The 49983-nt window shown below is 45.0% G+C and carries 36 protein-coding genes (1 of these 36 cut by a window edge); 21 read left to right on the top strand and 15 right to left on the bottom strand.

What is annotated here, in order from left to right; all coding sequences use genetic code 11:
• Window positions 1-241 precede the first annotated feature (241 nt).
• Window positions 242-1972 carry a protoglobin domain-containing protein gene (locus V1L65_RS13835; protein ID WP_331699757.1) on the top strand — a complete coding sequence of 577 codons (1731 nt, stop codon included), beginning with the start codon at window positions 242-244 and terminating at the stop codon, window positions 1970-1972.
• Window positions 1973-2062: 90 nt separating this feature from the next.
• Here the strand turns inward: V1L65_RS13835 and V1L65_RS13830 are convergent, their stop codons facing one another.
• Window positions 2063-2512: an Rrf2 family transcriptional regulator gene (locus tag V1L65_RS13830; RefSeq protein ID WP_331699756.1), complete on the bottom strand. Its 450-nt coding sequence runs from the start codon at window positions 2510-2512 to the stop codon at window positions 2063-2065.
• A 289-nt stretch (window positions 2513-2801) separates the two neighbouring features.
• On the opposite strand from V1L65_RS13830, the gene hmpA reads away from it, so the two are divergent.
• Window positions 2802-4013 carry an NO-inducible flavohemoprotein gene (gene hmpA / locus V1L65_RS13825; protein ID WP_331699755.1) on the top strand — a complete coding sequence of 404 codons (1212 nt, stop codon included), beginning with the start codon at window positions 2802-2804 and terminating at the stop codon, window positions 4011-4013.
• Between the two features lie 81 nt (window positions 4014-4094).
• On the opposite strand, the gene V1L65_RS13820 is transcribed toward hmpA, so the two are convergent.
• Both V1L65_RS13820 and V1L65_RS13815 read right to left on the bottom strand, forming a co-directional pair.
• The gene (locus V1L65_RS13820; protein ID WP_331699767.1) at window positions 4095-4856 is read right to left on the bottom strand and encodes an exodeoxyribonuclease III; all 762 of its coding nucleotides are present in this window, start codon (window positions 4854-4856) and stop codon (window positions 4095-4097) included.
• Window positions 4857-4896: 40 nt separating this feature from the next.
• Window positions 4897-5805 (bottom strand): AraC family transcriptional regulator, encoded by a 909-nt coding sequence (locus V1L65_RS13815; protein ID WP_331699753.1) that lies wholly within the window; start codon window positions 5803-5805, stop codon window positions 4897-4899.
• Between the two features lie 128 nt (window positions 5806-5933).
• On the opposite strand from V1L65_RS13815, the gene V1L65_RS13810 reads away from it, so the two are divergent.
• The 5 genes from V1L65_RS13810 (at window position 5934) to V1L65_RS13790 (ending at window position 10217) form a co-directional block, all read left to right on the top strand.
• Window positions 5934-6236, top strand: coding sequence for a DUF3243 domain-containing protein (locus V1L65_RS13810; protein WP_331699752.1), 303 nt, complete (start codon window positions 5934-5936; stop codon window positions 6234-6236).
• A gap of 106 nt (window positions 6237-6342) precedes the next feature.
• Window positions 6343-6552, top strand: a complete 210-nt coding sequence (locus tag V1L65_RS13805; RefSeq protein WP_331699751.1) for a hypothetical protein — start codon at window positions 6343-6345, stop codon at window positions 6550-6552.
• Window positions 6553-6571: 19 nt separating this feature from the next.
• Entirely contained in the window at window positions 6572-7282 is a 711-nt protein-coding gene (locus V1L65_RS13800) for a PIG-L deacetylase family protein (protein ID WP_331699750.1), read from the top strand.
• Between the two features lie 286 nt (window positions 7283-7568).
• Window positions 7569-8519 (top strand): glucosamine-6-phosphate isomerase, encoded by a 951-nt coding sequence (locus tag V1L65_RS13795; RefSeq protein WP_331699749.1) that lies wholly within the window; start codon window positions 7569-7571, stop codon window positions 8517-8519.
• Window positions 8520-9071: 552 nt separating this feature from the next.
• The gene (locus tag V1L65_RS13790) at window positions 9072-10217 is read left to right on the top strand and encodes a 5-methyltetrahydropteroyltriglutamate--homocysteine S-methyltransferase (RefSeq protein WP_442955698.1); all 1146 of its coding nucleotides are present in this window, start codon (window positions 9072-9074) and stop codon (window positions 10215-10217) included.
• Between the two features lie 319 nt (window positions 10218-10536).
• Here V1L65_RS13790 and V1L65_RS13785 read toward each other — a convergent pair whose 3' ends face one another.
• The 5 genes from V1L65_RS13785 to V1L65_RS13765 form a co-directional block, all read right to left on the bottom strand.
• Window positions 10537-11685, bottom strand: coding sequence for a VanZ family protein (locus V1L65_RS13785; RefSeq protein ID WP_331699747.1), 1149 nt, complete (start codon window positions 11683-11685; stop codon window positions 10537-10539).
• Between the two features lie 89 nt (window positions 11686-11774).
• Window positions 11775-12704 carry a ferrochelatase gene (locus tag V1L65_RS13780; RefSeq protein WP_331699746.1) on the bottom strand — a complete coding sequence of 310 codons (930 nt, stop codon included), beginning with the start codon at window positions 12702-12704 and terminating at the stop codon, window positions 11775-11777.
• Window positions 12705-12728: 24 nt separating this feature from the next.
• On the bottom strand, window positions 12729-13712 hold the full coding sequence (locus tag V1L65_RS13775; protein ID WP_331699744.1) for an ABC transporter substrate-binding protein: 984 nt from the start codon (window positions 13710-13712) through the stop codon (window positions 12729-12731).
• A gap of 31 nt (window positions 13713-13743) precedes the next feature.
• Window positions 13744-14535 carry a heme ABC transporter ATP-binding protein gene (locus V1L65_RS13770; RefSeq protein WP_331699743.1) on the bottom strand — a complete coding sequence of 264 codons (792 nt, stop codon included), beginning with the start codon at window positions 14533-14535 and terminating at the stop codon, window positions 13744-13746.
• Complete coding sequence (locus V1L65_RS13765) at window positions 14532-15635, bottom strand: FecCD family ABC transporter permease (RefSeq protein WP_331699742.1); 1104 nt, start codon at window positions 15633-15635, stop codon at window positions 14532-14534. Before V1L65_RS13765 ends, V1L65_RS13770 begins: the two co-directional genes overlap by 4 nt.
• Before the next feature lie 203 nt (window positions 15636-15838).
• Between V1L65_RS13765 and V1L65_RS13760 the strand changes: the two genes are divergently transcribed.
• Window positions 15839-17485 carry a hypothetical protein gene (locus V1L65_RS13760; RefSeq protein ID WP_331699741.1) on the top strand — a complete coding sequence of 549 codons (1647 nt, stop codon included), beginning with the start codon at window positions 15839-15841 and terminating at the stop codon, window positions 17483-17485.
• Window positions 17486-17567: 82 nt separating this feature from the next.
• Here the strand turns inward: V1L65_RS13760 and V1L65_RS13755 are convergent, their stop codons facing one another.
• Window positions 17568-18740, bottom strand: coding sequence for an MFS transporter (locus V1L65_RS13755; protein ID WP_331699740.1), 1173 nt, complete (start codon window positions 18738-18740; stop codon window positions 17568-17570).
• A 212-nt stretch (window positions 18741-18952) separates the two neighbouring features.
• On the opposite strand from V1L65_RS13755, the gene V1L65_RS13750 reads away from it, so the two are divergent.
• Window positions 18953-19597: a DedA family protein gene (locus V1L65_RS13750; RefSeq protein ID WP_331699739.1), complete on the top strand. Its 645-nt coding sequence runs from the start codon at window positions 18953-18955 to the stop codon at window positions 19595-19597.
• Window positions 19598-19652: 55 nt separating this feature from the next.
• Here V1L65_RS13750 and V1L65_RS13745 read toward each other — a convergent pair whose 3' ends face one another.
• The 3 genes from V1L65_RS13745 to V1L65_RS13735 all read right to left on the bottom strand — a co-directional run bounded on the left by V1L65_RS13745 (window position 19653) and on the right by V1L65_RS13735 (window position 21901).
• Window positions 19653-20069, bottom strand: a complete 417-nt coding sequence (locus V1L65_RS13745) for a hypothetical protein (protein ID WP_331699738.1) — start codon at window positions 20067-20069, stop codon at window positions 19653-19655.
• Window positions 20070-20366: 297 nt separating this feature from the next.
• On the bottom strand, window positions 20367-21293 hold the full coding sequence (locus tag V1L65_RS13740) for a DsbA family oxidoreductase (RefSeq protein WP_331699737.1): 927 nt from the start codon (window positions 21291-21293) through the stop codon (window positions 20367-20369).
• Window positions 21294-21583: 290 nt separating this feature from the next.
• On the bottom strand, window positions 21584-21901 hold the full coding sequence (locus V1L65_RS13735; RefSeq protein ID WP_331699736.1) for a winged helix-turn-helix transcriptional regulator: 318 nt from the start codon (window positions 21899-21901) through the stop codon (window positions 21584-21586).
• Between the two features lie 179 nt (window positions 21902-22080).
• Between V1L65_RS13735 and V1L65_RS13730 the strand changes: the two genes are divergently transcribed.
• Window positions 22081-30258, top strand: coding sequence for a GH36-type glycosyl hydrolase domain-containing protein (locus tag V1L65_RS13730; protein ID WP_331699735.1), 8178 nt, complete (start codon window positions 22081-22083; stop codon window positions 30256-30258).
• Window positions 30259-30511: 253 nt separating this feature from the next.
• Complete coding sequence (locus V1L65_RS13725) at window positions 30512-31096, top strand: 50S ribosomal protein L25 (protein ID WP_331699734.1); 585 nt, start codon at window positions 30512-30514, stop codon at window positions 31094-31096.
• Window positions 31097-31264: 168 nt separating this feature from the next.
• Here the strand turns inward: V1L65_RS13725 and V1L65_RS13720 are convergent, their stop codons facing one another.
• Complete coding sequence (locus V1L65_RS13720; protein WP_331699733.1) at window positions 31265-33565, bottom strand: helix-turn-helix domain-containing protein; 2301 nt, start codon at window positions 33563-33565, stop codon at window positions 31265-31267.
• A gap of 346 nt (window positions 33566-33911) precedes the next feature.
• On the opposite strand from V1L65_RS13720, the gene V1L65_RS13715 reads away from it, so the two are divergent.
• The 3 genes from V1L65_RS13715 to V1L65_RS13705 all read left to right on the top strand — a co-directional run bounded on the left by V1L65_RS13715 (window position 33912) and on the right by V1L65_RS13705 (window position 37515).
• Window positions 33912-35561, top strand: a complete 1650-nt coding sequence (locus V1L65_RS13715) for an extracellular solute-binding protein (protein ID WP_331699732.1) — start codon at window positions 33912-33914, stop codon at window positions 35559-35561.
• A 94-nt stretch (window positions 35562-35655) separates the two neighbouring features.
• Window positions 35656-36621, top strand: coding sequence for an ABC transporter permease (locus V1L65_RS13710; RefSeq protein WP_331699731.1), 966 nt, complete (start codon window positions 35656-35658; stop codon window positions 36619-36621).
• A gap of 15 nt (window positions 36622-36636) precedes the next feature.
• Complete coding sequence (locus tag V1L65_RS13705; RefSeq protein WP_331699730.1) at window positions 36637-37515, top strand: carbohydrate ABC transporter permease; 879 nt, start codon at window positions 36637-36639, stop codon at window positions 37513-37515.
• 110 nt (window positions 37516-37625) lie between these two features.
• Here V1L65_RS13705 and V1L65_RS13700 read toward each other — a convergent pair whose 3' ends face one another.
• Window positions 37626-39332: a methyl-accepting chemotaxis protein gene (locus V1L65_RS13700; RefSeq protein ID WP_331699729.1), complete on the bottom strand. Its 1707-nt coding sequence runs from the start codon at window positions 39330-39332 to the stop codon at window positions 37626-37628.
• Window positions 39333-39713: 381 nt separating this feature from the next.
• Here V1L65_RS13700 and htpG point away from each other — a divergent pair, with 381 nt between their 5' ends.
• From htpG to V1L65_RS13665, 7 genes are all read left to right on the top strand, one after another.
• Window positions 39714-41594: a molecular chaperone HtpG gene (gene htpG, locus V1L65_RS13695; RefSeq protein WP_331699728.1), complete on the top strand. Its 1881-nt coding sequence runs from the start codon at window positions 39714-39716 to the stop codon at window positions 41592-41594.
• A gap of 286 nt (window positions 41595-41880) precedes the next feature.
• The gene (locus V1L65_RS13690) at window positions 41881-42849 is read left to right on the top strand and encodes a stalk domain-containing protein (RefSeq protein ID WP_331699727.1); all 969 of its coding nucleotides are present in this window, start codon (window positions 41881-41883) and stop codon (window positions 42847-42849) included.
• Between the two features lie 20 nt (window positions 42850-42869).
• Window positions 42870-43514, top strand: coding sequence for a hypothetical protein (locus V1L65_RS13685; protein WP_331699725.1), 645 nt, complete (start codon window positions 42870-42872; stop codon window positions 43512-43514).
• Window positions 43515-43842: 328 nt separating this feature from the next.
• A complete protein-coding gene (locus tag V1L65_RS13680) occupies window positions 43843-45084 on the top strand; it encodes a DegT/DnrJ/EryC1/StrS family aminotransferase (RefSeq protein ID WP_331699766.1) in 1242 nt (413 codons plus the stop codon).
• Window positions 45085-45098: 14 nt separating this feature from the next.
• Complete coding sequence (locus V1L65_RS13675) at window positions 45099-46787, top strand: hypothetical protein (RefSeq protein WP_331699724.1); 1689 nt, start codon at window positions 45099-45101, stop codon at window positions 46785-46787.
• 47 nt (window positions 46788-46834) lie between these two features.
• Window positions 46835-48019, top strand: a complete 1185-nt coding sequence (locus V1L65_RS13670; protein WP_331699723.1) for a DegT/DnrJ/EryC1/StrS family aminotransferase — start codon at window positions 46835-46837, stop codon at window positions 48017-48019.
• A gap of 52 nt (window positions 48020-48071) precedes the next feature.
• A complete protein-coding gene (locus tag V1L65_RS13665) occupies window positions 48072-48989 on the top strand; it encodes a Glu/Leu/Phe/Val family dehydrogenase (RefSeq protein WP_331699722.1) in 918 nt (305 codons plus the stop codon).
• Between the two features lie 83 nt (window positions 48990-49072).
• Here V1L65_RS13665 and V1L65_RS13660 read toward each other — a convergent pair whose 3' ends face one another.
• Window positions 49073-49983, bottom strand: partial view of a helix-turn-helix domain-containing protein gene (locus tag V1L65_RS13660; protein WP_331699721.1) — the 3' end only. The gene runs 1441 nt beyond the window's last position; only the last 911 of its 2352 coding nucleotides appear in the window; its start codon lies off the right edge, out of view; its stop codon occupies window positions 49073-49075.

The raw sequence follows: 49983 nt of genomic DNA, 5'->3' as shown, positions 1-49983 counted from the left end.
TCCATATAAGCAGGAATAGGTTTTCTCCTTAACGAGGGCCGATGGAGCTATTTATTTTTATGTAAGAAGCATTTTATGAAAAATGACAAGATGTGACAGGAAATGCTTGTGAATCAATTCGTACAATGTTACTATCGAGTAAATTCATATTAAATTCATATATTGAAAAATGATAGATACCAGAAGCCTTTGTTGTTAACTTTATCTGCAGCATTGACTGGACATAAGGGAGCGGAAAAGCATGAGCCTATTTGGAAAAAAGCCACAGTCATGGAATTCTTACATAAGCCATTCCAAATCAACAGACATTTCGGGGATTGACGAACGCATTAAAGCGAGTCTCAATTTTATGGGGATAGATAAAAATGTATTGCAGCAAGTGAAAAAAGCAGCAGAAATTTTAGCTCCGCATCGTTCTGAGCTCGTGAATCATTTTTATGGGGCGGTTACTAACGTCGACCATTTGAAATCTATCATTAATAATCATTCCACGGTCGAACGCCTTAGAAAAACGATGGAAAAATATTTGGACCAATTTCTGCAAGCAGAAGTAAACGAGGATTATGTTAAAACAAGAGTCATCGTAGGTCATGTACATAGCCGCATTCACTTAACGGCAGATCATTTTATATCCGCGCATCACTTTTTGCTGCAATTAATGACAACTTTGATCATGCAGAATATGCATGGCAATCCGCATCAGATGATTCAATCCGTTATGGCTGTACAGAAGCTTGCTGCATTTGATCAGCAGCTAATCGTTGAGGTTTATATGGAAGAGACGTTAAAAACATTTTTGTTCAGCGTCTCCGATACGGTTAACAATATGACACAGCTGGATACGACAAAGCAGCTGATTCTTGCTATGGAACAGCAGCTTGATGAGAGCCTTAGCGTGACTAGCGCGACGGAGCAAATGAGCGCATCGATTCAAGAGGTTGCTGAGCATTCCTCCAGAGTAGCTGACGGTACAGGGGAAGCTGTTGAATCTGCTGAGCTGAGCCAGCGTGTTATCGGACAGGCATTGGGCAATATTGAGCAGGTAGGGCAAGTATACGGAGAAGTGCTTGAGCAGGTCAGCCAGCTTAATAAGGAGATTGAACAAACACAGGATGTCGTCAATATTATTAGAGAAATTTCCGATCAGACGAATTTATTGGCTTTGAATGCGAGCATTGAAGCTGCCAGAGCAGGAGAAGAGGGCAGGGGCTTTGCAATCGTCGCTGCTGAAGTACGTAAGCTTTCCGAGCATACAAGAGAGCAGATTACTCAGATTACAGCGAATATGGAATCTTTGAAAGCTGCCTCCGATCAAGTGAACAGCAAGATGATTCGTACGAGAGCGATAATGGAAAGCGGTGTCAATGATGCCAAGTCTGCTGGACAAGAGCTGCAAATGATTGTCGCGACGATGAAGGAAATTAATCAGTCCACGACTCAAATCGCGGCTATGACAGAGGAACAGGCATCTTCGGTCGCTGATATTGCGCATCGCAATTCGATTATTCATGATCTGAGCTCACACTCTCAGGAAATTGCATTGGAAACTGCAAAGATGATCTACGATTTAAGTGAGCAGATTGATAAGTACCGACTAACCTTCCTTAACATTAATATAAAAATGAATGCGAAGGATATTGTTAAAATCGCTAAAACCGACCATCTGCTATGGAAGTGGAGAGTATACAATATGCTGCTCGGCTTAACGAAGCTTGATGTCACGAGGGCATCCTCCCATACAGCCTGCAGACTGGGCAAGTGGTATTATAGCGAGCTGCCAGAAACGATTAAAAGCCAGCCTGTTTATAAGCAATTGGAGAATCCGCATCAAATGGTGCATCAATATGCTCTAAAAGCTGTCGAGCAGTATGAGCAGGGGCAGCATAATGAAGCTCAAAACACGTTAGTAAAGCTTCAACAGCAATCAAATGAAGTTATTGAGCTGCTGAACAAGCTGGAATTGGAGCTCTAGCAACAGCGATTATACAAAAAGGACGCAAGCAAAAGCGGATCAGCTTTTGCTTGCGTCTTTTTGTTTGTTTGTTTGTTGGGAAACATATTTTTATAGTTTAGAAGAGCGCAAGCCCATCAGCTCAAGCAGCTGATCCTGATTGAGCACGAGATCAGCAAGCGAATATTGATCAAGCACATTCAAATAGGCGCGCAAAGCTTCGTTCAGTACAGACTTAAGCCGGCAGGCAGGGCTGAGGATGCAGCTGTTTTTCGTTCGATCAAAGCATTCGACCATAACGAATCCCTCTTCGGTTTGCCTTACAACACTTCCGATATTGATATCCTTTGGGGAGCGAGCCAGCCGGATGCCGCCGCCGCGTCCTCGTATCGTTTCAACTAATTCTAACTTACCTAGCTGATAGATGACCTTCATCAAGTGATTTTTTGAGATGTCATAGGCATCCGCAATTTCTTTGATATTAGATAATTGATCCTGAGGCTTGATCGCTAAGTAAATTAATACACGCAAAGAATAGTCTGTGTAATTAGTTAAATGCATGCAGCAATTCACCCACTTTCGAAGCGGAAATTTTGATAATCCTTATAATTAATAAATTTTTGTGCAGAATATGGTCAGCGTTCAAGATACCGTACTTGCTTAATAATATCACATTCTGTGGAAACGGATTGAATGGTTGTGCATCCATTAAATATTACAATATTGTGGAGATTTAAGCGAGTAAATGTGTCCATTTTTCAAAAGAAGTATTTTAAATATTGCTTTATGACACGCCAAATGATAAAAAGATGTATATATAATACTTCTTTAACCGAAAGGATGATCAAGCATGCTTAATTCTGAAACAATTGCAATCATTAAATCTACAGTGCCTGTACTGGAGGTTCATGGCAATGCTATAACGACTCGCTTTTATCAGCTATTGTTCGAAAATCATCCTGAGCTGCTGAATATATTTAATCATGCCAATCAGAAGCAAGGCAGACAACAAACTGCGCTTGCGAATGCTGTATATGCCGCTGCTAAAAATATCGATCAACTGGAAACTATTATCCCTGTTGTCAAACAGATCGGCCATAAGCACCGCAGCCTTGGCATTAAGGCAGAACATTACCCGATCGTAGGCAAGCATTTGCTTATGGCAATTAAAGATGTGCTTGGTGATGCTGCTACTGATGAGATTATTAATGCGTGGGCTGAAGCATATGGCGTTATTGCAGATGCGTTTATATCGGTAGAGCATGAAATGTATGTAGCCGCAGAGCAGCAAAAAGGCGGTTGGGCTGATTTTAGAACATTTGTTGTTTATAAAAAAGTAGAGGAAAGCAACGTCATCACTTCCTTTTATTTGAAGCCGGTGGATGGTCAAAGCATTGCAAGCTTTATTCCGGGACAGTATATCAGCGTCAAGGTGAACATTCCGGGAGATGATTATACGCATATTCGACAATACAGCTTGTCAGATGCACCCGGACAGGATTATTATCGGATCAGCGTTAAACGTGAGGATAGCTTAAACGATAAGCCAAATGGCAAGGTATCTACCTATTTGCATCAAAATATAAAAGTAGGAGATACATTGGAAGTGAGCGCTCCAGCTGGCGATTTTGTACTGGATACTGAATCGAGCGAGCCGCTCGTCCTGCTTAGCGGAGGAGTTGGCTTAACGCCAATGATGAGTATGCTTAACACTACTCTTGCAAATCAGCCTGAGCGTAGCGTTTCCTTTGTTCACGCGGCAATTAGCGGAGAATACCAAGCATTTGGTGAATATGTGAAAGAGCTCGATAAACGCCATGATTCCTTGTCCGCCTATGTATGCTATGAAAAGCCGACAGCTGATGACATCGCGAAGCAGCAATATAATAAAGCAGGCTATATCGATTTGGAGTTTTTACAAGCAAATGTTGATAAGCAGTCTGTATTTTATGTTTGCGGCCCTGTACCATTCATGAAAGCTATGTATCAAGCCTTAAAGCAGTGGGGCGTGCAGGATAACAAAATTCATTATGAGTTTTTCGGTCCGGCAATGAGCATGTAACTTAAAATAATGAACTAGCATGATTTACGATAAAATTGACATTCAAACTGCTCAAGTTTGAATGTCAATTTTTATTTTGGATTAAGGGAGACGGTTCATTTCTAGAATAATCGGGCAATGATCGCTGCCCATTATCGCAGCGTCGATGCTGCTGTCAATAAGCTTGTCCTTAAGTCTGTCTGACGCTAGAAAATAGTCGATGCGCCAGCCGATATTTCGCTCTCGCACCTTTGCCATATAGGACCACCAAGTGTATGCGTCGGCAGTATCCGGATAGAAATAACGAAAAGTATCAATAAAGCCATGCTGCTGCAAGCGTGTCATTTTTTCACGTTCTTCATAAGTAAAGCCAGAGTTGCCAACGTTTGATTTAGCATTTTTCAGATCGATTTCCTGGTGGGCAACATTAAGGTCCCCGCATACGAGGACTGGCTTTTTTTGATCAAGCTGTATCAGATATTGTAAAAAACGGTCCTCCCATTCAAGTCGCACATCCAGTCTGGATAAGTCGCGTCTCGCATTAGGTGTATAAACATTTACCAAATAAAAGCCTTCAAATTCTAATGTAATAACTCTGCCCTCGGGTTCATTATCTTCCTCAAGACCGTACCAGACGGATAAAGGTTTTATTTTTGAAAAAATGGCCGTACCTGAATAGCCTTTCTTCTCGGCATAATTCCAATACTGGTAATATTCCTCACTTAGCTGCAAATCAATCTGTCCTTTTTGAAGCTTCGTTTCTTGAAGACAGAATAAATCTGCCTGCATTTTGTTGAAATAATCGATAAAGCCTTTGTTGACACATGCTCTTAGTCCATTGACGTTCCAGGACACTAATTTGATGGTTGCATTCATTATAATAGCTCACTCTTTTTCATATCAATTATTGGATTGCTTTGCTTTTTGCAAAGACGGTACGTAAATATTCAGTGGGCGACATATGGATAATCGCTTTAAAATCTCTAGAAAAGCTGTGCACACTGCTGTACTTCAGCTTATTTGCAATTTCGGTTATCGTGTATTGCTCAGATCGAAGCAGCTGCTTGGCCTGTTCGATTTTGAGCTCGCGATAATAGCGCATAATGCTAATTCCTTGCTGCTCCTTGAATAAATTGAGCGCATGGCTTCTGCTGAGATGAAATGTTTTATAAATTTGCTCAAGCGTCAGATCGTCGCATATATGCTTTTTCATAAAGCTGCACATTTGCATGGCGAGATTCGCTTCACTTTTGGATTTAATGGCGCTGGATTGCCGTTTGACCGTTTTGGTGGGCTCATCGCCTTGGCTCAGCAGGTCAATCAGCAGCAGCTCAAGATGCAGTTTTATTAGCTGCTCAGCTCCAATGGGAGCATCATCTCGCCGATGCAGGGTATGATATAAATGATCGTCAAATGGAGGCTTGAAAGCGGCGAAGCCATTTTTAATAATTTGCGCAAGCAGCTCCTGCTGATAGGCAGTTAAGCTGACAATTTTATTTTCAAAAAACGCCATTTCCTTTGCTGTGCATACGAACGAAATAATAATGACATTAGGTGCAATTTTGTGGTTTGCCCAAACACCGTGAAATTCATTCGGCTTATGAAAAATCATATCGCCTTGCTTCAGCAAATAGCCTTCCGTATCGGCGAATACAGCAAGCTCGCCTCGATCCACGTAAACAAATTCCCAAAAATCATGCTTTTCGCCTTCAAAAGAAAAATCTTTGGAAAATTCAAAGTAATGCAAGGAAACGATATGTTTAACTGGCAGAGGTTCGTAAAGCTTAGTGCGAATAAAAGCTGTATCCGACATATTAGGGAAACCTCCATGACATAGAATCAACCTCCATTATATCATACTGCCTTAGAAACAATTCCCACGGTTTTAATAATAAAACGAGTCAATACTATGTCCATAAATCATTAAGGAGTGATAAAAAAATGGATTTGCACAATAGTGTTCAGCAAGAACTTTCAAGCTTAGATGCAGAGGAAAAGGATCAAATTTTACAAAACTTTGATCACTTCAAGCAGTTTCTATCTTCTAAAGTAGAAATTGGCGAAAATATGGGTCTAAGTGATGAACACTTGGCTAAAGCAACAGAGTTTGTTGCCAGCTATTTGGCGAAGCATGAAGAGCCTCGCAACAGAGAAGAACAGCTGCTTATGGAGCTTTGGAAATCAGGCAGCAAGGAAGAGCAGCATTCTCTTGCCCACATGCTTTTGAACATGGTACAAAAGTAATTAATGTCAAGCAATAAGTATATTATATATGAGTATTACGCGGACAAGCAGCTAAATTTAGCTGCTTGTTTTTTTGGTTGCTTGGTTTCTGGTCTAGCTATCCGCTATGAATCATCTGCTTTCCAGCTGGTCAGTCGTTCCGTTTAGGCAAATAACGGAACGTGTGACCATGTTCGATTCAATTGGGCGACCGGCGGAATTGACTAACTTAACGATTAGGCAAGTCGCCAAAATTTTCGGACTAATTGCTATTTTTTATGTACTTTTTGCTAAATCAATTGCCAGAGGCAGCGCTTACAATGAAGGGAAACAGTAACATGACAGGAGGAGATTCGATGAATGTACTGGCAGTGGGCTGTCATCCGGATGATTTGGAAATCGGCTGCGGCGGGACACTCGCAAAGCTGTCTGCAGAAGGTCATAAGGTAACGATGGTACATGTGGCAAATGGCAATAAAGGACATAAAGTTATCCCGACAGAAGAGCTTCGGTTGATGAGAAAACAAGAGGCTATTGCTGCGGGGAAGCTCATCGGCGCTGAAGTGATCAGCTTGGATGTTCCTGATTTATCGGTAAAATCCGATTCCGATGAATTGGTGCAAAAGCTTGTTCAAGTTATTAGACGAGTGAAGCCGGACTATATGATTACGCATCCGCCGGAAGACTATATGAAGGATCATATGGAAGTATCGAGGGCGGTGTTCGATGCTAGCTTTGCCGCAACGGTACCTTATTATGATGAAGCCTCAGGAATAGCAGAACATCATAAAGTAGCACCTATCTATTATATGGACACATTGGCGGGAGTCGGCTTTCTGCCGACGGAATATGTGGATATTTCCGATTATATTGAATTGAAAATACAAATGAATGATAGTCATCAAAGCCAAATAAAATGGCTGTACGAGCATGACGGCATTGATTTTTTGGATTTTGTGCGAACCGTATCCAAGTTTAGAGGCTTGCAATGCGGCAAGCCGTATGCGGAGGGCTTTACACAGTGCCAGGCATGGCCGAGATTAACGACAGTGCGTTTATTGCCATAAGAGCAAGCAATCGATATAAAAAATCAAATGAGGGTGTCGATTAGTTGCGGGCAACGATTGATAAGCAATAAGAAAGGGGAACGAAGAGCAAGATTGGGAAATGGAGAAGCGGCAGCGTCCGCCTTTGTAGGCCAATTTTATCTTTTAAAGGGTTTAATTAAATCAATTGGACTACAACAGAGGTCGGAATCCCAAACTTGATCGTAGTAGCATTCTTTCGATTGCTTGTTGCCGTATCCACAATTAATCGTCACCCTCCAAATTCTAGTTAAAGGAGCGATTGAGAATGAATTTTGTTAATACAGTACAGGGCTCATTGCTTGAGGGCTTTTATCCGGCAGGCTGGGATATGGAAGCGATTGACCGCTGCTGCTCGCATCCTCCGGAAGCAATTACGGAGCGGCAATCGTTTTGGCATGCGGATTTTAACCCCATCTCCTGCAATAATGTGCAGGAGCTGAATGTACGGATGGGGCATGAAATTGCGATGCAAATTAAGAAAAATCGCGAGGAAGGCCGCAAAACAGCGCTTATTTTACCGGCCGGGCCAATGGGCATGTATGAATGGGCTGTATTTTTCCTGAAAGAATGGCAAATCAGCTGCTCGCATGTATATGGCTTCAACATGGATGAATGGAGCGACGGAGAGGGGAACACATTGCCGCCTGAGCATACAGGCTCCTTCCAATATGCGATGGAGCAGGCATTTTATGGTCCGCTTGGCGACCTTACTGTTCCAGTCGAGCAAAGACATTTCGCAACCTTGGAGCAGCTGCCGACTTATGCCGAGAAAATTGCTGCACTGAAGGCAGAAGGTGCTGAGCTCGTTACGATATTCGGCATTGGCCGCGTTATGCATATTGCATTTTGGGAGCCGCAGTATGGCGGCGAATTCAGCAGCGATGAGGAATGGAAGCAGGCGACTCATCGCATCGGCGCTCAGCTGCATCCGCTTACCATCGAGCAAAATGCAATAACGAGCTTCAAGAGCCGCACTACATTAGTACCTTGCCGCGCCAATACGATTGGTCCGGGGCTGTTCCTTCAGTCGGATCGCATCATCGGCGGCTGCGATGGGGCGTTAAGCAGAGGCATGCAGTGGCAAGGACTGTCCTTGTGGACGACGCTCCGTCATGGGCCTAGCCGCTGGATCCCATCGAGCTTTATGCCTACATTGCCAGGCAAGTTGTTTTTCCTTGAAGAATTGGCAGGGCCATTACAGCCTGGCATTAACTAAATAGGATGAACCGCCTTTCAAAAAGAAGGCGGTTTTTTGTTGTTATAAAAAATGGCTAACACTTTACAAAAACCGAGCAATGATGCTTCTAAGGGTTGCCACAAACGCTATTCGGGCAAAAATGACAGCTTGAATTTTCTAACGGTTGTTATTGCGCATAATTTCCCAAAAAGCACTGATTTTGCTCGAAAAAAGGGACAATAGCGCTCGTGGCAACCGTTAAATACTTAAATGAGCTAAAATAATCGAAATAGCATCGATGGCAACCGTTAGGCGATTTGAGCATCCGCGAAAGTCGAGTTACTAATTCAAAAAAATAGTATTATTGTTTGCGCAAGTATAGCAAAAAGCTATAACTGGATATAACATTTCGGACATACGCTATAGCAGCATAACCATGATATGTTTGTGTTAACATTTATAAAAATAAAGGCTGTTGAAAAAAACGTTTGGATATTGTAACGAATGTCGGGAGGCTGCCGATTCATTTTGGGCAAAAATTTCTTTTTCAACAGTCGGAGATAAAAGGGATAGTGTAAAAAGGAGAGAACAATTATGTCCGGTGCATCAACGATAAGTAAACGAACAGATACTCCGTTTCGGTATGATATTGTAGGCAGTTTTTTACGGCCAGAGCCGTTAAAGATAGCTAGAGACAAATATTTGAACAATGAAATAACAGAAGAGCAGCTTCGCGCGGTTGAAGATGTAGAAATTATTAAGCTGATTGCAAAGCAAAAGCAAGCAGGACTAAAAGCAGTGACCGATGGCGAGTTTAGACGGTCCTGGTGGCATCTTGATTTCATGTGGGGTTTTGCTGGCGTGGATAAGGTGCAGCTGGAAAGCGGCTATGTATTCAAAGGGGTGGTGACTCGAGCAGAAACAGCTAGATTATCATCCAAAATTAAGTTTTCAAACGAGCATCCATTTTTGGAGCATTTTGCGTTTCTTAAGGCGGCTGCAGGTGAAGAAGTAGTGGCGCGCCAAGCGATTCCAGCTCCTGCGCAGCTTTTATTTGAATTGCTGCGAGTAGGCGACAATTTGCAAAGCACTCTAGCTGTGTATGACTCCATTGATGAGCTGGTTGCCGATATAGGCGAAGCTTATCATCAAGCTATTTTAGCTTTTTATAACGCAGGCTGCCGCAGTTTGCAATTGGATGATACGACATGGGGTATTTTATGTGATCCGAAAAATCGTGCCCGCATTGAAGAAAGCGGCGGCAATCTGGCCGAGACGCTTGCTCGTTCCGTCAAAGTAAATGAGCTGGCAACGAAAGATCTGCCAGAGGATCTTGTAATAACAACACATGTTTGCAGAGGCAACTTTAAGTCTACCTATTTGGCAACAGGCAGCTATGATGCGATTGCAGAAGCTTACTTTAGTCAAGCTAACTATGATGCTTTTTACTTGGAATTTGATACAGAGCGGGCTGGCAGCTTCGAAGTGCTGCAGAATTTGAAGGACCGTCATGTTGTACTAGGCTTGATTTCTTCGAAAACGGGCGAGCTTGAGAATAAAGCAGCGATCATTGCCCGTATTCATGAGGCTGCGCAGTATGTGGATATGGATCGTTTGTGCCTAAGCCCGCAATGCGGCTTTGCTTCGACCGAGGAAGGCAATATTATTACAGAGGAAGAGCAGTGGAAAAAGATTGCGCTAGTGCGTGAAATTGCTGAAGCGGTGTGGCAACAATAAACAGGTCAACTGAATACAAATTAGATTGGGGAATAAAAAAATGGGAGCTTGTCATGTCTGAAGGGGACATAGGCAGGCTTCTTTTTTTGCAATCCAAATTTGCATACATCAGAAGCTGGAAATCCTTGCATCAATAGCGATCGAGTAGGTTAATAGATTCTGTGACGCTATTTAGGGAAGCAACTTTAATCGTTGAACTGGCAGGTCAGAGGATTTGTAATTGTATCAGGCCGAAATGGAGAAGAGCCAGTCTGCTTCATAGCGTGGACCGGCTCTTTTTTAAGTTAATCGTCATCAGGACGGAAATTGTGGCACGGGGTCATCCTTTTCTCGTTGGATTAATATCAGCGGCTTCGTCAAAGTAAAAGCGGCGCTTGCCTTTGCTTACCAGCACAATAATGCAATGAATGAGAAGAGTAAGACTTCCCAAAAAATAGATCGCAGCAACTCCCACCTGCATCCATACGGTCAGCACGTAATAATGCGAGCCTATCGGAAATTCGATTTGATTCAGCAATCCAAGCATTAGCGGTACTAGGTACACTGCATAAATAGCCAATGTTCGTTTAGCTAATTTTTTAGCTGTTGCAGCTTTGCTGTTATAACTGTCATATCTGAATTTCATAATGAAGCTCCCCAAGGTGTTGCCTTTCCATAGAACAGGAAGCACAAAAAACATAGCAATAAGTATGATCGAGTGAATAATGAAGCTCGAAAAGCCTGTATTTGGCGTAAATAGCTGAAGCAAAGTTGCAGCGAGCTGTATGACAATAAAGTCTATAAGCAAGGACAATAGAATGGCCATTGGCTTCACTTCATCCTGCTCAAGCAGCTCATTGGCTTTGGCTGCCACCTTTGCTCTAGAAGGAAAAAGTGCCAGGAAAATTGGAGCAGTGAAAAATCCAAAAATGCCCCCAGCCGTGTTCAGCATAAGATCGTCTACGTCAAAAATGCGGTATGCGCAGTTGTAAATGCCATAGATGCCAGTAGCTTGTGTAATTTCATAAAATAGCGTTAATCCAAAAGTAAGAAGCAGCGCTCTGGCCCAATACTTTTTTTCTTGAAAAAAGTAACGCAAGTAAATACCGAAAGGCATTAGCAGCAAAAAGTTAAAAAAGGCTTGCTGAAAAGCTGATTGCTTCAGTGCCCAAATATAAGTGGACGGCTGAGATAATATAATGCCGCTATCCTTCAGTGTATCTTTTACAAATTGAAAGGGCATTAGCGAGTAGGATTTGGCTCCAGGGGAAAGCAGAGCGCAAGTGTCCCGCGATTCCGGCAAAGGCAGCAATACCAGAAATAAAGCAGATAGAAAATAAAAGATAAAGGAAAAAGCAATAAGCGTTGTTGAAACCGACAAAAAGCCGAATTTGCGGTATGTATATATAAGCCAGGGAACAAACATCATAAATGCAATAATGATAAATACTAAAGCTGCCGTATAAATAGGCTGTGAATAAGCGCTCAACGTTCATCCTCATTTCATAATTGATACGCAGTTTAGCATAATGAAAATACGAGCCGCTGTCAATTAATGGCTCGTATTAATTGTTTATGTTATGGTTTCAGATGCTGCGCAACTATATCCTCAAGAACATCCATATAATCATCGGAATCATTTAGAAACTCAGCTGCTGCAAATTCAAGACCAAGCTCGGCCGCGTATTTCCCGCTTTCTACACGGCAATCGAAAAGCGCTTCAATGTTTTCCGTCATGGAAAGCAGGTCGCATATGACGACAGCAGTGCTGCCTTCAAGCATAGCGCTATTAATTACATGCTTTACATCAGGCTCCAGCCATTTTTGTCCTGGCGTTGCACTGCGATAAGCGGTTTTCCAATTAGTTAGTCCAAGCTTTGCGGCAATGGCCGCTGCCAGCTCATGAAATGCTGTTACATATTCTTGATTGGCATGCGGCAAGCCTGGCTGGCTATGGGCAGTAAAAATAACAGCAGCTGCAGCGCGATTAGCATGTGACAGCCAATTCAGCGCGGTTTGCAGGCGCCACGCCAATGCCTGAATAAGCCCTGCATGCAAATGCCAGCGTGAAATGAGCGTCAAAGGTATCTCCTGGCAGCTTGTTTGAATGGATTTTTTTATTTGCTGCTCATAAAACAAAGTACCTGTTCTGGAGAAGAGAGGGGATCCGGGCAAAGCTATAATTTTAGTCACCCCATCGCTGATCATTTGACTGATCGTTTCGGAAATAAACGGCGGTGTATGCTTCATCGCTGTGTATACCTTTATAGGCTGATGTGCTATAGGCTGATGTACCGCTTTGCGCTGCAATCTTTTTTCTAATGAATAAGCTTGCCTCGCTGTTACCGCTGCAAGCGGATCGGCAACCTGATAGTGGCGAAATTTACGCTCAGCCTCCTGCAGAATCACATCAGACGGCAGCCTTCCATGAAAAATATGGGTGTAAAAGGGCTGTAAATCATCAATAGATTGAAGCGCGCCATACGATAAAAGTACAATGCCTATCATTGCTTATTTTTCCCCCTTTCCGGGCTAGAAGCGATCAGGATGAAGCCATCTCGCCAGCTCCTGTAAGCTGTCCGTATTATAGCGGTTAGGATAAAACAACTGCTTGACCGTCATTATTTTAACGTTATTGCCCTTCACGGCTTTAAGCGTTTCCCAGCCAGGAGTATTGGTGATTTCGTCCAAATCCGCTGCATCGCCTTCCTTCCATTGAATAAGCAAAATATAATCGGGATCCGTTTTTATGATTTGCTCAATAGATGCTTTGGTAACCCGTGTAATGCCAAGCTCATCGGCACTGTGATTGGCCCCTGCCAGCTTTACGATTTCATAGGATATATTAGACGAGCCGATAAAATAAGGTCCAGTGCCCGGTCCAAGCGGAGAGATGACGAGTACCGAAGGCTTTGCAACTCCTTCCAGCTTTTGCTGAACTTCATCCACTTTTGCTTTCATTTCATCAATGATCTGCTTGGCGGAATCCTCCTCGCCTATCGCTTCTCCAATCCATGCATAGTTCGTCCATATATGTTCAAAGGTGTTCCACGCTGATAGTGACAGAATCGGAATGCCTGCTTTTTTTAAAAGCTGGTCTGCGTCCTGTTCGGCATTGTGGACCTTCGTCATAATAATCAAATCTGATTGGAAGGCTAGTACCTGTTCCGGATCGAGAGAGGCAGCGCTTGCTATTTTATGCTCGACCTTGCTCGCTTCTTCTGCCTGAAAAGCAAGAGCGGGATCAGTTGAGCTTTTAGGAATAACGGCTAAATGCTTGGCGCCGCTTATATCTAAAACAGCTTCTGCCGCATCCAGAGACAATGCCGCGATTCGTTGCGGCTGCTTTTCGATACGAACCTCCTCCCCTTGAACCGTTATCGTTTTAGGGAAGGAATTTTGTTGTACAACGGGCTTGCTGGTCGGATCAATTTCTATTTTGCTGCTTCCGCAGGCGCTTATTAAAACGAAAGAAAAACATACTGCCAAACTTATTACCAATTGAAATCTTTTCATTAATTATCCCTCCACATCATATATCCATGAATTAAAAAGGATTGCCAGCTTCTTTTAAAGCAGTTATTGCCGGAGCTGCCGTTTGAGAATCAAACTCGACATGAGCTTCTATCTGGTATGCACGACGAATGGTTGTTGGCGTCAGCACGTCAGAGGGAGGACCTTGGTGAAGGATGCAGCCATCGGTTAGCAGCAGTAATTCGTCGCAATATCTGGCAGCCAAGTTTAAATCATGCAAAGCGGCAATGGCGGTCATGCCTTGCCCTGTCAAATGGCGAATTAGCTCCAGAACACGCAGCTGGTGGCGAATATCCAGTGCCGATATCGGCTCATCCAGCAGTAAAAGCCGGGGCTGCTGCGTCAGCGCCTTAGCGATAAAAACCATTTGCCGCTGTCCGCCTGATAAATTTGTTACCAGCCGTTCAGCTAGATGCAATGTATCGGTGAGCTGCATCGCCTGCTCTGCAATATCGTAGTCCTGCCCGTTTTCTCGGGCAAAACGCGACTTGAACGGATGCCTTCCCATGAGAACGATATGCTGCACGGAAAAATCAAAGTCGATATTCGTATTTTGCGGAACATATCCGATTATTTGTGCCAGTTCACGGGAGCGATAAGCTGTAATATGGCGATCTGCTATCTTAATTTGGCCCTCGTCATGCGCGGTGAATGCTGCTAATGAGCGCAGCAACGTTGATTTACCGCTGCCGTTAGGACCAATTAAACCAATGAATTGCCCGCGTCTTGCCTGGAAGGAAATGTCCTGAAGGATGAGCCGTTTATCGATTTGCACTTGCAGCTTTTCAACGCTAACGATTGTCATTCGGTTATCCCTCCGTTGCGGGCTCGCCATATTAATGCAATAAATAAAGGCGCCCCGATACATGCGCAAACTACGCCCACCTGTAAAGTGACAGGCTGTAAAATCATGCGCGACACCAAGTCAGCCAATATGAGAAAAATGGCTCCGCCAATTGCGCTCATCGGCAGCAAAAAACGATAGTCTGGCCCAATAAGGAGCCGTATCATATGCGGGACCACTAAACCGACAAAACTGATTATTCCGCTTACCGCAACTGCTGCTCCTGTCATGAGTGAAGTAAGTATTAACAATGTGAATCTTGTTCGTCTAACCGGAATGCCAGCGCTTGTTGCCTGCTCATCGCCAAGCAGCATCATGTTAAGATCACGGCTGTACATAATGGTAATAAGGCTGCCGAGAATAATCGGCATTGCGATGAGCTGCACATGCTCCCATGTGCGTGCTTCCAAGCCGCCCTGCAGCCAAAAAACAATGCTGCGCAGCTCCTGCTCGGTGTTGGAGCTTGCTACCATAATATTGATAAGTGCAGACAGCATGGCGTTAATGCCAATCCCGAGCAGCAGCAAGGTTGCAATTGATTTCAAGCGGCTGCTTTGCCATACGCCAAGAATTAGGAAAATCGCCGCAACCGCCCCGGCAAATGCGGATAATGGCACTGCCCACAAGCCTAGCGCGTTCCAGCCAAAAAACAACGCGCATACAGCTCCGACAGCTGCTCCGCTTGATACACCGACATAACCAGGTTCAACTAAGGGATTGCGGAAAAGCCCCTGCATCGCAGCTCCTGAAACGCCGAGTGCTGCGCCGACTAAGCCGCCTACAAGAACACGAGGCAGCCGTATCTGCAATACTATAAGCAGATCACGTTCAGAATAAGGAGCAGCCGCCGTAAGCCCAAGCTGTTTGGCCAGTATTGCCATCGTGTGGTGAAAAGGAATATTCACAGGCCCGATTGAACTGGCGAGCAGAATAGCGGCGAATAGGATAATAAACATAGCTAGGAATACAAATGAAAATTTTGTATTCCGCCATGCTTTTAGCTGTTGCAGGCGAACTGGCTCTTTAGCTTGATTATTTGGCGTGGTAGTGATGATGCCCATCGCTAAAATTCACCTCTCCTTGTCTTTTATGCAGAAAAAAAGTTTACTCAATGCAACTAAGTTGTATTGTAGACACTATGTTTCCGTGTGTCAACAAAAAGATTGGCGAGTGATTTTTTATCCCGGGAATAATCTTTCACCTTGCAAATACTAGTAGCTGCCTATACAATCGACGGTAGACTACGATAGAGGGTGGGGAAGACATGTACATATCGAGAATGAAAGAAATTATAACTTATTGTGCCAATCGGGCCGGCAAGCTCGAAAAGCTTCCGAGCGGATTTTGGCATCATCACGATATTCGCAATAACTTTTATGACGCTTCTTATTTATTTGCAGCTGCGCTGGATCACAGCATCGCTTTGGAGGTTGACCGGGAGCACGCTAAGCGGGAGGCTGAGCAGGTCATGCTGCAGGTGCTGCGGCTGCAGGATCGTCACAATGAGAGCGATACTTATGGACACTGGCCGCTGCGCCTTGAACCGAGTCCGGCTGAGGCGAAGGTTAATCCGCTGCCAGCGGAGCTGATGGGACTATTAATGGTTTATTTCTACAAAAGGTATAAGCAGGAGTTGTCTGCTGAGCTTCGAGCAGAATTTGAAGCGGCTTTTGAAACCTTGCGTAATAGCAGCTTCTACCGTGTGCCGCTGCACTATTATCATCATCACGAAGCTAAATATACAGCTGCTAAAATTATTTATGGCACTATTTTTAACGATAGCGGGCTGCTCAAGGATGGAGCAGAAAGCTTGGAAGCTACGTTAGAGCGAATAAAAAAAGTTGGCATGACCGAGTATGGCTGCTTGCCTTGGTTTTGGCATTGGGTGCAAGCTTTTACAAGCGCTTATGAAATTGCGGAGGACGAGCAGCTTCGCAGCAAGCTGAAGGAAATGCTGGATTTTTTATGGGATACAAGGGCCGTCTTCTATTGGAAGGGAGCTTGGGTAGGTGCGCATTCCAGAGGCTTGCCGCATGATCTGCCGTCAGACGGCAATGTATTGTTTGATTATGTTCAATTCGGAGACTTTAGTTTCCCTGCTGATGTGCCTCGAGTAGAATATGCAGGATTTTTGTACGCAGAGGCGCCTGTCTATGCGATAGCAAAAGTAAATGAGCGCACATATCCGCATGAAGTGAAGCAGCTTGTGCCAGCCAAGCCGGAAGCTTCCAACTATGAAGTGCTGCACAGTTATGTTTACATGGATAAAAGCTTCACTGCAGGTGGAATGTGGGAGCGGGCTGTTGAATTTGATAATGAGCAGCATCGCTGGAGCATTACGCTGCCGGCAAGTGGCGACGGCTTAGCTAATCGCGTGTACTTCTTCCATCCTGGCGTTCATTTTGGCGGTGTGGAATCGAATGACTGGAGACACCAAAGCAATATAGAACAGATTGTTATGCATAAAGGCGCGGTGCTGGCTTTGTATCCGATTGCAGATAATGAGGCTGATCATATAATCGGCTGCTTGCCGAAAGGAACTTGGTTGTTCGAGGAGAAGGCGATGTACGGCCAGTGCGGCGATGTCTATATTGCGGTTCATTTGCAGCAAAGCTATACAGCAGAGGAGCGAAGCGTCGCTTGGAGAATTGTCAGCCAAGGCAGCAGCAACGGAGCAGCTGTCGAAGCAATCAGCTTGGAGGAAGCTGCCAAGCAAGGCATTGCAAACCTGGAGCAATTTGCTGATGCGCAAAGGCAGAAGCCAGCTGTATTTGCCGGAGGGCACGGAGCTGAATATCGAACGCTTGCTAATGATAGGCTTGAACTTAGATTAAATGAAGAAATGAATCAATTTCACAGCATCGTTAATGAGCAAGAAGTGAGCTTTGAAGCGTATCGTGTAAATGTATAAGGAATGACAAATTGGCAAGGGCTGCCTCAATGGTTCGTATACGACCAATGAAGGCAGCCCTTGTATTGTAAACGCGCCCTTCCTAAGGATGGCGGAGACGTTTATCCTTGCGTTCACGATTTTGAAGCCGCCATACGAGCAAGCCGAAAATTAGAGTTGAGAGGACAGCGATAATAGCATTGTATAAAAAGACGTTGCGCAGGCCAAAGCTTGTAATCGCAATCCCTCCCGCAAGGCTCCCGATAATTCTCGCTACTCCGAGATTGAGCAGGCCGTTGAACGTTTGACCGCTTGCCTTCAACTCCTTTGGCACCTCACGATTAATATAGGCAGCCATCGTGACGGTCAGGACAATAAACATCGCGCCATGCAGGAGCTGGACAGGCAGCGCCCATAAAGGCGACTGTATCGAATAAAACAAAATCCAACGCAATGTAGTCGCAATCGCCGCAGCTATTAAAATATAATGAATTTTTACCCGTTTAAAAATTTTATCAGCAAAAAGCAGAAAAGGCACTTCGGCAAGTGAAGAAATAACCATCGACCAGCCGAGCAGCACATTGTCCCCGCCCAGCTCACGGAAATAGATAGGAAAGAATGAATAATAAAAACCTAGCGTAATTTGTAAAATAAAATTAAAACCAAGGTAGAGCATCAGCTTGTAATTTTTTAAAATAACACCAATGGACATGCCTTTTCCTTTTGTCTGATGCCCAGCAACATGTGGAAATTTAAGCACAAGCAGGAAGCACAGCGCCATTATGCTTGCATAGATTGGAAACATCGAGCCAAGCTGTCGTTCGGCAATGAATCCAAACACAAGCGACATAATCGCAAAGCCAAAGGTTCCGCCCATTCGGATATGCCCAAAATTGCCTGTGCGAAGCTTATCGATCGCTTCAAGCGTAATCGTATCGCTAATAGCAAATATAGAGGTTTGAAATAAAGTGAATATGCAGATGACTGCGACAACGTAAGGAAATGCCGTCGACAGCGGAACGAATAGCATAGCTGCGGCGCTGCCGACGATCAACAGCAGCAAAATCATATTTTTCGAACGTGCGCGGTCGCTCATTGCTCCCCAGAACGGCTGTGCCAGCATGGCGATAAAAGGGCCGAAGCTGAGAATGGTGCCGATTTGCATAGGTGTAAAGCCTATATCATTAAAGTAGACAGGAACAAAAGTAGAATAGATAGCATGTCCGGCATAAATAAAAATATAATATAATAGAAAATAGCGTAAATTTATATTCATTTCTGGCAGCACTCCGCAACGTTTACATTCTTAATTTTTAAAAAAGTGGAACAAATTCATCTGTTTGTCCGTATATATGTCGTTAAGTATATCATAGTTGAAAGACGGAAATAGCCGGATATAAGGGATAATTTACAATTATTTTTCTACGAGGCTGGAATGGGCTATAATAATGAGGCGTTCTATAACTACTAATGAATTGAGGTACCAGAATGGAAATTATAAAAAACTTAATAAGCTTTATCATACATATTGACAAGCATCTTGTTGAAATTATTGATATGTTCGGCAACTGGTCGTATGCCATTTTATTTTTAATCGTTTTTGTGGAAACAGGAGTCGTTATTTTTCCGTTCTTGCCTGGGGATTCGCTGCTGTTTGCGAGCGGAGCATTTGCTGCGCAAGGAGCTTTTAATCTAGGGATTCTTATGCTGGTGTTTTTCGCAGCTGCCGTGATTGGCGACACAGTCAATTATCATATCGGAAAAAAGGTCGGAACGGTGATCAGGCCGGATACATGGTTCGGCAAGCTTATTAATCAAGAAAAAATGGACAAGGCAGAAGCTTTCTTCAATAAGCATGGCGGAAAAACGATCATTATTGCCCGCTTTATGCCTTTTATCCGCACATTTGCTCCATTTGTTGCAGGGGCCAGCCGGATGAACTACCGCTATTTTATAGCTTACAACATCATTGGCGCAGTTATTTGGGTAGGCCTGTGTACGACTGCCGGCTACTATTTTGGCAATATACCCGTTATCAAAAATAATTTTTCGACCGTTCTGCTGCTTATCATCTTTGTTTCAGTGCTACCAGCAATCATCGCTTTTTTAAAGGAAAAGTTCAAGAAGAAATAAAGCACTCGCCTTTATGAAAATAAAGCCTTGCTCTGTTTGAAGAGAGCAAGGCTTTTTACTGATCTGACGTTCCATCATACGAGAGACGAAGCCCGGCACAAAACTCAGTACGCAGCTCAGCAGCTCTATGTATATACAAACCATATGTATACGAAGAATCATACATAATCGGCGGCGCTTCCTCCAAACGGCTCAATGTATATGAAAATTCATACACAATACGCTGAAATGCCCCAAAAACCCCAAATGTATATGAAAAACCATACACAATCGGCAGCGCTTCCTCCAAACGGCTCAATGTATATGAAAATTCATACACAATACGCTGAAATGCCCCAAAAACCGCAAATGTATATGAAAAACCATACACAATCGGCAGCGCTTCCTCCAAACGGCTCAATGTATATGAAAATTCATACACAATACGCTGAAATGTTCCAAAAACCTCAATTGTATATGTAAAATCATACACAACCAGTCGGCGCTTCCTCCAAACTACTTATAGTTGGCATACTTTGCGACATTCACCAGTCCGATATTCGCAGGATCAAGCCTTAACAGTTGCACTTGTCAGGGTTCAACCCCCTTAGCTGGCTAAAATGTCGATTCGTCGAGCAACCTTTGGCAAGCAAAAGAGAAGGGCAAGGGAACGGAGAATTCTCATCGAGAAACGGCGCATCCTTAGCCAAAGACGCGCCGTTTCTATTTATGTTTAGAGGGACAGCACAGTGATCAAGCGTGTCAATGGCTGTAGTGGCTATCCGCTAAATTAATCAGCAGTTTCCAACGTATAATACAGTTCGCCCAGCAGCTCCTGCTTTTTATAAGGAAGCCCGGCCAGCTGTTGCTCTGCATAGGTTTGCACTTCATCCCGGTCTATATCGTAAGCAGTCTCAATTTCTTTGGAAAACAACAGTTTTTCCTCTTGAAGCAGGCTTGCTAGTGCCGGCATCGGTTCGGCAGTTGGTTTCTCTCCAAGCACCTGCTCTAGTGCGGCAGCATAATGCTCCAACGTTTGCGCCCCAACAATTTTAACACCTTTTTTATCTTCATTTACCATAATAATTGTTGGGAACCCGCGAACACCCAGAGAAGCAGCTAAAGCGAAATCTTGCTCCAGCAGATCCTGGGCAGCCGGCTCGCCCGCTTTGGCTACGATACCTTCACCATTCAAACCAATCCCATTAACGATGTCGATAAGTACCTCATCCTTGCCGATATTGCGATCGAATGCAAATACAGCCTCTCTTGCTCTGCGAAGAAATACAGCTGCAAGCTTCTCATCCTGCTGCCCGATAACCTTAAATACTCTTGACGGCGGGTAAGAGGACATAATGGGATCATGTTCCCAAACTGAGCCGTCAATCGGCATTCTGGAATGCGCCCCAACCTCGCGCCAATGCCCAGCAACATCGCTAGGTTTGCCGATTCCATTCTTCACATCAGCAAATCCGTCCCAGCCTGCAAGCAAACCGCCGGCAATTGTGCGGATGTTCAAATGCTTGCCGTATTGCTTAACAAATTTGCGCATAACCGGCTCAAGCGCCCAGCAATGCGAGCAAATTGGATCGGTTGCATAATAAAGATCAACCTTCTTCACTGGCGCGTTAAGATCCACCAGTTCGAATACGCCAGACTCCCCCGCATCTCCACAAATACCTGTAGTTAAATCACAAGCCATCGGATTGTTTTTCATACTATATCCACCCTTTCTCCTTCATTAAACAGCCGAGCCTATTTAACGTACACAAACTGCTCAGCCTTTTTACTTCCATAAACAAGCCGAACCGAGCCTATTTAACGTGCACAAACTGCTGAGCCCTTTTACTTCCATAAACAGCCGAGCCTATTTAATGTACACAAACTGCTCAGCCTTTTTACTTCCATAAACAAGCCGAACCAAGCCTATTTAACGTACACAAACTGCTCACCCTTTTTACTTTCTTAAACAAGCCCAACCTATTTAACATTCACAAACTGCTGAGTCTATTTTTCTTCCATAAACTGCTGTGCCCATTGCTGTACAGGTGCAAGAGCTTTCGTTAATTCCATTCCTTTTGTTGTTAACGCGTAAGAAATTTCAATTGGCGTGCTTGCTGTTACAAGCTTGTGAATGAGGCCAAGCTCGATAAGCTCCGTCAGCTTGATGGAAAGCGCACGCGGTGTAATCTCTTCCAAATCCCGTTTAATATCTGAAAAATGCGCTTTGCCATCTGGCTGCAAAGACAAATAATGAACAATTAATCCATTCCATTTCTTGCCCAGCACCTGGAACGAATAATGCAGATAAGGACATACCTTCAATGGAATCACCGCCTTCTAACGTAATTATATCAGATATAATTTTTATATCAAGTATACTTAGTATATCAAAGAAATAAATTAAATTCATAAAAGCTCATGTTAATGGAAATAATTTGATTGTTCCAATTAATAATTTTTGCAGTTCTGACAGCTTGATTATTGTGACCTCGGAGGAAAATATGACTTATCATTTGCAAACATTAAGCAGTAAGGCACATGAGCTTGCACTATCGCATTCGCCAAAAATAAAAAGCAGACAGCCGCGTTACTTAAACGCAGGCGTTGCAAAGCATATTGAACAAATTCGCGCTTCTGTTCTATCCTTGAATCGAGAAGCGCATATCTGCTCACAGCCGGCAGATGAGTGGCTGCTTGATAACTCGGAATTTCTGGAGGAGCAGGCGGAGGAGCTCAAGCTGCAGCTTGAAAAGAGAAATTTGCGTTATCTTCCCTATATGAAAACTAGCGAGCAATTGCGTATCCATGCCATTTGCAAGCAATATTTATCCGTTGTGGACGGAGTATGGAGCGAGAGCTCCTTTCTGGCTTTTGTAAATGCTTATCAGGAAATTGCTGTATTGACTATTAACGAAATATGGTCGCTGCCGATTGTGCTGCGAGCTGCTTTTTTGGACCAAATAGCCGAAGTAGTCTCTCTTGTTCAAGAAAGAAGAGAGGCTTGCCTGGCTGTTGACAAGCTGTTGTCTTCCATTGAGCCTGAGCAAATAAACGCAGAGGTTATACAGCAAAAGCTGCGCGAGGCACAGGTGGAGATGCCGTTGTCAGGTCCATGGATTGTCCATTTAATTGCTCACTTGCGGGAATGGCAAGGCGACGCGCAAACTGTACGAGAGTGGCTGCAATGCCAATATGATAATGGGCTCGAGGACTTAAACCAGATCATTACATATGAGTATCAGCTGCAAGCTTCCTATCAATTGACAGCAGGAAGCTTGATTACGAGCATGCGCTCCATTGAAAGAATGGACTGGCAAGGTATTGCTGAACAGTTGTGCCTGCCTGACCAAACGTATCGTCAAAGCCAGAAGGATTATGGCTTGCTCGATGCGAGCAGCCGCAATTCCTTGCTCAGCCGCACAGCAGAGCTGGCAGCAAGGCTGAAGGTGCCGGAAAATCTTATCGCCCAGCAAGCGGTGAAGCTGGCTAATGGCTATAAGCAACAGAATGAGAGTAATAAAGAGCCAGCTCCCCGCTCTGTGTTTGTAGCCTTCTACCTGCTTGATCCGGCCGGGGTGAAGCAATTGCTGCGCGCATTAAAGGCATGCAGCAAAACAAGCCCTGACATGAGACGCATGTTTTCAGAACGGGCGGCAGGCACATATATGAGCAGTTCAGTTATTTTACTTGTTATTTTAACCATTTTAGCAGGCGCTTGGGTTGGGCTTGGCAGAGGAATCGGATGGCTCGGATGGGTTTGTATGCTGCTTGTGGCAATTTGGCCGATGAGCGAATGGGTCATGTCAATTACGCATTACGGCATTGAGAAGCTGTGCCGCCCGCGGCCGCTGCTCCGTCTTGACTTGTCGGAAAAAATACCGGCTGATGCAGCGACGATGGTTGTGATTCCGGCTATCTGGTCGTCGGCTGAGGAAATCAATGAGCTGGCAGATCAATTGGAAATCCATTATTTGGCCAATCGCGACCGCCATATCCACTTTGCTTTACTAGGGGATTTTACAGACTCTAGAGAAGAAGTGAAGCCTGAGGATCAAGCGCTGCTTGAAACCGGAAAAGCCCGAATAGACGAATTGAATGACCGTTATAACCATACGGGCACGACGTTCCATTTTTTACAAAGAAGAAGGAAGTGGAATGAGTCCGAAAATATTTATATGGGCTGGGAACGGAAACGGGGGAAGCTGGTTGAGTTTGTCGATATGCTCAAAGGCAGCCAGGATACGAGCTATTTCTACCAGATTGGAGATAGCAAGGTTTATTCAGCTATCCGTTATATTATTACGTTAGATGCGGATACTCAGCTTCCGATCAGCTCTGCAGCGAGAATGATCGGCGCTATTCATTTGCCTTATAACAGGCCAAGGCTTAATACGGCCGGCACAAGGGTAGTGGAGGGCTATGGTGTGCTGCAGCCAAGAATTGGCGTCAGCCATCCGTCCGCACTGCGTTCCAGACTGGCATTCTTATCATCAGAGCCAGGCATAGACCCGTATGTGTTCGCTGCGTCCGACCCTTATCAGGATGCTTTGTCAGAAGCAATATTTACAGGGAAAGGCATATTTGATGTCGATGTGTTTTATCAGGTGCTGTGCGAGCGAATTCCAGATAATCGTGTGCTTAGCCATGATTTGCTGGAGGGGGGCTTTTTGAGAGCAGGTCTTCTTTGCGATGTAGAGCTGATTGATGATCATCCGTCTACCTTTGTTGCGTATCAGAAACGATTGCATCGCTGGGTAAGAGGAGATTGGCAGCTTATTTGCTGGCTGCTTCCTTCGCTCCACAATCGGCGCGGCGAATTGATGCCCATTGACTTATCGATCATTACAAAATGGCAGCTTATCGATAATCTTAGACGAAGTCTGCTGCCTATTGCTTACTTTCTGTTAATATTACTTGCTGTTACGATTTTGCCGGGCTCTTTGCTGCGCTGGATGCTCGTGCTGGCGATTACGCTGCTGCTGCCTGCAATTAGGCAGCTGCCTTCTATTTACAAAGAGAAGCAGCTGCGCAGAGTGAGCGTCGCTTTGTTTCAGGCTGCAGTGCAATTTGTGATGCTGCCTTTTCAAACGGCATTGCTGCTTCACGCTATTTGCAAAACGTTATACCGCTTAATAGTAAGCAAGCGTCATTTGCTTGAATGGACCAGCTCCTCGCATGTGGAGCGTGCGAGAAAAAGCTCCTATGCATCTCTTCCGCTCGTTTTTGTGGGCGGAGGCTATGCATTGATTGCTCTTGCAGTCATAGTCGCAATCATTCAGCCTTCTTTATCAGCGAGGTGGCTGACCGTCATCCTTTGTTTAATATGGGCGGTTGCTCCGATGCTCGCAAGCTGGCTGGATCAGCCGGTCATAGCGGCACGCAGGCCGCTGGATGAAGGTGTAAAGCATGAGCTGAAGCGGCTGGCCAAGGAAATTTGGGCCTTCTATGAGGCATATGCGGGGCAAGAGGATCATTATTTGCCGCCAGACAACGTACAGCTCGAACCGGATAAAGGCGTAGCGCATCGCACTTCGCCAACCAATATCGGCTTTTTGCTGACGTCAATTGTTGCAGCACGCGATTTCGATTTTATTACTGCCGAGCAGCTCTTGGACAGAATGGAACAAACGTTAACTACTGTTGAAAAGCTGGAAAAGTGGCATGGGCATTTATATAACTGGTACGATACGCAAAGCTTGCGCGTATTGCATCCTGCCTATGTCTCCACTGTAGATTCAGGAAATTTTGTAGCCAGTATGATGACAGTCAAGCAAGCGCTAGTCCGTCTTCTAGAAGAGCAGCGCTACAAGCTGCAGGCGATTGAAGCAGCTGAGGAAAGAGAGCAGAAGCTGCAATTTATTCACAGGATGGACAATCAGATTGATCGATTGGAGCATTTGATTACCGCTACTGATTTCCGTCAATTGTATGACGACAAAGCGAAATTATTTGTGCTTGGCTATCATGCCGACACGGATAAGCGCGATACGATATTGTACGATTTGCTTGCCTCTGAAGCGCGGCAGGCCAGCTTTGTAGCGATTGCGCTTGGCCAAATTTCAGTTGCACACTGGTCCGTGCTTGGCCGCTCTGTGAAGCAGGCGGCTGGATATACTTACTTGCTGTCATGGACGGGGACGATGTTTGAATATATGATGCCTTGGCTTATTATGAGGACCTACGCCAATACGCTTTGGGACAGTACGTATAAAGGCATTATTCAGCGGCAAATCGATTATGCGCGGGAGAATGCCATACCGTTTGGCATATCGGAGTCAGGCTACTATGCCTTCGATTACAACATGAACTATCAATACCGGGCCTTTGGCGTTCCAGGCCTCGGCTTCAAGCGGGGATTGGAGCAGGATCTCGTTGTGGCGCCATACGCCTCCATCATGGCATTGCCTTATGCGATTGAAGCAGGCATGGACAATTTAAGAGAGCTGGAGCTTATCGGAGCCCGCGGCCAATATGGCTTTTATGAAGCGATTGACTTTACACCAAGCCGCCTGCCTAGAGGCAGTGAATATAAAGTGATCCGCAGCTTTATGGCGCATCATCAGGGTATGAGTATGCTCACACTGGCGAATATGCTTTTGCCGGTTGCCATGTACGACTATTTCCATCAAGACAAGCGCGTACAGGCTGCAGAGCTGCTGCTTACCGAGCGCATTCCGCCAATCTCAGCTCTAATGAAGCGGGAATTAACAATTAAGTCGAGCAAAGCAGCAATCGGGAATAGACAAGCAGGTCCCTTGCGCCAATTTGAAGCTGACGGCAAGCATGCGATCGAACAAAATATTCAGTCGAACGGCTCCTTTACAACTGCTGTAACGAATAGCGGCAGCGGCTATATTCAGTATAATGGCCTCGATATAAGCCGTTGGCGTGAGGATGCTGTGCTTGATCCGTGGGGCGTATTTGTATATATACGCAATGCCAGCAGCAGCAAGCTCTGGTCACCTGCGTATCAGCCTTGTCAAATCGAGCAAGAAAACAGCCGCGTTCAATTTTTTCAGGAAAAAACGTTGTATTACAGTGAATATGATGATGTGGGAAGCATGCTGGAGGTATCGGTTTCCCCAGAGCTGAATGCTGAAATACGGGAGCTTACTTTAACGAATAAAAGTCAGGAAGCAAAGGTGCTTGAGATTACCTCGTTTATGGAAATAGCAATGGCCGGACATGAAGCCGACAAAGCGCATCCTGCTTTCTCGCGATTGTTTATTCAGACGGAAATGGACGCAGCGTCCGGCAGCCTGCTTGCCAACAAGCGGCCGCGTCAAGCAAGCGACAAGCCGCTATGGGTTTTCCACAGGCTTTATGTAGTCGGAGATGAGGGGCTGGGCGCAGCTGAATATGAAACGAATCGGGCGCAGTTTATAGGACGCGGCTATTCCCTTCGCCAACCAAAGGGCATAACGGAGCGATTAAGCGGCAAAACAGGCTCGGTAGCTGACCCGGCATTTGTCATGCGGCGCCGCATCCGGATTGAAGCAGGCAAAACAGCCCAGCTCGTTATGATTACAGGCGCAGCGGACAGCCGCAATCAAGCGGTCGAGCTGGCTATTCGCTTATCGGACCGGCAGCAAATTGCCAGATCGAAGCAGCTTGCCTGGACCTACAGCCAGATCGAGCTTGCTCATTTGCATATTAAGCCGCACGATATTGTTGCTTTCCAGCAGCTTGGCAGCCGGATTCGCTATCGGACAGAACTGCAGGAGCAGCAGGCGGAAGCGATACGATCGCTGAAGAGCAGCCAGCAAGGATTATGGGCGCATGGCATTTCGGGCGATCGTCCGATTCTGCTTATACGAGCCAGTGATACAAGCCAGCTGCCGTTTCTGCTCAAGCTGTTTACCGGCTGTGTCTATTTATGGAGAAATGGTCTGCAATTTGATGCTGTAGTATGGAATGAATCGCTTGAGGGCTATCAGCAGCAGCTGCGCGATGAGCTGGTCAGGCTGGCCGATCAGCTTTATGGCGGGCTGGACGGACCTTACGGCAGCTTTAGAATGATATCAGCTGCATCTGCAGATCAAGCGGATCAGCATTTGTTGTTTGCAGCTGCCCGATTTGTCGTTCATGCAGATGGGCCCAGCCTGCAGGCCCAAACCGTCCCGCTGGAGAAGCAGGAGCCTGCCGGCTCCGGGCTGCTGTCTGCTGTTGCCCAGCCGAATCGCTACCAGCATGCAACGATGGATTTGAAGGGCTTGGAGGAAAGCGGCTTGTTCGATAATGGCTATGGCAGCTTCTCAGCTGATGGAAGCGAGTATCGCATTAAAGTAAGAAGAAATCAGCCGCTGCCTGCCCCATGGATTAACGTGCTGAGCAACCCGCAGTTCGGCTGTATTATATCGGAAATGTTTACTGGGTACACATGGTGGAGCAACAGCCGGGAATGTAAGCTTACGCCATGGTCGAACGACCCTGCTCTTGATCCTGCAGGTGAGGCTTGTTATATACGGGATGAGCTTAGCGGCGAGGTCTGGCAGCCTGTGCCGAGCCGGCTTGAGCTTGAGGATGCGGAGGCGCTTGCCATTCATGGACAGGGTTATTCGAGATTCGAGCGCAGCTGTTATGGCATCGTCCAGCAAGCGACTGTTTTTGTCCCGCTGAAGGATCCTGTTAAAGTGATGAAGCTGCGTTTGATAAATACGACTGAAGACGTGCGTGAGCTTTCAGTAACTTATTACGCTGAATGGGTGCTCGGTGTACATCGGGAAGATCAGGCAGCTATGGTCATTACACAATATGATGAGAGCAGTCATTCATTAATCGCCCACAACACCTATCAGGAAAACTTCCGCGACGCGCATGCTTTCCTTACTATTGCGGCCAAGAGACGCAATATGAACAGCGAAGAAGGCGAGGACCTGTCATGGACAGCCGACCGTTTTGAATTTATCGGGCAAGCCGGCTCGGTCGATCAGCCGGATGGCATGAGGCGCAAGCAGCTTTCTGGAACGGTTGGAGCTTTGTCCAACAGCTGCGGTACGATGCAATTGAAGCTGAGCCTGCAGCCAGGAGAGGAAAGAGACGTATATATTTTGCTGGGCTGCACCGATTCCGGGCAGTCCGCCTCGCAACTGGCGATACGCTATCGTGACTCGGATGTTTGCCGCGAGCAGTATGAGGCTGTGCTTGCTTATTGGAACAATATTAAAGGGACGATATCGGTTTCGACCCCAAGCCAAGAGCTGGATATTATGATCAATCACTGGCTAATGTATCAAACAATTGCATGCCGGCTATGGGCCAGAACCGCTTTTTATCAAGCGGGCGGCGCTTACGGCTATCGCGATCAGCTGCAGGACTCGCTTGCCTTGCTGCACTTCGAGCCCAGCCGGACGAAGGCGCAAATTTTATTGCATGCAGAGCATCAATATGAAGAGGGAGATGTGCAGCATTGGTGGCATGAGGAAACACAGCGGGGCATACGCACCCGCTTCTCAGACGATTTGCTCTGGCTGCCATATGCCGTGCTGCGCTATATTGACCAGACCGGAGATGATTCAATATTGGATTTGACAGCTCCGTATCTGCACAGCGCGCCGCTTGGACCAGACGAGCATGAGCGTTACGAGGAAACGGTGCGTTCCGAGCAGGTCAGCTCAATAGCCGAGCACTGCTTCCGGGCGATCGACCGCAGCTTGCCGGTAGGGGAGCATGGGTTGCCGCTTATCGGCATCGGCGACTGGAACGATGGCATGAGCATGATCGGTCCTGAAGGAAGAGGAGAAAGTGTATGGCTGGGCTGGTTTCTAGGCGGCCTGCTGCCTGCTTTCAGCGAAATTAGCAAGAAATACGGTGATGAGGGAAGAGCGCAGCGTTATGCGCAATGCTATGAGCGGCTTGTAGCGGCGTTGAACAATGAGGCATGGGATGGCAAGTGGTTTAGAAGAGCCTTTACCGATTCCGGACAATGGCTAGGAACGATTGAGCATGCCGAGTGCCGCATTGATGCTATCGCTCAATCGTGGTCAGTTATTTCTGGCATGGCAAGCGAGGAGAAGGCGGAGCAGGCGATGCAATCCTTTGACCAGGAGCTGGTCGATCGCAGCCTGCAGCTTGCGCGCATATTAACGCCGCCGTTTGATGAAACGAACCCGAGCCCGGGCTACATTCAAGGCTATCCGCCAGGTATTAGAGAAAATGGCGCCCAATATACGCATGGAGTTATTTGGAGCATCCTCGCCTGGAGCAAGCTGGAGCAGGGCGGTAAAGGGTTTGAGCTGTTCAATTTGCTTAATCCGATCAATCATGCCAAGTCGGCGCAGGAGGCAAAAATATATGCAGGCGAGCCTTATGTCATGGCTGCCGATGTATATTCCGAGGATCCGAATAAAGGCCATGCCGGCTGGACCTGGTATACCGGCGCTTCGGGCTGGATGTATCAGGCCGGCGTCGAGTGGATTATCGGGCTTAGAAAGCGTGGCAACTACTTGTATATTCGTCCAAGCATTCCGTCCGACTGGCCGGGCTATTCGATTCAATACCGCGCAGGTGAAGCTGAGTATCATATTGAGGTTAGAAATCCTGAGCAGCGAACGAATGGTGTAAGCTTGCTGAAGATCAACGGGCAGCAAATTGCGATTAGCGATGACGAGAAAAAAGAAGGTGCAAAAATTCCAATCGCTAACGATGACCGTATTTACAAGGTAGAAATTACAATGTAACGGATTAGCCTTGCACAATCTGACTGCCGGCCGTTAAATTCGACACCATTAATTGAATATGTTAAGGTAATAGATAACAAGGCATTTCGTCACACAGACGAGGTGCCTTACTATCTATTTTTTTATTTTTCTACAAGCTTGGAGGTGATGTCATGGTGCTCAGCTTACCCCCGCGGGTGGGGGCAAAATCAGTAGTCGGAAGCAGGCGATGGGTTTTGGGGGCACAATAATTTTTTTAAAGGAGCTAAACAAAATGAGTATTTCCATTCATGCGGAACAACGACAGCACTTGAATCGTTCAGGATTAAAGCAATTGCGCAAACAAGGACGCTTACCAGGTATTATCTTTGGCTCAGGTATGGACAATGCTATGATTCATATATCTCGCAAGGAATTTCATCAGTGGGCTAAAGGCGGCGGAGCAGGTGTAGTTCAGCTTCAGCTTGGTGACGCGGAGAAAATCCCTGTATTATTGGAGCATGTACAGAAAGACCCGATTTCGCAGGATTACATCCACGCTGATTTTTTAAGGGTGAAGCAAGACGAGGAAGTGCGTACGAAAATTCCTATTCAGTTTACAGGCACGGCTAAAGGGACGAAGCAAGGCGGCATTATTCAAATGGACAGCAATTTTATAGAGGTTCAGGCTTTGCCAGCTAATCTGCCAACAACCATTACGATTGATATTAGCGATTTTGATATTGGTGCAACACTGCAAGGCGGCGATATTAAGCTGCCGGAAGGAGTAGCTCTTGTATCATCGGCTAATGAATACTTATTGTCAGTAACCGCACCGCGAGTAGCGGAGGAGGCTGCCGAAGAGGAAGCCGCTGAGTAGATTTCATAACCTATACGAAAAGCCTGCCTGCGCCCGTTAAGGGATTCAGGCAGGTTTTTTCTTACAATATAAGGAAGGATATGTTTTTGTATTCTTATACCGGTTCTTATATTTCAGCGGTAAACGCGCATGTCCAAAGGACAGCGGAGCCGTTTATCCTTTCGTATTCTACGATGATAACTGATCTTTGCTGAGTGCTATTTCACGGAACTTGCCAGGCGTGACGCCTTCCAGCTTTTTGAACACGCGAATAAATCCGATATCGGTGGCGTAGCCCACCTTCTCCGCTACCTGCTGTACAGTCAAGCCTGTAGCTTCCAGCAGCGACTTGGCTTTTTTGACACGAATGCCGACGATAAAATCAGTTATATTCATATTGTTATGCTTTTTGAAAAAGCTGGACAAGTATTGCGGCGTCATCGCAAACTGATCGGCAATCGAAGTTAGGCTAAGTCCGTTATCAGAGCTTCGCTGCAATATAAACTCCAATATTTGATCATTGAGCTTATTCGTGGTCTGCGATTTTGCTTCTTCAATGCTGCTGCATATAAGCCGGCAAAGCTGCTTGATCTGCTCCAGCATTTCTTCTGAGGATAGACTGCTGCCAATAAACTTCACCGTTTCGCTCGTATGCTGGAAGAGCTGCTGATTATCTAATTTTAAAGAGTTGGAAAGCTTCATCACAGTGCCAAGCAAACCGAAGAAAAGTCCTTTCCCCATTTCCGGCGAAATTTTGTTGCTGGTGAAATTATGCCGGTACAATTGGTCCAGCAGCTGCTCTGCCCCTGCAAAGTCGCCGCTCTTCAGACAGTTCAGCAGCTTGCCTTCGTCTTCCTGCGGATAATGGAAATAGGTCAGGCCCGACTCCTTCATTTCCTCAAAATAAAGGATAGAGCTGATGCCGCGAACAATCTGATAATCGAGTGCGTTCAGCGCCTCCTGATAGCATCCTCCAATCTCGGAAATGCCTTGCCGGATCGAGCTGGAGGCAATCGTTATTTTTATTTTGAAGCGCCCTTCAATTTCCTGCTTAAAGCTATGAATAAACTGCTCCCTGTAGGCTTGCGATGATTGGGAGGCATCGCTCACATTAAAAATTAATGCCAGCTGATTGCGCTCTGTCTCTACGGCATATCCGTTATGTCCTGCCATTTCACTGCTTAGATTGAACAGAATAAAGCGCACGAGCGCCCATTCCTGCTCATTATCCATTTTAATAAAAGCACTGCAGTCATTTACTTCTACGATTAGCACAAATACATAGTCATGCTGCAGCTGCAGCCCCATGAAATCCAAGGAGCTTTCTGGCGATAAATCAGGCTCCGCCTGCCCCTTCAATAGACGCATTAAAAAATAAGCCTTCACTACAGGCGCATGCCCGTCAATCATTTGCTTCAGCTGTTTTCCTTCAGCTAAATTTTGTTGGATCGAGGACTGGATAAATTCGTATTCATTGCCCATTGAAGCAGCGGGCGCAGATTTGCCATTCAAAAGCGTCAGCACCATATTGCGGATCGGGCTGTAGCTGCGATAAGCCATCCAGTATGCAGCAGCTGAACCGACGACAAAGGTAACAGCAAGCAGCCAAAGCGCCCAGCTTCTAGTTTCGTTTACTTTTTTCAATACAAGCTGCTTCGGAATAAGCGACATATACTGCCACCCGTTTTCCCCTTTTGTATAAGACAGCATCATCTGCTTCCCGTTTAATTGAAAAGATTGATAGTGGCTTGCGCCCAAAGTTATTTCGCTTAGCTCTTGAGGCAGCTCATTTATGCCGGAGGTGGAAGTAAGCATTTGGCCTGTTTCATCCAAAATATACAATAAGCTGCTATTCGCCCACTCAATTTGCCGCAGCATATTAAATATTTTTTCCTCATCGATCATAAGTACAAGCGTAGCAGCTGTCTTTTCCTTCTCTCCAAGCGGCAACGAAACCGTTGTTGTAATGACATTTTGGGCAGGCTCTCCGATGCTGATAGCCGGCCAATAGGTTTTGAAGTGGTAGCCCGTCAAATATTGCTCTTTAATTTGCTCCACCGATTTATTTTTGAAAGGATAAATAATCCGAAAATATGTTTTTATATCTGTTTTTAACGTTGGCGATATAATCGTATCCTGATTGCGCAAATGGATATAAAAATTATGAACAAACGTGTTGCCGTTATTAATGTTTTTTAAAGCGCTTACAGCTTCGTAGTACTGAATATACCGTTCGCTGTCAGGCAGGCTCCATAGCGTTTGGAGCTTGGGATGCGATGCGATCTGCATAATAAGCCTGTCGATTTCCTGCATCTGGCTGTCGTTCATTTGCTTGATCTGCTCAAGCATGGCCAGATTGGAACGGTTAGCATTATCGACCATCGTGCTGCTCATGCTGCTGTACATGGCAGCGGCAATCGCTACAGGAATGATGAGAATGGCTATGTAGGATAACCATAGAGTTAGGAAAACTTTTTTTCGACGGTGCATCTTTTATCCAACCCCCTAAAGTTTCTATCCTTTAGAGTGCCAGTCTAACACAATTGAATGTTGTACATCAATCCTTATTCTGGTGAAAATGGGCTAATCTTAATAATTGTTTATGCTTATAAAAACGGTTGGTTATATCGATAAGGTTTGTCTGATAGGCCGCGGAAATTATAATGTTATCAAGTTAAAAGTGATTTATTATAGAAAAAAACAGTTGGTCTTAAAAACGAAGATCAGTTTATTCCCAAAGCAATAGAATATAGGCAGCAGGAAGCGTTGCCATCTATAATTCAATCAGCGGATAACACGCCGCAACAATAATAATTAAGCAGGAGGGTCAAAAAGGATGACACAAAAGATGAATAAAGTAACAATTATTGCAATCGCTTGCCTGTTGATGGCTGCTATAGCTGCAGGCTGCTCGGGCGGAGGAAAGCCGGCTGCATCGCCTGAAGCAAGCAGTTCATCCGTTCCATCTAATGCTCAGCAAACCGATACGCCAAAAGCCGAGGTTGAGTATCCGAAGTCTGTTACTTACTGGGTGTCTTTAAACGGAAACGCTGCTGCGACGATGAAAAGCTTCAATGAAATAGCCGCATACAAGGAGCTTGAGAAAATTACAGGGACGAAGGTTGAATTTCAGCATCCCCCTACAGGTCAGGAAAGGGATCAGTTCAATCTAATGATTGCTTCCGGCAAGCTGCCTGATGTTATTGAATTCAACTGGAATACGATAGCCAAAGGGCCAGACAGCTTAATTAAAGAAAACCGCATTATACGTTTGAATGAGCTGATTGAAGAGCATGCTCCAAATTTAACAAAAATATTAAATGATAATCCAGATTTTAAAAAGCTGGTTACTACTGATGAAGGTAACATTTATGTGATGCCGTTTCTGCTTGGAGATCCTCAGCTTTCAAGTGTTAACGGTCCAATTATTCGCAAGGATTGGCTGGATAAGCTAGATCTTCCGCTGCCTGTGACGATTGCTGATTGGGAAAATGTGCTGACGGCATTCCGCGATGGAGATCCGAATGGCAATTCTCAAAAGGATGAAATTCCGTACTCCTTTACTATAACTCCATCGCCTGAAACAGATGAAAACCATGCATTTATTGGCGCTTGGGGCATTACCGGGGATTTCTACCATGAAAACGGCACTGTGAAATACGGCCCAATCCAGCCTGAATACAAAGAATACCTTACGCTGATGGCAAGATGGTACAAGGAAGGCCTGCTCGATAAAGATTATATGACCCAGGACGGAAAGCTGAAGGATGCTAAAGTAACAGGCAATCAGCTTGGCTCCTTTACGGCTTATGCAGGCAGCGGGATCGGACGTTACACCGAACTGATGAAGGAGGATCCGAGCTTCGAAATTGCAGGCACGACATATCCTGTTCTTGAAGCAGGCGGAAAAGCTCTAGGTCAGTATACCTTCCCGTTTAGCGGGATTGGAGCTGCTATTTCTTCCAGCGCCAGTAATCCAGAGCAAATTGTAAAATGGCTCGATTATAAATATGGCGAAGAAGGACATATGCTATTTAACTTTGGTATTGAAGGCGAAAGCTACGAGATGAAGGATGGTTACCCGACTTATACAGACAAGATTATGAAAAACCCTGACGATCTGCCGATAACGCAAGCAATGGCACAATATTTTATTGCAAGCTGGAGCGGTCCAATACTTCAGGATAAACGTTATATTGAGCAGTATTATGTATTGGAACAGCAGCGCGAAGCACAGAAAAACTGGATGCAGGCTGATCATTCCAAGCTGATGCCGCCAGTTTCGCTAACTGCGGAGGAGAGCTCGAAGAGCGCTTCCATTATGAATGATGTTAAAACTTACCGCGATGAAATGACGACCAAATTTATTATGGGAGCTGAGTCGCTAGACAACTTTGACAAATATGTTGCAACGATGAAGAGTATGGGCATCGAGGAAGCTATCAAAGCAAGGCAAGCGGCGCTTGACCGCTTCAACAATCGTTAATCTGCCGCACATCGTTTGGTGCATGGAGGCTGCCGCTGCAGCCCCCATGTACCGGGAACGGCACTGGCAATCAAATTAGAGGAGGGCTGATAATATGTCCGCACCCTTGAAGGAAGAGACGGCTCTCCGTCAAGCGCCTGTCAATAAAAGCACCTTTCGGTATCGTGTTATAAAAGATTTCAAGCTTAACAAATATGTGTATATGATGCTGCTTCCAGTAGTCGCCTACTACATTGTGTTTCATTACTTGCCGATATATGGCGTACAAATAGCGTTTAAAGATTTTTCTCCAGGATTGGGTTTATGGAATAGTCCTTGGGTAGGGTTTAAGCATTTCGAAAGCTTTTTTAACAGCTATTATTTTTGGAGATTGCTGCGAAATACGATTTTAATGAGTTTATATGATTTATTATTTAGCTTTCCGGCATCGATTCTGCTTGCCTTGCTGCTCAATGAGGTACGGAATGTGATGTTCAAGCGGGCTGTGCAGACGATTACGTATATGCCGCATTTTATATCTATTGTAGTTGTTTCTGGTATGATGGTTGATTTTTTATCCCGTGACGGATTGATTAACCATGTAATTGCCTGGTTCGGCTTTGAACCGATTGCGTTTTTATCGGAGAGCGGCTGGTTCCGCACATTATATGTTGGATCTAACATATGGCAAGGTGTGGGATGGGGCTCCATTATTTATTTGTCAGCAATGTCCTCAATTGACCCTTCTTTGTACGAGGCAGCGAAGGTAGATGGAGCAAGCCGCTGGAAGCAAGTATTTCATATTACACTTCCGGGTATTTCTTCTACCATTATTATTCTTCTCATCTTGCAAATCGGTAATTTTATGGTTGTCGGCACGGAGAAAATATTGCTGCTATACAATAGTACAACCTATGAAACAGCGGATGTTATAGGAACCTTCGTTTATCGCAAAGGGATATTGGAATCTGATTTCAGCTATAGCACAGCGATCGGATTGTTCAACTCTATTATTAATTTCACCTTATTGGTGCTTGCAAATGCCATAAGCAAACGTACCAGCGAAACGAAGCTATGGTGAGGGAGGGGGATGCATATGGCAAAGCGGAGTGTTGGCGAGCTGCTGTTTGACGGCTTAAACTTTATATTACTATCCTTGCTGTCGCTAGTTACGCTCTACCCATTCATCTATGTTTTATTCGCTTCATTAAGCGATCCGGCATGGCTGGTAAAGGTTAGAGGACTTATTTGGTATCCGGAAGGACTTAATTTTAATTCCTATGTGCATGTGTTTAAGTATCCTTCCATTCTTATAGGCTATGGAAATACGCTGCTGTACGTCGTTGCAGGCACAGCGCTGAATATATTAATGACCTCGCTTGGCGCATATGCGCTTTCCAGGCAAAATGTGATGTGGAAAAACCCGGTTATGTTTATGATTGTGTTCACGATGTTTTTTAGCGGCGGTCTTATTCCAACCTATTTGCTTATTGAAAATTTGGGATTGGTGGATAACCGTTTAGCGTTAATCATTCCGAGCGCTATGAGCGCCTACAATTTGATTATTATGAGAACATCGTTTCAGGGGGTTCCAGTTAGCTTAGAGGAATCGGCAAAGCTGGACGGCGCCAACGATTTTACCGTTCTTTTCCGGGTTGTGCTGCCGCTGTCCATGCCCGTTGTAGCTGTAATGATTTTGTTTTACGGTGTCGCGCATTGGAATTCATGGTTTAATGCACTGATCTATTTGCGCACGCGCGATTTGTTCCCGCTGCAATTAATATTAAGAGAAATCTTGATTACGAATAGCACCGATTCGATGACAACGGGAGTCGGCGGCGGAGATAAAATGCCAATTGGCGAGTCCATAAAATACGCTACAATTATTGTAGCGACTATTCCAATATTATGTCTGTATCCATTCCTGCAAAAGTATTTTGTGAAGGGCGTTATGATTGGAGCAATTAAAGGCTAATAATGCCGCATGCATAAAATAGAACAAAAAGGCTCTCTGACTGTCACTGTTTATTAAAACAATGGCAGTCAGAGAGCATTTGTTAACGAAGGACAATTATTGCAGCATGCTTAGAGCTTGAAGGCATGAATCTGCTTTTGCATATTTGCTGCCATATGGGCAAGTGAATTGGAGGATGCCGTCATTTCATGCATGGACGCCAGCTGCTCCTCGGTAGCGGCAGCAATGCTTTGCGTGCCTGATGCGGCTTCATGGGCAATTTCAGAAAGTCGGATTTCTGAGCGCAGCACCTGCTCCGAGCCAGCTGACAGCTGCTGTGAGGATGCTGAAACCTCTTGAATTTGCTGGAATACCATCTCAACTGATTTAATGATTTGTGTAAAGGATTCGCCGGCTTGATGAGCGATATTGATGCCCCCGGTAACCTCATGGCTTGTTTGCTCCATCGTTTGCACGGCTTGAACGGTTTCTTTTTGAATAAAGGCTATCAGCTCGGCTATATGATTAGCTGATTGAGCGGAGCGTTCCGCAAGCTTCCGTACCTCAGCAGCTACTACGGCAAACCCGCGTCCGTGCTCTCCCGCTCTAGCCGCTTCAATTGCAGCATTCAAGGCAAGCAGATTTGTTTGTGAAGATATTTCAGTAATAGCTTCTGTAATATTGCCTATTTCTTGTGACCGTTCGCCTAATGCTTTTACTGCTTCGGCAAGCTGCGTAACAGAGAGGTTGATAGAGTTCATTTGCTCAATTGTTGCTTGCAGAGAATCATTGCCTTCGTAAGCAACCTCAGATGCCAGATTTGCACTTTCGGACAGCTCTTGTGTATTTGACGTAATCGCGCGAATGCTTGTAATCATATCCTCTACGACTCTTTTGCTTTCTGTAGCTGCTGCAACCTGACGCTCTGCTCCTTCGGCAACCTCCTGAATCGTATGAGCAATTTGCTCGCTTGCTTGTCCTGATTGTTCAGCACCTGCGCGGAGCTGCTCGGAGGAGGCTGCAAGCTGCGTAGACGTCTCGCTAATATTAAGCATAAGCCTTTGCTGACCTTTCATCATATTGTTGAATGAGGCAGTCAACTGGCCGATCTCATCCTTTGATTTGTAGCTGCCGCTTACGGTAAGATCCCCTTGCTCAGCCTTGCTCATCAAGCTTTGGATTTCCTTTAACGGAGAAACGATCATGCGGTATATAATAAACCCAATTACGGCTTCTGCTGCGATAGACAAGCAAATAATGAAGATAATGATCATTCTGCTGGATTTATAGTTGCTATTAATACTCGCTTCAAGGTTTACCGCATAGGCTTCCAAATAGTCTCCGGTTTCTTTTAATATGGCATTGGCCTTATCTTTCTTGTCTTTCACCTCATGCCAATAATAATCATAGCCTTTGGAAGAATCAGTAAAAGCAAGCTCTTGCAGCTGCTTTAGATCCTCTATGTATAGTTTATACGCTTCATCATAGAGTAAAAATCTTTTCCTCTCTTCCTCTGATAACAGGCTGGCTGCCAGTTTTAGAGATAACGTTTCATTTTCCGAAAAAATACGATTAATATCACTGTTTACCTGCTGCTTCACTTCATCGTTTTGTATTAAGAGCATTTCCAAAATGTGGCCATCCATCATTTGATTGTTGATGCGGATTTGATCTTGCCACTTGATCGGCTGAAGGGCGTCGATAAAAACGCTTTCGGAATTTTTGATCATCGTTTTCATGAAATTAAAGCCTGTGATGCCAATCACTCCGAAAATAATGATTGAAAATACAATTAGTATGACCAGCTTACCGCCAATTTTGATGTTCTTTAGCCCCATATGCATCATGCTCCTGTTGTTTAAGATGGAATAATTATCGGTTTTTTATTTTATGATGAATATAGTCTTTAAGACCTATCTTTTGGTTTGTGGCATACGGTTACAATTATTTGAGAGGATTAACGAATCCCAGCTTTCATGCTGAAATGGGCTTGAATGTAGACAATGAAAAAATCTGCTGGAGATGGAAACGGTTTTGGTTAACACTAGCAGATCTAAGGACTTTATACCTATAATAATTTTTGTTAGTATATTGACAATCCAATTGATGGATGATATATAAAATGTATAATTGGCACTCAAGTATCAAGAGTGCTAATATAGTATAAAGCGCATTCGCAAGCAGCGATGCCTGTTATTGAATGAGGGGGAGAGTTAGCAGTGGAAGTAAAACAATTCCAAGCAGAATCCAAGCGTTTGTTAGAGATGATGATTAACTCTATTTACACACAGCAGGAAATTTTTCTAAGAGAGCTTATTTCTAACTCCAGTGATGCGATTGACAAAATTTATTATAAAGCTCTGACTGACGACAGCCTTGTTTTCGACAAGGATAATTATTTTATTAAGCTATCGATTGATAAAAATAATCGTACGCTAACGATTAGCGATACCGGTATAGGCATGACAGCAGAAGAGCTGGAAAACAACCTGGGCGTTATCGCGAAGAGCGGCTCTTTGGCGTTTAAGAAGGAAACGGAGCTGAAGGACGGCCACGATATTATCGGCCAGTTTGGCGTTGGCTTCTACTCTTCTTTTATGGTAGCAGAATCGGTGAAGGTCATTAGCCGCGCATTGGGCAGCGACAAAGCTTATATGTGGGAATCAAGCGGCGCGGAAGGCTACACGATTACAGAGGCGACCAAAGAAAGCGTCGGCACAGACATTATCATGAAGATTAAGCAAAATACTGAGGACGACAATTACGATGAATATTTGGAGCAATACCGTATTCGCGCGATTGTGAAAAAGTATTCTGACTTTATTAAGTATCCGATTAAGATGGATATGACGAGCAGCCGTCCCAAGGAAGGCGCGGAAAATGAGTTTGAGGAATATACAGAGGAGCAGACGCTTAACAGCATGGTTCCAATCTGGCGCAGAAACCGCAACGAGCTGACAGATGAGGACTATACGAATTTCTATAATGAAAAGCGTTATGGCTTCGATCAGCCGCTTAAACATATTCATATCAGCGCAGACGGTGCGGTCGTTTATCGCTCAATTCTTTTTATTCCCGAGCGTATTCCATTTGATTTCTATTCGAAGGAATATGAGAAGGGCTTGGAGCTTTACTCCAATGGCGTACTAATTATGGACAAATGCGGTGATCTTCTGCCGGACTACTTCAGCTTTGTGAAGGGCATGGTAGATTCTGAAGACTTGTCGCTAAATATTTCTCGCGAGCTGCTGCAGCATGACCGTCAGCTTAAGCAAATTGCCAAAAACATTAAAAATCGGATCAAAAGCACGCTGCAATCGATGGTTAAGGATGAAAGAGAGCAGTATGAGAAATTTTATGAGTCCTTCGGCCGCCAACTGAAGTACGGTGTTTACAGCGACTATGGCGCCAATAAGGAAGAGCTGCAAGATTTGCTTATGTTTTATTCCTCCAAGGAAGAGAAGCTTGTTACGCTGGCTGAGTATGTAGAGCGCATGCCTGAAGATCAGAAATATATTTACTACGCGTCCGGTCCGTCTCATGAGCGTATTGCCCGCTTGCCTCAAACAGAGCTGGTTGCTGAAAAGGGCTATGAAATTCTTTATTTCACAGAGGATATCGATGAATTTGCGATCAAGATGATTGCTTCCTATAAAGAAAAGGAATTCAGATCGGTTTCCGGCGGCGATCTTGGCATCGAGGAAGAAAAGCAGGATGAAGCTACGGAGAAAGCCAATGAAGAAAATAAGGAATTATTCGAGCAAATGGCCAGCCTGCTTGGCGATAAAGTAAAAAGCGTCCGCGTATCGAAGCGTCTGCGTTCCCATCCGGTCTGCTTGACTGCAGATGGCGAAGTGACAATTGAGATGGAGAAAATTTTAAGCGCAATGCCTGACAATCCAAATGTGAAGGCGGAAAAGGTTTTGGAAATCAACGTGAATCATGACGTGTTCCAAACGCTTAAAAAGGTTTTTGAATCCGACAAGGATAAATTCAATTTGTATACAAGCCTGCTTTACAATCAGGCGCTTCTTATCGAAGGCTTGCCGCTGCAGGATCCGGTACAGTTCACGAATGATATGTGCAAGGTAATGGCATAAAATTGGTATAAAGCGAATAGAGCGAAAACAGTCCCTCAGCGGGGCTGTTTTTTTTGGAGTATAAGAAAGTATAAGTTTTTGTAACCTTATATCTATACTTATATTTCATCGGTAAACGCGCCTGTCCAAAGGACGGCGAAGCCGTTTATCCTTGAAATTTAGGATCAAAACTAGTACTTTTTTTAAAAAATCCAAAAGTTAGGATAGAAACTTGCTAGATTTTGGGGTAATATGTAGGTGGAGTTCGACATACATAGTAGATAACAGAACATTTTAGGAGGAAACGATGAAGAAGACCAAGCAATTTATTACGATGTTTTTAGCTGCCATTCTAGTTATGGGATTAGCAGCAGTGCCTGTAAGCGCAGCAAAGCTTAAAGGCGAGGTATTCAACCTGATTAACGAAGAGACAGGCTATCAAATAGTTGTTCCAGGCTTTATTGAACAGGCAACTTACGAAATATATGATGAAGATGGCGAGGCATATGAGTACGATGTAATCGTTGTTGAAAAGCCAAAGAAAAACGCAAATGGCACGTACCAGCTGTTCGAAGTGATAACAGATGACAAGCAGGCGTACACGCTGGAGTCTCACCCTGAGGGCTTTAACGCGGGAATTCTTGAAACCTATCAAACTAAATTCAGCGATGGCAGTGCTATTTTTAGCCCGTCTTATTTTAATAAAGAGGGTCTGGATGTTTTAGAAGATGATATTTTCTTTTTTGGATTCTATGTTTTCGATAAAAATAATGAAGTAGTGTTTGACGTATACGATCTTAATTTTGTATTCGAAACGCCAGCGGAAGCAGTGAAGGAAAAGGCTGCTAATCCGACCTCCTCCAAGGTCGTTATTAATGGCGAGCAGGTTGCGTTTGACGCTTACAGCATCGAAGGGAACAACTACTTCAAGCTGCGTGATCTGGCAGCTGCAATCAATGGCTCTCAGAAGCAATTTGAAGTAACTTGGGACAGCGAGAACAATGCTATTGAGCTTCTGTCAGGCAAAGCATATACGAAAGTCGGCAATGAGCTGGCAACGACCAAAAATCCGACTGCGAAAAAAGCCGCGCCTACGAAATCGAAGATTTATCTTGACGGCGCAGAGCTAGAGCTGGTTGCTTACAAAATTGACGGCAATAATTACTTTAAACTTAGAGATATAGCAAGCGCGCTAGATTTTGGCGTGGATTGGGATGCTAAGCTCCGTACAATTGCAATTGATACTTCTATAGGCTACACGGAAGAGCAAAAATAATTGTATGAGGAGGAGAGTGTATGAGTGAGCAGTTTCAAGATGAGAATCTAGTTATACTTAATAATAACAACAATAATAATAAGCCAGCTGCTGCTGTTGATATCCAGTTAATTATTAAATTGCTCAAAAATCCTTTTGAAGCCTTGAAGCTGGATGGAAAAAAAGACTTCCTTTACGGACTAATCGGTATGGGCGCATCGCTTGTCGGTTACATCGTGTTAGTATTGGCGGTCAGCAGCTATTTGAAAGGTATATTTTTCAATCCGCTTGCGGCCTTAACAGGAGTAGGATCGGGAACAGGTGTTTTTATAGGCAAAATGATTTTGCTTGGTATTTTATCGCTGCTTTCTCTGTTCTTCTCGCTATGGCTCATTAGCCTGTGGAAGGGACAAGAGAGCCAATCGATTCAGGCGCTTATTACGAAGCTGGGCGCGATGCAATATTTGTCCGGTGTCGGATTTATTGTTGCCGGCATACTTGCGTTTATGACCATCAAGCTGGCGTTGGCTATATTTCTAATTACATTGATTTCAACTATGATTTTTTCCGTTCAAGCTGCGTTCCAAATGTATAAAGTGAAGGAAGAGTCTTCTGCTTTGTACATTGTAAGCAGCGTAGGTGCTTATTTTATCGTGATGCTAATTTTAACTAGCATTCTAATGTAAACGATGCAGAGCGTCCGTGTCATGACAATGACAGGGCGCTTTTTTTTTGTTATCGGCTAATGTCCAATCCTTGCTGAGGGAGCCTTAATCCGGCTCTCTTTTTTGAGTTTTTCGCTATTTTTGAACATGATATTTGAATAAATTCATCCATTTTGAGACTACTGTCCGGCTCCTGTTCAGGCTAAGGTAGAAGTGCAAGGCAATGCCCTGAATGTGAACTGTGAGGTTATTGCGTTGTGGATGCAGCGCGTAGTGTAAATGAAGTGAAGGGTGAAACGAGAAGTGAAATTCGGAGATGGAGAAAGGAGTCGTGTGTAATTTGAGTAACGTGGATGGGACAAAGGAGCAGCTTGCAATTCATGGGGGCACTAAGACGAAGCAAACTCCGTTCGGCACAGGACAGCGTTTTGGTCAGGAAGAGCTGAAGGAATTGACTGAAGCATTAGAACAAGGCACACTGTTCTACCATTTGGGAGGCAAGGTTAAACGTTTTTTGGATAAATTTAATGAAATGCACGATGTTCGCTATAGTGTAGCTGCTTCTTCAGGGACAGCCGCAATCCATATCGCTCTGGGCACTGCCGGAGTCAGCGTCGGCGATGAAGTAATTACAAGCCCGATTTCGGACATGGGGACATTGATTGGAATTTTATATCAAAATGCGATTCCGGTTTTTGCCGACCTGAACCCGCATACTTACAATATGGATCCCATATCGGTCGAAGCGTGCATCACGTCTCGCACTAAAGCAATTGTAGTCGTTCATCTTGCCGGCAATCCATGCGACATGGATGCGATTATGGCGATTGCACGCAAACATAATTTAATCGTCATAGAAGATTGCGCTCAATCTTATCAAGCGAAATATAAAGGCAGATATGTAGGGACCATCGGGGATTATGGCTGTTTCAGTACGAATGATTTCAAACATATTTCGACCGGAGATGGCGGCATGGTGACCATCAATTCGGATGATGAGATGGATTTCTATCGCACACATGCATTTGCGGATAAAAATTACCATCGATTCGACAATGTTGTGATAAAAGATATTCAAAGCCTGGCTCCCAACTACAGGATGACGGAACTGCAAGGGGCTGTAGGAATTGCCCAGTTAGACAAACTAGAGTCAATCTGCCAGCGGCGCAGAACGCTAGGCGACAGAATTAGCGAAGGACTCAAAGGGCTCAAAGGAATTTCCGTTCATCATGTGGAAGCCGATGCAGAATGCAGCTATTGGTTCTATATGATGCGCCTGAAGCTTGATGAACTGTCTTGTACTAGAAGCGAGTTTTGCGAAGCTTTGATTGCGGAAGGAGTGCCTTGCGGCGAAGGATATATAGCCAAACCTTTGTATCTTCAGCCTCTTTTTCAACAAAAACAAGCATATCTGGGAAGCAGTTACCCTTTTGACATGACTGATACAAGCTATGAGCCAGGAAGCTGTCCGATTGCGGAGCAAATTCTGGAGACAGCAGTGAGAATGCCAGTTAATGAGTTTTATACGGATGAGGACATAGAGGATATGATCAGAGGCGTGCGCAAAGTAGCTTTATACTATCATTTATAAAGGAGATCACACAGATGAGAACAGCTGTCGTTGGCATATTGATCGATCAACAAACTGCAGAAAAACATAGGAAATACGGCTTGAATGTTTTCGGGAATTATATAAAAGAAATATTATCTCATGTCGGCATGCCATACGTGCGGATCGATCACACTGAACAAATTACGGAGATTAAGCCAGATATCTTAGTTGCTGCGCTGACGGATGAAGATAAGAACACGAGGCAGCAATTGCTCGATTATGTGGATCAAGGCGGACATTTGATCAGCTATGCCGGTCTAAATGGAATGGCCAGCATACTAGGCTGCACAGAGCGCCAGCATCTGTCAGTCGGTTACGCCGTGTTGGAAGGCGAGATCGGTACAAGCAACTGGCATGCACTGCGCTGTCTAAAAGCCAGACCATGGAGCATTAACCCGGATAATGCGGGATTAAGGCAAGCGACGGGCAGTTTGCGCTCGGGCATAGCCCAAGGAGCGGAAGCCGGAGCTGTATTGCTGCAATTCAAGTATGGTCAAGGCCAGATTGATCGCTGGTCCGTCGACATCTTGCATACGATTGTAACGATGCAGCAGGGCATCGGCCCCGTTATAGATGATGGTGTTCCTGCCCCCGACGGCAGTGCGGCTGTCAACGATAATATACTAAAAGCCGACGATCGAATAGCTATGGACTGGGAGCTGGATCGCTCTTTCACAGAGAAAGGAACTCCTTACTTCGCTTACCCTTATGCAGATCTATGGAGAGAACGGCTCATTGGTCATCTTTTAAAGAAAGTAACGTCATTAGGGCTGACACTTCCGTTTCTGGGATATTGGCCAGATGGAATTGACTATATCGCGCACATCTCTCATGACAGCGACCATAATATCGACAAAAGCGCAGCCACTACTCTGCAAGTGTTGGAGGAATGCGGTATTCACTCTACCTGGTGCATGATCGAGCCAGGGTACAGCCCGGAAATGTTCGATGCCATTAAGAAAGCTGGTCATGAGCTGGCTTTGCACTACAATGCTCTGGATATCGGCGGAGGACATTGGGACCAAGCCGAGTTTGACCGTCAGGCAGACTGGTTGAAACAAGCTGCTGATATGGATCAAATCATCTCCAATAAAAATCACTACACACGTTTTGAAGGTTGGGGTGAGTTTTTCGCATGGTGCGAAGCGGCAGGCATTAAAGCCGACCAGACACGCGGACCGAGCAAGACAGGCAATGTCGGATTTTTATTCGGCACTTGTCATCCTTACTTCCCAATCTCTTTGTTCGATGAAAACAACCGGTTCTATGATGTCTTAGAGATCGGATTTCTGACACAGGATTTAGACAATCCAAACGTTACGGACAGCAGTGTTCTCGTTCCTTTCCTGGAGCAAGTTAAACAAGTCGAGGGAATCGCTCACTTCTTGTTCCATCAAGTTCATATAGATAACTTGCCGGATGTAGCCGATGCTCTGCGTAAAGTGGTCAAAGAAGCGAAACAGCGCGGGTTTGTTTTCTGGACGAGCAGACAGATCAATGAATGGGAACGAGCGAGAAGACAAATTCGTATCCAGGGTCTAAGTGAAAACGGGCAGCTCAACGTAGAGGGAAGCTTAAGCAATGCTGTTGTTTGGGTTCCTCTTCCTGAAGGAGAAGCAATAGCTGAAGCTGGTCAGGCGGCCTTGAAATTTGGTGTTCTATGCCGCAAATATACAATATAAGAGGTAGTTCGAACTCGCACGATAACTAGCCCAAGGAGGAATTGAATATGAGCAAATTAGCAATTGCCGGGGGCACCCCCGTCAGAACAGAACCGTTTCCGGAATGGCCTTATTATGACGAGTTGGAGGAGAAACTGATTCTGGAAGTCGTTCGTTCCGGCAAATGGGGAGGAACCGGGCGAATTAAACTGCAGGAATTAGAGGATAAATTTGCTGCACTGCAAGATGCCAAATACGGAATCACCATCGTAAACGGTACGGTAGCGATTACGATTGCATTAATGGCTGCCGGAATTGAATCAGGCGATGAAGTTATTATGCCACCATACACTTTTATCGCTACTGCAACATCTGCTCTTATGTTCGGCGCCTTGCCGGTATTTGTCGATGTGGAGCCGGATACACTGCTGCTTGATCCTGAGAAAGTAGAAGCGGCAATCACACCTAGAACCAAAGCTATCGTAGCCGTACACATTGCAGGCGCTCCGGCGAATATGACCAGATTGAAGGAAATTGCCGCTAAGCATCATTTGAAGTTAATTGAAGATGCTGCACAAGCAGTCGGCGCCCAATGGGATGGCACTGCGGTAGGTGCGCTTGGAGATTTCGGTACATTCAGTTTCCAATCGAGCAAGAACATTAATGCTGGCGAAGGCGGTATTATCGTTACCAACAATGAAGCACTCGCTGATCGTGCCTGGTCACTGGCTAATGTAGGCAGAATCCGGGGCGGCGGCTGGTATCAGCATGAGGAAATCGGCTGGAACTTGCGTATGACAGAGTTTCAGGCAGCCATCCTGCTGGCGCAAATGACACGTCTCGACGAACAAATGCGCAAGCGGGAGCATAATAGCCGTTTATTAACCGAGCTTCTGGCAGATATTGATGGTGTAAGCACTTTGACAAAAGATGCCCGTATTACTAGACATGCCAATCATTTGTACATGTTCAGAATCGATCCGGTAGCAACCAAGCAAGAAAAGGCCGACATTTTGCAAAAACTGCTAGCAGAAGGCATCCCCTTATCACCTGGTTATGTGTCTCTTAACAAGAATAAAGCAGTCATTAAAAGCACGCAGAAATGGAGTGGCGAAAGCAGGCTCTATTCCTGTCCGAACAGTGAACGTGCAGAACAGGAAGTTTATTGGCTGCCTCATAACATGCTGCTGGCAGAAGAAAAGGATATGCACGATATTGCTATCGCGGTCAAAAAGGTACTTAGCACTAAATAATTATAAATGATCGATTATATCTAAACTGTAAGGAGATATTCCCGCTCCTGATATGGGCAGCGGCGAGCGCGAGATGGACTGGATGATGGCGGAATACAAGAGTGTCAATCCCGGCAGACCGTATTTGGGCAGCTTCACAGGAAAAAGCATTGTAAGCGGCGGATCACTCGGTCGCAGGGAAGCTACCGGCAAAGGCGTTTATTTCACTTTCCGTTATATGCTGCATCATTTCGTGAATGATCAGCGCGATTGGCTTGCTGGCTCAGCCAACCGCTTCGCCCAGTCGCTGCTTGCGCTTGCCGATCAGCCCCGGCCGTTGACCGTGGCAGTGCAGGGCTTTGGCAATGTCGGTGCGGTTGCTGCTTTTGAGGCGCATCGTTGTTCCTATATCGATTCCAAGGTAGTTGCCGTAAGCGATCGCAATGTGACATTGTACCATCCCGACGGACTTCCCGTTGCCGTTCTGCAACAATATACAGCCAAGAATTGGGGCGACTTGCCGAAAACTGCCGAAGAACTTGCCGCACTTGGCGTAAATGCACAAATCTTGGAACGCGAAGATGTTCTCTATCTCGATGTCGATATCTTATTCTTGGCGGCATTGCAGGATCAAGTACGTGAGGACAATGTCGATTTTGTGCGGGCAAGCTTCATTGTTGAAGGAGCCAATGCGCCGATCACCGGGAAAGCAGATGCGGTACTGGCTGAGCGGAACATAATAGTTATTCCTGATATTCTGGCCAATGCAGGCGGTGTTATCGTCTCTTACTTTGAATGGCTGCAAGACCGCGAAACACAGTTTTACAGCGAGGAACAAGTCTACAGCTTGCTATTCGGCAAGATGGAAGGTACTTTGCACAGCATTCTGCCTGCCTTCTTCGCAGACGGATTAACGCTGCGGCAGCATTGCTATAAGCATGCCGTAATGAGATTGTCTACCGCGTTATACCGTCAAGGAAAGTTATTCTAGCAAATATACTTATAATTGAACAGGGGCTTCTCAAAAGTCGATCTCACGACTTGGAGAAGCCCCCTTCTGTAAGTTAACAACGTTCACCCCAGATTCTTCACCTTGGCGGTTAGCCGGTACTCGGATGGTGTTACGCCATGACTTTTTTTGAATACAGTATAAAAATATTTTTTATTCTCCCAGCCGACTATGTCTATAATTTCATCTACGTTATAACTGCTTTCCAAGAGCAGATGCTTCGCTTTATCCATGCGCACATTCGTAATATAACTGGACAATGAAATGGAGGTATACTCCCGAAACAATTTGTTCAAGTAGGCAGACGTCAAATTAATATAATCGGCAATGGCATGAGGTGATAAGTTTTTATCCTCGTAATGAAGCTCTACATATTTCATTGTATTGGAGACGATCAGTTCCGACTTCTCGTTCTTTTGTTTCTGCATTTTCTCCGTAATTTGCTTGAACAATGCCAAATATTCTTCTTTAATCTCCTCCAAGGTTTCTAGGGACTGAATATTGTTACTGAAGGAAATAAAGTCGATCTCAAAATGAAGAGAACTGTTGCGCTCGATCGCATTCAACGTCTGGAATACAGAAGAGGTAAGCAGTGACAGATAAAACATCATATTGCTGTAATGATATTTATACAACTGGCTCATAATGGAATTGAAGTGCTGTACGATGATAATCCAGTTTGCGGTTTTAATGCCGTCCAGCAAGTCTGCGATTGCTGTGTCATCGACATCCAGATCCTCCAGAGTGAATTGCTCCACTTCCTCTCGCTTGATCAGACAGCTATAGCCGTACACCATTCTGTAATTGGAAATATACAGTACTTGTTCGTACAGGACTGACAGCTGATGAATATCGATTATTGGACCAGCGATCGCGGCAGATACGGATAGACTGCCGTACTGTTCGTATTGCTGTTGAATTTGCCGTATTAGCCCTTCCAGTTGTCCCGGCAGATCACCGCTCCCTTCTCCTTCCT

The sequence above is a fragment of the Paenibacillus sp. IITD108 genome, from assembly GCF_036541265.1.
Lineage (GTDB): Bacteria > Bacillota > Bacilli > Paenibacillales > Paenibacillaceae > Pristimantibacillus.
Note: the sequence above shows the minus strand (reverse complement) of the source record. Positions and strands in the feature narration are given on the sequence as shown.

Bases quoted from the DNA above. Each gene is read 5' to 3' on its own strand.
- V1L65_RS13835 (WP_331699757.1), top strand. From the start codon at position 242: ATGAGCCTATTTGGAAAAAAGCCACAGTCATGGAATTCTTACATAAGC.
- V1L65_RS13830 (WP_331699756.1), bottom strand. From the start codon at position 2,512: ATGCATTTAACTAATTACACAGACTATTCTTTGCGTGTATTAATTTAC.
- hmpA (WP_331699755.1), top strand. From the start codon at position 2,802: ATGCTTAATTCTGAAACAATTGCAATCATTAAATCTACAGTGCCTGTA.
- V1L65_RS13815 (WP_331699753.1), bottom strand. From the start codon at position 5,805: ATGTCGGATACAGCTTTTATTCGCACTAAGCTTTACGAACCTCTGCCA.
- V1L65_RS13810 (WP_331699752.1), top strand. From the start codon at position 5,934: ATGGATTTGCACAATAGTGTTCAGCAAGAACTTTCAAGCTTAGATGCA.
- V1L65_RS13805 (WP_331699751.1), top strand. From the start codon at position 6,343: ATGAATCATCTGCTTTCCAGCTGGTCAGTCGTTCCGTTTAGGCAAATA.
- V1L65_RS13800 (WP_331699750.1), top strand. From the start codon at position 6,572: ATGAATGTACTGGCAGTGGGCTGTCATCCGGATGATTTGGAAATCGGC.
- V1L65_RS13795 (WP_331699749.1), top strand. From the start codon at position 7,569: ATGAATTTTGTTAATACAGTACAGGGCTCATTGCTTGAGGGCTTTTAT.
- V1L65_RS13780 (WP_331699746.1), bottom strand. From the start codon at position 12,704: ATGATAGGCATTGTACTTTTATCGTATGGCGCGCTTCAATCTATTGAT.
- V1L65_RS13775 (WP_331699744.1), bottom strand. From the start codon at position 13,712: ATGAAAAGATTTCAATTGGTAATAAGTTTGGCAGTATGTTTTTCTTTC.
- V1L65_RS13770 (WP_331699743.1), bottom strand. From the start codon at position 14,535: ATGACAATCGTTAGCGTTGAAAAGCTGCAAGTGCAAATCGATAAACGG.
- V1L65_RS13765 (WP_331699742.1), bottom strand. From the start codon at position 15,635: ATGGGCATCATCACTACCACGCCAAATAATCAAGCTAAAGAGCCAGTT.
- V1L65_RS13760 (WP_331699741.1), top strand. From the start codon at position 15,839: ATGTACATATCGAGAATGAAAGAAATTATAACTTATTGTGCCAATCGG.
- V1L65_RS13755 (WP_331699740.1), bottom strand. From the start codon at position 18,740: ATGAATATAAATTTACGCTATTTTCTATTATATTATATTTTTATTTAT.
- V1L65_RS13750 (WP_331699739.1), top strand. From the start codon at position 18,953: ATGGAAATTATAAAAAACTTAATAAGCTTTATCATACATATTGACAAG.
- V1L65_RS13740 (WP_331699737.1), bottom strand. From the start codon at position 21,293: ATGAAAAACAATCCGATGGCTTGTGATTTAACTACAGGTATTTGTGGA.
- V1L65_RS13730 (WP_331699735.1), top strand. From the start codon at position 22,081: ATGACTTATCATTTGCAAACATTAAGCAGTAAGGCACATGAGCTTGCA.
- V1L65_RS13725 (WP_331699734.1), top strand. From the start codon at position 30,512: ATGAGTATTTCCATTCATGCGGAACAACGACAGCACTTGAATCGTTCA.
- V1L65_RS13720 (WP_331699733.1), bottom strand. From the start codon at position 33,565: ATGCACCGTCGAAAAAAAGTTTTCCTAACTCTATGGTTATCCTACATA.
- V1L65_RS13715 (WP_331699732.1), top strand. From the start codon at position 33,912: ATGACACAAAAGATGAATAAAGTAACAATTATTGCAATCGCTTGCCTG.
- V1L65_RS13710 (WP_331699731.1), top strand. From the start codon at position 35,656: ATGTCCGCACCCTTGAAGGAAGAGACGGCTCTCCGTCAAGCGCCTGTC.
- V1L65_RS13705 (WP_331699730.1), top strand. From the start codon at position 36,637: ATGGCAAAGCGGAGTGTTGGCGAGCTGCTGTTTGACGGCTTAAACTTT.
- V1L65_RS13700 (WP_331699729.1), bottom strand. From the start codon at position 39,332: ATGGGGCTAAAGAACATCAAAATTGGCGGTAAGCTGGTCATACTAATT.
- V1L65_RS13690 (WP_331699727.1), top strand. From the start codon at position 41,881: ATGAAGAAGACCAAGCAATTTATTACGATGTTTTTAGCTGCCATTCTA.
- V1L65_RS13685 (WP_331699725.1), top strand. From the start codon at position 42,870: ATGAGTGAGCAGTTTCAAGATGAGAATCTAGTTATACTTAATAATAAC.
- V1L65_RS13675 (WP_331699724.1), top strand. From the start codon at position 45,099: ATGAGAACAGCTGTCGTTGGCATATTGATCGATCAACAAACTGCAGAA.
- V1L65_RS13670 (WP_331699723.1), top strand. From the start codon at position 46,835: ATGAGCAAATTAGCAATTGCCGGGGGCACCCCCGTCAGAACAGAACCG.
- V1L65_RS13665 (WP_331699722.1), top strand. From the start codon at position 48,072: ATGGGCAGCGGCGAGCGCGAGATGGACTGGATGATGGCGGAATACAAG.